Below are 57,671 nucleotides of genomic sequence, written 5' to 3' on the forward strand. Positions count from 1 at the left end.
ATACGCCGAACTTTGCGTGGGCGAGGGCGGCATGCACGACACGGCCATGTTGCTGGGCTTGCTGGGGTGGGACGGCTACGACAAGCCGGTAGAGGTGGTGACCGACTACTTCACCAGTTCCGGCACGGGCCAGATCAACGCGATCTTCCCGGTGCCTGACTGAACCCGCTTCAGGCGGAATCGCCGGAATCAGCGGCGTCCGCCGACGACGGCGCATCCCGCTTGATCAGTGCGACCATGGTGTCGACGTCGTGGTACAGGCGGTCCAGCAATTCCTTGCCGATCTTCGCCTCGATTTCCTGGTATTTCGCGTCCACATGCGGGCGCATGCGATCGATCAGCTTGTGACTTTTCGGGGTCAGGGATATTTCCTGGCGGCGCTGGTCGGCGCTGGAGCGCACGCGCTTGATCAGGCCTTGTTCTTCCATGCCGGCCAGCATGCGGGTCAGGCTGGGGCTGAGGATCTGGCAACTGCGCGCGATCTGATTGGGTTCCATCGCGCCCGTTTCGCTCAGGGTGCGCAATACCCGCCATTGTTGTTCGGTGACCCCGGCCGCGTGCAGCACGGGACGGAAATGCGCCATCAGGGTTTCGCGCGCGTATAGCAGCAGGTGGGGAAGATTGCGGTGGTGGAAGCTCGGACTCATGGCGGCTATGTTAGCAAGAAGCCGCCCATTTTTTGACCACAAATTTCAGTGCGTCATGCGCACAACAACGCGGTGGGCGCTGCCATGCAAGCGGCCACCGCGCGGGGTTGGGTAAGCACCGTCAGGCGGGATTTTGCTGAGCCAGTTCCTGTAGATCATCCGGCAATGCCAGGTCCGGGGCACCCTGTTGCAGTTCGCGCAGCGCGAGCACGGCGGCGTCTTGCTGGTCGTCCTGCATCAGTTGCCGGATGTGGGCCACGCGGGCCTCGATGTCCTGTTCGCTGAACGCCGCCACTTCCACGGCAGCGGGCTCGCTTGCCTGGGTGGCCACGGCGGGGACGGATTCCACGGCCTGGTCGGGCTGGGCCATGGCCGGGGTCATGGCTTCGGTGATTGCTGGGGCCATGGGCGGGGCCGAGGCCAGGGTCATCGCCGAAGAAGACCCAGCGTGACCGCCGGCAGCCTGGGTTACAGCCTGCGTGTCGGTTTCGTTTTGGGGGACGGCTTCGCGCATATTGGTCCACGCGAACAGGCCGGCAACCAGCATGGCGCACGCGGCGGCGGCCCAAGCGGGGTGCCAACTATGTCCAGGGTGCCAACTGCGGCGCACCGCGGCGTCCAGTTCAGGGCTGCTGCCGGGCCCGAGCTTGCGGTACAGGGCGCGCAGATCCCGGGCATCGTCTTCGTCGAAAGGGGGGCGATAGGTAATGCTCATGCGCTACTCCTCACGGTGGCGTCCGGTGGCAATTAGCCTATGCGTTGATCTTTGCCGGGCGCTGTATCCGTCGATTATGCGCGATTCGCGGCATTTCCGGCAGGTAAATTTCGCCGTTCCGCATCCTGAAACGTCGGCCTCGGCCCCAGGCAAAGTAGGTTGCCGGTACACTTTCGCGCATGGCCAAATCCCGAACCGTATATGTGTGCGCCGACTGTGGCGGCACCACCCCCAAGTGGCAGGGCAAATGCCCCCACTGCAATGCCTGGAACACGCTGGAAGAGACGGTGGAGTCATCCACCCCCGCCGCCGCCGCGCACCGCTACGCGCCACTGGCCTCGGCCAGCCCGGTTCGCAGCCTGTCTGAAATCGAAGCCCGCGAAACGCCGCGCCAGCCCACCGGGCTGGATGAATTCGACCGCGTGCTGGGCGGCGGCCTGGTGGCCGGCGCGGTCGTGCTGATTGGCGGTGACCCGGGTATCGGCAAGTCCACGCTGCTGCTGCAGGCGCTGGCTTCGTTGTCGGCAAGCACCAACGTGCTGTATGTCACCGGCGAGGAATCGGCCGAGCAGGTGGCGTTGCGCGCGCGCCGGCTGGACCTGCAAACCGGCAACGTCAATTTGCTGGCCGAGATCCGGCTGGAAGCCATCCAGGCGGCGGTGTCTGAACAAAAGCCCACCGTGGCCGTGATCGACTCCATCCAGACCGTGTACAGCGGCGAATTGAGCGCCGCCCCGGGGTCGGTGTCGCAGGTGCGCGAATGCGCGGCGCAACTCACGCGCCTGGCCAAGCAGACCGGCATCGCCATCGTCATGATCGGCCACGTCACGAAAGACGGCGCGTTGGCCGGCCCTCGCGTGCTGGAACACATCGTCGACACGGTGCTGTATTTCGAAGGCGATACGCATTCCTCGTTCCGGCTGGTACGTGCGTTCAAGAACCGCTTTGGCGCAGTCAACGAGCTGGGCGTCTTCGCCATGACCGACCGTGGCCTGCGCGGCGTGGCCAACCCGTCAGCGCTGTTCCTGTCGCAGCACGAACAACAGGTGGCGGGCTCTTGCGTGATGGCCACGCAGGAAGGCACGCGCCCGCTGCTGGTCGAGATTCAGGCGCTGGTCGACAGTTCGCACGCGCCCAACCCGCGTCGGCTGACGGTGGGGCTGGAAGGCAACCGCTTGGCCATGCTGCTGGCCGTGCTGCACCGGCACGCCGGGGTCACCACGTTTGACCAGGACGTGTTCGTCAATGCGGTGGGCGGCGTGCGCATCACCGAGCCCGCGGCGGACTTGCCGGTGCTGCTGGCCATCATGTCATCGCTGCGCGACAAGCCGCTGCCGCGCGGCCTGATCGCCTTTGGCGAAGTCGGTCTGGCCGGCGAAATCCGCCCTGCGCCGCGCGGGCAGGAACGCCTGCGTGAAGCGGCCAAGCTGGGTTTTTCGATTGCGCTCATCCCCAAGGCCAATGCTCCGCGTCAACCCATTGACGGACTGGAGATCTGGGCGGTGGACCGCCTGGACGCCGCGTTGGACAAACTGCGCTGACGCGCTGATTTCCTGGTCATGAAGACAAGAGCTGCTGGAGCAAGCAAGAAGTGAGTCTGTTGATTATTGCCGTCTGCCTGGCCGCGGGTAGCCTGATCGGTTTCATGGGCGGTGCGCTGGGCATCGGCGGCGGGCTCATCGCCATTCCCGCGTTGGTGCTGTTGATGGGCATGTCGCAGCAGTTGGCGCAGGGCACCGCGCTGATCATGGTGCTGCCCGCCATTACCGTGGCGGTGCGCAAGTACAACCAGCAAGCGCGCATCGACAGGCGCGTGGCCGCGGCAGGCGCCGCGGGTGCGGTGGTGTTCACCTGGGTGGGCGCGCGCTTGGCGCTGGGCATTGATTCCAGCGTGCTGCGCCAGAGCTTCGCCGTGTTCCTGTTCTTTGTTGCGTTGTTCTACGTCTGGCAGACCTGGCGTGCCGTCCGCGTTGCCGCCCGCCGCCAGCGGCCCGAGCAGACGTCGGAACAGCGGTCGGAACCTCGGTCGGAACAGCGGTCGGAACCTCCTTCGACTAAGCACGCGCCGTCGCGCCCGGTCCCGATCCTCACGCCACGGCGCGCCAGCGTGCTGGGCATGTTGTGCGGCACCTTGGGTGGCTTCTTCGGCGTGGGCGGTGCGGTGCTGGCCGTGCCCATCATCACGACGGTGTTCCGCATGTCGCAGACCACGGCGCAGGCCTTGGCGCTGTGCATGGTGATTCCCGGTTCGACCATTGCGCTGATCACCTACGCCTGGGCCGGGCAGGCCAACTGGATGGTGGGCCTGCCGATGGCGATCGGCAGTTTGCTGTTCGTGCCGGTCGGCGTGCGCTTGGCGTATAAGCTGCCCGAACGCAAACTGAGAGTCTGCTTCGCGCTGCTGCTGTTTGCGACCGTCGCGTTGTTGGTGTTCGAATCGTAGGAAGGGCGTTGATCGGACGTCGACAACGCAGCGCCAATGCAGCGCCAACGCAGCGACAACGCATCGTCAATGCGTCGACAGCCCGCCGATAGTGCCCTGACAGCGTATCGACAGCGTTATTTCCAGGCGTTAGCAGCCGAAATTTTCTGGTTCCGCATTGAACCTTCCGCATGCTCGCTCTTCAAACGGAGTACGGCATAAGCGGCGATGTTGCCGCCCACTGCCGAACGGGCTTCGGCCTTGTTTATCCAGGAGTTCATGCAATGACGACACACTCCCGTATCGCTGCGTTCTTATCCACTTCGGCCTTGTGCCTCGGTCTTGCTGCGGCGCCTTCTGCGTTCGCGGCGGGCGCTGATGCGCAAGCCAAGGCGGGTGATTCCAAGACCCACGCGCAGCACAAGCATCACAAGTCTGACAAAGCCTCCGCCAAACACGCGGGCGCGAAATCAGGCGCGGCTTCAAGTATGGGCCAATCCGGCACCACGCCGGCGAAGTAAGGCAGGGACGGTAAAACCCCGCTAGTTCCTTTGCAGGAAGACTACCGGCCTCTTGGGGCCGGAAAGTCGAAAGCCTCTCGGTATGGGCGCCGAGAGGCTTTTTCATTTGCGCGCGATATGTGGTCCAGGCGCGCAAAGCTCCTGACGCTTACTCCACCGGCGTGATCACGCGCCCGGTGTCGAAGTAGGACTTCAGGTTGTCCAGCATCAGGTTTTCCATGTCCAGGCGTGTCTCCAGCGTGGCGCTGCCGATGTGCGGCAGCAGCACGGCGTTGTCGCTGTCGATCAGCGCTTGCGGCACCTTGGGTTCGTGTTCGAACACGTCTAGCGCGGCGCAGCCCAGCTTGCCGGCTTCCAGCGCCGCCACCAGCGCGGCTTCGTCAATGACGGGGCCGCGCGCGATGTTGACGATGATGCCCTTGGGGCCCAGCGCTTCCAGCACGGGCTGGTTCACCAGATGGCGCGTGCTGGGTCCGCCCACCGTCGCGACGACCAGGAAGTCGGCCCAGGCGGCCAGGTCTACCAGCGATGCCTCGTAGCCATAAGCGATGTCGTCGCGCTTTCTGCGGTTGTGATAGCGCACGTCCATGTCGAAACCCGCGCCGCGCTTGGCGATGGCTTCGCCGATGCGACCCAGGCCCACAATGCCCAGCTTCTTGCCGCTGACACGCTGGCCCAGCGGAATGCTGCCATGCACCTGGCCCCATTGGCCGGCGCGCACGAAGCGTTCACCCTGGCCCATGCGGCGCGCGCCCGCGATCAGCAGGCCCCAAGCCAGATCAGCCACGCAATCCGTCAGCACGTCGGGCGTGTTGCTGACCTGCACGCCACGCTTCTTGGCGGCGTCCACGTCTATCGTTTCGTAACCCACGCCCCAACTGCAAATGGCCTTGAGGTCGGGCAGCGCGTTGATCAGTTCGGCGTCGGCGCCGAAATTGGCCGACGTGACGACGGCGGTGATGCCCTTGCCGTGTTCGGCCAGCGCGGCCTTGCGGTCGGGAAACTTCCACAATTCCACGACGTCGTAGCGGTCGGCAAGGTTCTTGTTGGCGGAGGGAGAGCCGGCCAGCGAGCCGACCTGGATGATGCGATGCTTGGTGGTCATGTTGTCGTACGAGTGGATGGCGAAAACGGTCATGCTACTTGATTCAAGCTTGAAAGCCGCTGAGGGGATGCCCGAAGACACCCCCCCATGACGATGTGGCGGTCCGGCGGTCCGGCGGCCCGGCGTCGCCTACTCCAGTTGGATGTTGGCCTTCTGGATGACGTCCTTCCACCGCTTCACTTCGGCCTGCTGGAACGCCGCGAACTGTTCCGGCGTGTTGGCCACGACTTCAAAGCCCAAGCCTTGCAGCGTCTGCTTGGTCTTCGGGTCGCGCAGCGCGTTCTGCAAGGCCTTGGACAGCTTGTCCACGACGGCTGGCGGCGTGCCCTTGGGCACCGCGAAGCCCTGCCACGAATACACCACCATGTCCTTGATGCCGGCTTCAGCCAGCGTCGGCACGTCGGGCAGGTCGGCCGCGCGCGTATCCCCCGTGATGGCCAAAGCCTTGAGCTTGCCGGCCTTGATGTGGTTTTGCACCGCGCCCAGGTTCTGGAACGACACGTTGACCTGTCCGCCGATCAGGTCGGCAATGGCCGCGCCGCCGCCCTTGTAGGGCACGTCCACGCCGGTGCTGTCCGTGCGCTGGCGAAACAGCACGGCGGACAGGTGGTCCGACGATCCCGTGCCGGACGAGGCGTAAGACACGCTGCCCGGATTTTTCTTCGCATAGGCCACCAGTTCGGCAACGGTGCTGGCGGGGAACTTGGTAGCCGCCACCAGCACATTAGGGTTGCGCACCGCCTGCGTCAGGTAAGCGAAGTCCTTGCTGGGGTTGTAGGACAGATTCTTGTAGAGGGCTTCGTTGATGGCGAAGGTGCCGATGGAGCCGACCATCATCGTGTAGCCATCGGGCGTGCTGCGGGCCAGCGCCTGCGCGCCGATGGCGCTGTTGGCGCCGGGTTTGTTCTCAACCACAAAGGTCTGGCCCAGCGTCTGGGACAGCACCGGCGTGACCGAGCGCGCCGTGATGTCGGACGAACCGCCCGGCACGAACGGCACAATCATGGTGACCGGCTTCTCCGGGTAGTCCGCGGCCTGGGCCGTGGGCCCGGCAAGTAGCACAGCGCCCGCCGCGGCGGCCGCGCAGAACAGTTTATTCATGTTGTCTCCTGGTTCGCGTGGTGATGAAAAGCCCGGCGCTCACGCGTTGCGCACGGGCCGAATTTGCGTAGGTTCAGTCGACTTTCGCGCCCGAGGTTTTCACCACCTCGGCCCACTTGACGGTCTCTTGCGCCATGAATTGCTTGAACTGCGTGGGCGTGTTGCCCGACGGCGTGGCGCCTTGCGCCTGCAACTGCGCGCGCACCGGCTCCTGTTGCAAGGCGGCGGCGACGTCGCGCTGAATCTTTTCGACAATGGCAGGCGGCGTGCCCGCCGGCGCCAGCAAGCCGAACCAGCTCGAGGCCTCGTAGCCTTTCACCCCTGCTTCGGCCATGGTCGGCACGTCGGGCAGGGCGGGCGAGCGCGCGGTGGTGGTCACCGCCAGCGGGCGCAGCTTGCCGCCCTTGATATAGCCCATGGACGAGGGCAGGTTGTCGAAGATCAGGTCGGCCGAGCCACCCATCACGTCGGTCAGCGCGGGGCTGCTGCCCTTGTACGGCACATGCGTCATGCGCGTGCCCGTCATGGTCTGGAACAGTTCGCCCGACAGATGCGTGGACGTGCCGTTGCCGGTGGAAGCCATGTTGACGGTATCCGGATTTGCCTTCAGGTACTTGATCAGATCAGCCACGGTACGAATGCCGTGCTTGTCCGCGAACTTGGGGTTCAGCTCAAGAATGTTCGGCACGGGGATGACCAGCGTGACCGGCATGAAATCCTTCACCGGATCGTAGGGCAGCTTGCTGTAGACGGACTGGTTGATGGCATGCGTGCTGACGGTGCCCATCAGCAAGGTGTAGCCGTCGGCGGTGGCGCGCGCGGCTTCCGCCGTGCCGACGTTGCCGCCCGCGCCCGCCTTGTTGTCCACCACCACTGACTTGTTCCAGGTCTTGCCCAGTTCCGCGGCCACGACGCGCGCGGCAATGTCGGCGGTGCCGCCGGCGGGGAAGGGCACGATGATCTTCACGTCGCGTTCGGGGTAGTCGGCGTGGGCTTGCGCGGCGGGTAGCGCCAAGGCGATGGCCGTCAAGGTGGCGGCCGCGATCAGCCGGCGTCGCGCGATGGGGGCGTGCATGGTCTTGTCTCCTTGGGTGTGCGCGTGGCCGCGCTTTCTTTTCAACCGCAAGGTGCCGCAACGCACCCCGCTTTGTGATGCCGTTTCACTTGTCAAACAAATATAGGTATTGAGATTATGCTTGTCAACCAAGTATACTTTTTTCACCTTACTTATCTGACAACTGGATCAGCCAGGAGCCCCGTCCATGAAAACTTCCCCGGTCACCGCGCAGGACTTGCAGCGTTCGGTCATTGCCGTGCCGCCCCTGGCCCGCCATGACGATCTTTCCCTGAACGAGGCCGCCAACAAGGCGCTGTTGGGCCATCTGGAAGCGGGCGGCGTGCGCAACGTCATGTACGGCGGCAACGCCAATTTCTACAACGTGGGCGTCAGCGAATACGCGCGCATCGTGGACATGCTGGCTGGCCTGGCCGGTTCGGACACGTGGATCCTGCCCTCGGTGGGGCCCGACTACGGCAAGATGATGGACCAGGCGGCCATCCTGCGATCGCGTGCGTTTCCCACCGCGATGCTGCTGCCGATGTCGTTCCCCTATACGGATGCGGGCCTGGCCGATGGCGTGCGCCGCTTCACCGACGCGCTGGGCAAGCCGGCCGTCATGTACATCAAGTCCGCCGACTACCTGGCGCCCGAAACCGCCGCCCGGCTTATTGAAGAAGGCCGCATCGTGGCGTTCAAGTACGCCGTCGTTCGCGACGAGCCGGCAAAGGATGCGTATCTGTCGTCGCTGCTGGAATCGGTGGATTCGCGCTGGGTCGTTAGCGGCATCGGCGAACGCCCGGCCATCGTGCACTACCGCGACTTCGGCTTGAAGAGCTTTACGTCGGGCTCCGTCTGCGTGGCGCCGCGCGGATCGATGCGCTTGCTGCATCTGCTGCGCGAAGGCCGCTACGACGAAGCCGAGGCCGTGCGCCAACACTACATGGGCCTGGAAGACTGCCGCGACGGCATCAGCCCCATCCGCGTGCTGCACGACGCCGTGACCTTGTCCGGCGTGGCCGACATGGGCCCCATGCTGCCGCTGCTGACCGGCATTTCCAGCGCCGAGCGCGAGCGCGTGGCCCCGGTGGCGCGTGCCTTGGCCGCCTGGGACAAGGAAGCCGTGGCGGCTTGAGCGTGAACGGCATGGCCGCGCTTCGCTCATCGTTCCGCGTGTTGGCGGTACGATGGGCGCTGTCCGCGTAAAGGCGGGCAGGCCTTACGCATTCAGGAGGTTTCGTGGCCCGATCCAAAACAACAACATCATCCGAACCGCAAGCGCCCGAACAGGCCGACGCATCCGGTTCCCATGTGCTGGAACGCGGACACCGGGTGCGGCTGGCGGACCAGGTCTACGGGCAGATCTTTGAACAGATCGTGTCGGGTGGCCTGAACGTGGGCGACAAGCTGCCGTCCGAGAACGAGATCTCGGAGCGCTTCGGGGTGTCGCGGCCGGTGGTGCGTGAAGCGCTGCTGCGCTTGCGCGCCGATGGGCTCATCACCGCGCATCAGGGGCTGGGCACGTTTGTGAGCCATCAGCCCGCGCCGCGCCTGAAGACGTTCAACGATGTGCAGAACGTCAGCGCGTATTTGCGCGCGCAAGAGGTGCGCGTCGCCCTGGAGGGCGATGCCGCGCGGCTGGCGGCACTGCGCCGCACCGACGAACAACTCAAGAAAATCGCCGACGCGCATGCCGCGTTTGCCGACAGCCTGACGCACGGCCAGGTGTCGCCCGAAGCCGACCTGGCTTTTCATGCCAGCATCGCCGAGGCCAGCGGCAACGACTTCTATCTGGGCGTGCTGGAAAGCATCCACGAATCCATCAACGGTTTCATGCGGCTCACGTTGAGCCTGACGCGCACCGGTTCGCGCCAGCGCGCGCAGCGTGTGGTGGACGAGCACGCCACCATCCTGGACGCCATCCGCGAACAGGACAGCGAGCGCGCGCGCGTGGCCATGCAGTTTCATCTGGGCCAGGCGCGCCATCGGCTGGTGGACCGCGACCGCGACTGATCGATCGCGCGCCGGGGTGCGCCCGCCACACAACATCAAACGGAGACAAACCAGTGCAAGGCAACGGAGCAACAGCCAGGGACGTGCCGGTAGAGCAGGTGCGTGAACAAATCTTGCAGGTGCTGCAAGCATGGGGCATGGATGAGGACCTGGCGCACACCACCGCCGGCCTGATGGCGCAGACGGATCTGCTGGGCATCGATTCACATGGCATTTCGATGCTGCCTTCCTACGAGGAAAAATGGCGCGCGGGCTCCTTGCGGCTGGACGCGCGCGCAAAGGTGGTGCGCGACGGCGGCGCCAGCGCGCTGATCGACGGCATGGGTGGCCTGGGTTATCCGGTGGCCGCGCAGGCCATGCACCTGGCCGTGGACAAAGCCTTGGAACACGGCGTGGGCGCGGTGTCGGTATGCAACTCGCATCACTTCGGCGCGGCCGGCGTCTATGCGCGCATTGCGGTGGAGCGCGGCGTGGTCGGGCTGGTCACCAGCAGCGCCAACGGCATCATCATGGTGCCCACGCGCGGCGCCATGCCCATGCTGGGCACCAACCCCATTGCGTTCGGCGCACCGGCTGCGCACAACGAGCCTTTCGTGCTGGACATGGCCACCACCACTGTCGCCGCGAACAAGGTCAAGGTGTATGACTTCCTGGGTAAACCGCTGCCGCCGGGCTGGGCGGTGGACGGGCAGGGCGGCGCCGTGACGGATGCCGATGCCGCGATGCAATTCATCTTCAAACATCCCGAAGGCGGGTTGACGCCTTTGGGCGGCACGCCCGCCATGAGCAGCCACAAGGGCTACGGCCTGGCGATGATGGCGCAGATACTTGGCGGCACGCTGAGCGGCAGCGCGTTTGCCGCGCGCCGCGCACCGACGCGTAAACCAGGCGAGCCGGATGACGTGGGCCATTTCTTCCTGGCCTTGAACCCCGATGCGTTCCGCGCGGCAGGCTCATTCGAATCCGATATGGACGACATGATTGATTCGCTGCACGACACGCCGCCGGCCAACCCCGATGAGCCCGTGCTGGTGGCGGGCGAACCCGAAGCGGCCGAGCGCGCGCGCCGGTTGCGCGCCGGCATCCCCATTTCGGCGGCATTGGCCGAGCGCCTGCGCGGCATCTGCGAACGCGCGGGCACGCCCTATCTGCTGGACGATATCTGATCGCAAGCGGTTTGTTTGTTGCGCTGACTTTGTTGTGCCCGAATTGTTTTGCCCATAACAGCAGACCCGGCCACCGGGCTCACATCCTAAGAAAAACCATACGGAAGAGACAACTATGCAACAACCCAAACCTTCGGCGCGCAGACGAATTACCGTGCTGGCCGTGGCCTCGCTTGGCGCCATGACGCTGCTGCCCGCGGCGGTCATGGCGCAATCCGACGCCTGGCCAAGCAAGCCGGTCAAGCTGGTCGTGCCGTTCCCGGCCGGCGGCAGCACCGATTCGGTGGGCCGGCTGCTGGCGGCCGAGCTTTCCAAAGAACTGGGCCAGAGTGTCATCGTCGAAAACAAGGGCGGGGCCAACGGCAACATCGGTTCCGACGTCGTGGCCAAGGCCGAACCGGATGGCTACACCTTGCTGCTGTCGGGCGTGGGCTCCAACGCCATCAGCTACGCCATCTACCAGAACATGCCGTATCGCAACAGCGACTTCGCGCATATCTCGCTGTTGGCCACAGGCCCGAATGTGCTGGTCGCCAACATGGATTTTCCCGGCAAGACCTTTGCCGACTTCATCAAGCTGGCGCGCGAGAACCCCGGCAAGTACACGCATGCCAGCTCGGGCAGCGGCTCGTCGGGCCACCTGGCCATGGAAATGCTGAAGCAAGACGCCAAGATTGACCTGGTGCATGTGCCCTACAAGGGCGGCGCCGCCGCCATTACCGACATGATCGGCGGGCGCGTCTCGGTCATGTTCCTGAATCAGGACACGCTGCTGCCGCAAGTCACTTCCGGCAAGTTGCGCGCCTTGGCCGTGGCCAGCGCCAAGCGCAACCCGGCCTATCCCGACACGCCCACGGTGGCAGAATCGGGCTACCCGGGCTTTTCGGCGGAATCCTGGTTTGGCTTGTCCGCACCCGCCAAGACGCCGCCTGCCGTGATCCAGCGCTTGAACCAGGCCACGGTCAAGGCGCTGTCGTCGCCCGACATCCGGCAAAAGCTGGAAAGCGTGGGCTTTGTCGTAGTGGGCGACGACCCGAAGTCGTTCTCGGCGTTTGTCGATAACGAAATCAGCAAGTGGGGCAAGGCGGCCAAGGCGTCTGGCGCGCGCATGGATTAACGTGGGGCGGCCGGGTTTCGGCCCGGCCTGTTCTTTCAGGTTTTCGGATTTTTATCTTGCACAGACGAAGGTAGCAATGAACTCTCCCTTACCCAACCGCTTCCGGCAACGCATCCTTGCCCGCGAACGGCTCATCGGATTCTGGATGTGCATGTCCAGCCACATCACGGCCGAGCTGGTCGGGCTGGCGGACTTCGACTGGCTGCTTCTGGACGGCGAGCATTCGCCCAATGAAGTGCCGATGTTCCTGCAACAGTTGCAGGCGTTGCAGGGCAGCGCCAGCGCCGCCGTCGGGCGGCCGTCGTGGAATGATCCGGTGCAGATCAAGCGCCTGCTGGATATCGGTTTCTACAACTTGCTGATTCCGTTCATCGAGTCCGAAGCTGACGCGCGCCTGGCGGTGGCGGCTACCCGCTATCCCCCGCAGGGCATGCGCGGCGTGGCGGGCGCGCAGCGCAGCAACCGCTATGGCACGGTGCCGGACTACCTGCAAACCATCAACGACAACATCTGCGTGCTGCTGCAGATTGAAAGCCGTCCGGGCATCGAGGCGGTGGACGAGATTGCATCCGTGGAAGGGGTGGATGGCGTGTTCATCGGCCCGTCGGACCTGGCCGCCGCGCTGGGCCACATCGGCAACCCCGGCCACCCGGAAGTGCAAGAAACCATCCGCCATCTGCATCAGCGTGTGACCGCCCAGGGCAAGGCCGTGGGAATCCTTGCACCCGTGCATGCGGATGCGCGGCGTTATCTGGACATGGGCATGCACTTTGTTGCCGTGGGTACGGACCTGGGCGTGTTCAAGCAAGCCACGTTTGCCTTGCGCGACGCATTCCCGACTTGATTGCGTAGGGCTTGATGCGACACGCCCCGCGAACAAGGCGGGGCGTGTGGTTTGATTTTCTTGCTGAGTCTTAGTGCTCAGTCCTCCAGCGCCAGCAATTCGCTGACGGTCTGGCGACGGCGGATCAAACGCGCTTCGCCGTTGTCCAGCAAGACCTCGGGCGCCAGCGGCCGGCTGTTGTAGTTCGATGACATCGACGAGCCATATGCGCCAGCGTTGTGCATGACCATGAAGTCGCCAATGCGCGGCTGCGGCAACAACTGGTCGGTCATCACGCCGCCTTCTTCCTGCGTGAACACGTCACCCGATTCGCACAGCGGTCCGGCAACGGCGATGCGCGTTTCGGCCACGCCCTGCGGGTCCGACCCGTCGCGCGCGTGTACCGAAATGCGATGAAAGCTGCCGTACATGGCCGGGCGCATCAAATCGTTGAAGCCCGCGTCCACCAGGGCAAAGTCGCGCTCGGGGCGGTGGTTGACGGCATGCACCTCGGTGACCAGCACGCCGGCTTCGGCCACCAGGAAGCGGCCCGGTTCGATCTCCAGCCGGACGTCATGGCCCAGCAACTGTTCAACGCGCTTGCGGGCCGAATCCCATTGTTCAAAATAGTGGTCGCAATCGATGCGCGGTTCACCATCGCGATAAGGAATGGACAGGCCGCCGCCAGCCGAGATGGCTTCGATGTCATGGTCCAGCGAACGCACCACGTCGACCATGGCGTCGCACACGCTGGACAGGTGGCCGTAGTCCACGCCCGAGCCGATATGCATGTGGATGCCGACCAGCTTCAGCCCGTGGCGGCGCACGATGGACACGGCTTGCGCCACGTCGTCGATCCAGATGCCGTGCTTGCTTTGCGGGCCGCCGGTGTTGGTCTTGTTGCTGTGGCCGTGGCCAAAGCCGGGGTTGATGCGCAACCACACGCGATGGCCGGGCGAGGCCTGGCCCACGCGGTCCAGCATGTCCAGTGAGCCGGCGTTCACGGTGATGCCGTGCTTGAGCACAGTGGCCAAGGTGGCGTGGTCGATCAGGTCGGCCGTGAAGACCATGCCTTCGGGCTCGCCCTTGGGGTCGAAGCCGGCGGCCAGGCTGCGTTCGATCTCACCCAGCGATACAGCGTCGACCACCGCGCCTTCCTCGCGCATCAGACGCAGGATGTGCAGGTTGGAACACGCCTTTTGCGCATAGCGGATGGTGTCGAAGCGGCGCAGTTGCGCAATGCGTTCGCGGATGACGGCGGCGTCATACACCCATAGCGGCGTGCCATGCTGCGTGGCGAGTTGGGTGAGTTGGCGCGGATCGAATGCCATGACGGGCTGACCTTGAATTGAAGAGTTGAAAGCAGGCGGAATGATGCCGGTTTCAAGGCATCCAGTAAAATGCTTATATGTTGAAGATCCATTCATTCCTGATATGGGGCGTGGCGTGCTGACACATCGGCATATCGAAGTGTTCCGGGCGGTGATGATCGCCGGCAGCGTGACACGGGCTGCCGAGCTCTTGAGCACCTCGCAGCCCACCGTCAGCCGCGAACTGGCCCGCATGGAGCAGGGCATTGGCTTTGCGCTATTCGAGCGCGTACACGGCCGCCTGCGACCCACCATGCCCGCCCTGGCGCTCTACGACGAGATCCGGCAGTCCTATGCGGGCCTGGAGCGCGTGGTGTCGGCCGCGGCGCGGCTGCGCGAGTTCCGGGGCGGGCAGTTGTCGGTGATCGCCTTGCCTGCCTTTTCGCATTCCATTCTGCCCGACGCATTTCGGCGCTTTCATGGCCTGCATCCGGGGGTAAGCCTGTCAGTGGAAACGCAGGAATCGCCGTTTCTGGAAGAGTGGCTGACGGCGCAGCGCTACGATCTGGGCCTGACCGAACACGACGCCGCCCCGGCTGGCACGCGGGTTCGGCTGCTGCTGCAGGTGGATGAGGTATGTGTGCTGCCGGACGGGCATCCGCTGCTGGCGCGCGCGGAAATCGATCTGGCGGATTTCGAAGGGCACGCTTTTGTCAGCCTGTCGGCCAACGATCCCTATCGGTTACAGATCGACGAAGCGTTTGCGGAAGCGGGAGTATTGCGGCGGTCCATCGTTGAAACGCCCACAGCGGTGTCGGTTTGCACGTTCGTGCGACTCGGGCTGGGCCTGGCTATCGTGAACCCGCTGACGGCATTGGATTTCGCGGGTCGCGGCTTGCACATCCGGCCGCTGCGCCGCTCATTGCCGTTTCGCGTCAACGCCGTCTTTCCGGAGCATCGTCCGGCCAATCCGCTGGTGGATGGGTTCATGGCAGCGCTATCCGATGCCGCTGACGCCATCAAGGCCAGGCTGGCGGATACGTATGCCGGCGCGCATTAGGCGAAACTGGATTTCGACAAAACCGTTGCAAAACCAGCAGAAAACAAAAAAGGATGCCCGGGGGCATCCTTCTTCATTTGCCGTATTCATGACGCCCCAAAAAGCGGGGCGGCAGAATCTTAGGCCAGCGCCTTGATGGCGGCAGCCAGGCGGCTCTTGTGGCGAGCAGCCTTGTTCTTGTGGATGATGTTCTTGTCAGCCACGCGATCGATCACGCTCGAGGCCTTCTGGAACACGTCGCCAGCCGCAGCTTTGTCGCCAGCGGCGATAGATTGGCGAACGCGCTTGATGGCGGTGCGCAGCATCGAGCGCAGGCTGGAATTGTGCTTGTTGCGCTCAACGGATTGGCGAGCGCGCTTGCGGGCTTGGGCGGTATTGGCCATGTTGCTATATAAGTTGAATTCGGCAAAGTCCAACATTTTAGCAAGTCCCCGTGGGATTGCAAGCTTTTAATGTCAGATCTGTCGATGGAGCGCCCGTCAACCGGGCGGGGGGCGCTGGGGAAGAAAAGTCCCTGGGCTAAAGAGTTCTAGCTAAAGTGTTTTAGCTAGTGAACCCTTTCGGATAATCCCTGCTAAAGCCTAGAACCAAAGCCTTGAGGAAAACCCGCGGCGCCTACTGGATAAAAATACGGTACCGAGTATACAACGAAGCGAGCCCGAGGCACAGGCGCGCGGCATAGCGTTGTCAGGTGGCGACGTTGATGGACACGAACCAGGGCGTAAAACGCCGCACGTTGATGGGCATCATCTCTTGCAGCGCGTCGAGCGCGGCATTGGTGTCGTCCAGCGGGAAATGCCCCGACACGGGCAAACCACCCGCAGCCATGGACACACGCAACGTGCCCGTGCGGTAGGGGCGCAGCGCGGCGATCACTTCCGCCAACGGGCGGCCCCGGGCGTCGACCCAGCCGGATTCCCACGCCGCTTCGGCCATCAGTTCGGCGCGCGGGATGTCCATGCGGGATACATCAAACCGGGCCCCGGTGCCGGCGCGGACGGTGCCGTGGGCGCCAGCCATGGTTTCGACCTCGACTTCGTGCTCATGCACCACCACCACCGTGCGCTGTGCCTGCTGGCGCACCATGTAGCGGGTGCCAAGCGCGCGAACGGTGCCTTCCGCCGTCTGTACCAGGAAGGGGCGGCGCGCGTCCGGGGCAACCGAAACCGTCACCGCGCCGTCCAGCAAGCGGACTTGGCGGTAGGCAGGGGTGAAGTCCAGGTCGACTCGGCTGCGGGCGTCCAGCAGCAGTTGGCTGCCATCCGAAAGCAGGTAACGGCGGCGTTCGCCGGTTGCCGTGGCGGCGTCCGCGGCCACGTTATTGAGCGGGTAGAAGGCGTTGCCGACGTAGGCGGCGCAGGCGCCGGTACTGGCGAGCGCCAACGCGCCGGTCAGAAAACGGCGTCGGGGCGGCACGATGGCCGGGGGCGGAGGGATCAGCGACGGCGCGGCAGGCGCGGCTCCGGTGGCGTAACCCGCTGCGGGGTAAGCGTCACCAAGCCGTCCGAACGTCGACCCTGCGAGCGTGCCGGTCAGTTGCTGCCAGGCATTCTCGTGGAGAGGGTCAGCCGCACGCCACGCCAGGAAGTCGTTGTAGTCCTGCGCGGTTGCCTTGCCAGAGCGCAGCAAGAGCAACCAATTGATCACCTGGTCCGCCATGGGTTGTCCTTGGGCGTACTTCACTTCATCTTCCCGCACGCAAGCCGCGCGGGAATCCTTTCGATGGCAATTTGTAAATAATAAAGGTTTTTTACCAAAGATTACGGGCCGCTTGTCAATTCTTGACGAATCTAATGCAAAAAGCCGGCGCGAAGCCGGCTTTTTGGTGGGAATGTCGCCCGCAGGGATGAAATCAGGCTTTTGGACGACGGCCAAAGTCTTTAAGTCGGAACCCAAAGAGTAACAACATTCCGAAGTAGACCACGCCGCTTGCCGCCAGGACGCCACCCAGCCACGCCGCCCGCAAGCCCGCATGGGCCTGCAAGCCGATCCAGTCGATCTTGCCGTCTGCGTACCAGAGCAGGGCGGCCAGCGCCGCCAGCGCCGGCAGCAGGCGCAGCGCAAACACCGTCCAGCCGGGGCCGGGTTGATACACGCCGCGGCGGCGCAGGCCGATCAGCAGGGCCAGCGCGTTCAGGCAGGCCCCCAGGCCGATGGCCAGCGCCAGGCCGGCATGGGCCATGATGGGTACCAGCACCAGGTTCATCAACTGCGTCAAAATCAGCACGCCGATGGCGATCTTGACCGGGGTACGGATGTCCTGCTTGGCGTAGAAACCGGGGGCCAGAATCTTCACGGCCAGCAGGCCGATCAAGCCGGCCGAGTAGGAAATCACGGCCAGGCGCGTTTGCAGCACGTCGTCCGCGGCGAACGCGCCGTAATGGAACAGGGTGGCCACCAGGCCGTCCGACAGCAACGCCATGCCCACGGCGGCGGGCAGGCCCAGCAACAGCACCAGACGCAGGCCCCAGTCCAGCAAGGCGCTATAGCCGCCCTGGTCGTCGCGGGCGTGGGCGGCCGACAGGCTGGGCAACAGCACGGTGCCCAACGCGACGCCCAGCAAAGCGGTGGGGAACTCCATCAGCCGGTCGGCGAAAGACAGCCAGGTGACGCTGCCCGGCGTCAGCCACGTGGCGATATTGGTGTTGATCAGCAAGGAAATCTGCGCCACAGACACGCCTAGCGTGGCGGGCGCCATCTGCTTCAGGATGCGCTGCACGGTGGGGTCGGCCCAGGCCTGGCGAAAGCGCAGCGAAAAGCGTGGGGTCAGGCCCAATCGCGCCAGGGCGACCCACTGTACGGCCAGTTGCGCCACGCCGCCGATCATCACGCCGATCGCCAGCGCATAGACGGGAACATCCATGCGCGGGGCCAGCCAGATGCAGGCGGCGATCATCGACAGGTTCAGCAGCACCGGCGTGAAGGCCGGCACAGCGAAACGGCGCCAGGTGTTGAGCACGCCCGAGGCGAAGGCAATCAGGGACATGCAGAAGATGTAGGGGAACATCATCCGCGTCATCCAGACGGCGGCCCCGAATTCGGTATCGCGAGCTGCGCCGCGCAGGCCGCTGGCCATGGCCGACACCACCCAGGGCGCGGCCACGATGCCGATCAAGGTGATCAGCATCAACGCGGCGGTCAGCAGCAGCGCCACGCGATCCAGCAGAATGCGGACCTCTTCTTCCGACCGCTGGTTGCGCGCGGCGCCCAGAATGGGCACGAACGCCTGGGCGAACGCGCCTTCGGCGAACAAGCGCCGCAGCAGGTTCGGGATGCGGAATGCGACCCAGAAGGCGTCGGTGATGGGGCCGGCGCCAAACGCGCGGGCGACGAGGATGTCGCGGATCAGGCCGGAAATGCGGGACAGCAGGGTGAAGCTGCTGACAGTGGCCGCCGAACGAAACAGGCTCATGGATGGGTACTACGTAAAAAAGTGCGGGCCGGCCCGAAACGACTGCGTGAAACGTGAAGACTGTCACATAAAAAGGCGGCCCACTTCGTGGGCCGGCCTTTGTACTACATCACTTCGGCGGCATGCGGATGGCGCCGTCCAGGCGGATTGTTTCGCCGTTCAACATATCGTTGGTGACGATGCTGTGGACCAGCTTGGCGTAGTCTTCCGGGCGACCCAGGCGGGCGGGGAAGGGGATGCTGGCGGCCAGCGAATCTTGCACTTCCTGGGGCATGCCGAAGATCATCGGCGTGCCGAAAATGCCCGGGGCGATGGTCATGCAGCGAATGCCGGTCTTGGCCAGGTCGCGGGCGATCGGCAGCGTCATGCCGGCCACGCCGGCCTTCGAGGCGGCGTAAGCCGCCTGACCGATCTGGCCGTCGAATGCAGCAACCGATGCGGTATTGATCATGACGCCTCGTTCGCCGGTGGGCTCGGGCGTGTTGGCGCTCATGGCTTCGGCGGCCAGGCGCATCATGTTGAAGCTGCCGATCAGGTTGATCGACACAACCTTCTGGAACAGGTCCAGCGGATGCGCGCCGTTCTTGCCCACGATCTTCGCGGCGGGCGCGACGCCCGCGCAGTTGATCAGGCCAAACAGGGCGCCCAGCTCTTGCGCGGCGGCCACGGCGCTCTTGCCGTCGGCTTCCTGGGTGACGTCGCAATGCACGTAGCGCTGGCCCAGCTCTTTGGCCAGGGCCTGGCCGGGTTCGTCCTGCACGTCGGCAATGACGACCTTGGCGCCGTTTTCGACCAGCATGCGCACGGTGCCCGCGCCCAATCCGGACGCGCCACCCGTAACGATGAATACCTTGTTCGCGATTTCCATGTCTCTACCACCAGTTCAATTCAAGGGGATGAAAGCGGCGCGGCAGGCGCCGAATGCGACAAGGCCTTCGGGCCGATGCCGGAGCGCATTGCGTCCAGCCGGCGCCGAAGGCCTTTGGGCCATCAAAGCGCCAATCAGCTCTTGACGGCTTCGAACAGGCGCGACTTGATTTCGTCGACGGCGCCCACGCCCGAGATCTTGCGGTACTTGGGGGCCTCGGCGGCGTTTTGCTGCGCCCAGGTCGAGTAGTAATCGACCAGGGGACGGGTTTGTTCGCGATAGACGGACAGGCGATGGCGCACCGTTTCTTCGCGGTCATCGTCGCGCTGGATCAGTTCTTCGCCGGTGATGTCGTCGCGGCCTTCGACCTTGGGCGGGTTGAAGCGCACGTGGTAGCTGCGGCCGCTGGGCTGGTGCACGCGGCGCCCGCTCATGCGTTCGATGATGTCTTCTTCGGGCACTTCGATTTCCACCACGTAGTCGAGCTTGACGCCGGCGCTTTTCAGCGCGTCGGCCTGCGGGATGGTGCGGGGAAAGCCGTCGAACAGGTAGCCGCCGGCGCAGTCGGGCTGCTTCAGGCGGTCTTGGACCAGGCCGATGATGATCTCGTCGGAAACCAAACCGCCGGCATCCATGACCTTTTTGGCTTCAATACCCAAGGGCGTGCCTGCCTTCACCGCGGCTCGCAGCATGTCGCCGGTGGAGATTTGAGGAATGCCGAAGTGTTGGGTGAGAAACGCGGCCTGGGTGCCTTTGCCGGCGCCGGGAGGTCCGAGCAAGATGAGACGCATGAGTGCTCCTGATGGGGTTTATTTTTTGTGATCCGGGGAATTATGCCGCAACGCAGCAGCCAATGCGGGGCTGCGCCATGGGAATAACCCTTACATCTGTTTGCTGTAGAACCGTCGCACGCGCTCCAGATCGGCCGGGGTATCTACGCCTGCCGCGGGAGGGTTGAACGTACGGTGTACGACGATTTGATGGCCATGTTCCATGGCGCGTAGTTGTTCCAAAGACTCGAACCGTTCCAGCATGCCTTGCGGCAGCGTCGGGAAACGGCGCAGAAACGACACGCGGTAGGCGTAAAGGCCGATGTGATGCCAAGCGGGCAGGCCGTCGGCCAGCACCCGTTCGCCACTGGCGAGCGCGTCGCGGGCCCAGGGAATGGGGGCGCGCGAAAAATACATGGCGCGGTCATCCGCGGTGCACACCAGCTTCACCACATTCGGATTGAACAGCGCCTCGGCGTCGGCCAGCGGACAGGCGCAGGTGGCGATATCCGCCTCGGGGCAGGCCAGCAGCTTGGCGGCGACGGCGTCGATGAGTTCCGGTTCGATCAGCGGTTCGTCGCCCTGCACGTTCACCACAATGGCGTCGTCGGGCAGGCCCAACTGTTCCACCGCTTCGGCCAGCCGGTCGGTGCCGGTGGGATGGTCGCCGCGCGTCATCAGGGCGGTCAGGCCATGTGCCTGCGCGGCCGCCTGGACGCGGACGTCGTCGGTGGCAATGAACAGTTGCGACGCGCCCGAGAGGGCGGCGCGGTCGGCGGTACGCACGACCATCGGCTTGCCGGCGATGTCGGCAAGCGGTTTGTCGGGCAGGCGGGTCGAGGCGGCGCGCGCCGGAATCAGGGCAATGAAGCTCACGGTGCGGCGGTCAGGAGGAGACGGTTTCGTCCAGGACGCGGGCTTCCGACTCCAGCATGACGGGAATACCGTCACGAATCGGGAAAGCCAGACGGTCGGCACGGCAAACCAGTTCGGCTTGCTGCCGGTCGTGTTCGAGGCGGCCCTTGCACAAGGGGCAGACGAGGATGTCGAGAAGTCGGGATTCCATGACCGCGATTCTAAAACAGTTTGCGTGGGGCAGGACCCGCTTGCCTGGGGAGCAGGTCTGATTTTCGCGAAGTCGGAATTGCGTGCATACGCGCTTGGTTAATTAATGTCATGAATTGAATTATCCGTCTCAAAATACGGGACGCATCAGCGCTATCATCCGCCGCGTTCTATGCGGAGGAAGATAGCAAGATGGATTCCAACACCCTCAAGCTAGGGTTGATGCTGATCATTCTGGTTTGGTCGTTGATCAGCTGGATCACGTACATGATGCGGCGCAGCGATAACAAAGGCGCGCTGCGTGAGCTCAAGCATGAGGGTCAGTCGCTGCGGGCAATGACGTCCGAAGAGGCCGCCTTGGTGCAGCCATTCCTTGTGTTCCCCGCGAATCCCAAGAAAACGGCCAGCCTGGTCAATGACCGCGTGTTCCCGCTGAAGGGCGCATTCGTGCGACATGGGCTCGAAACCGGCCAGGGCGGGTCGACCATGCATGACACGCTGGGCGGCGTCGATGTGGTGTTGCCGTACGACGCGCGGAATTATCTGCGCGAGGATAACGTTGCTGAAGTCGTGATGACCGAGAAATTCGCCATCGTCGTGGCATTGAACGGTGAATTCGACATCGCCGGGGGCCGGGAACGTGATCAACGCCGTCAGAAGCAGGACCAACAATGGTCCAGCGGCAAGCTTGGAGCGTTGCAGGACGTGGTGCCGCAAGAGCCCGATGCAGGCCCGGCGGGCGAGCAGGGCGAAAAGCTCGGCGAAAAGGGAGAACCTAGCCTGGCCGATGTGGTACGGGTGGAAATTCTGAGCCAACGCGACGAAACGCCTGCCGAAATCGCCGAGCGCCAGCAACCGGGCGTCGCCTTCTGGGTGTCGGTGGTCTGGTTGCTGGCCTTCATTTGTCTGGCTGTGACGGCGGCGGATGGCGGCTTGGCGTTTGCCGGCGCGGCGACCGCGCTGGCGGTGCTGGCCCTGTGGCTGACTTGGCGACGTCGCGCGCCCGACGCACCCCAGAAGGTCAATCGTGCGCGCGGTGAACTGAACGCTATCGTGCTGACCAATCCGGACAACACGCAGGCCGTGTCCACGCAGCTTTTCCTGGGCGACAAGTTGCCGATCAAATTGCCGGAACACTGGCGCAGCAACCTGGTGCTGCCGGACGACGGCCGCGTCGACGTCGACATGCGGGTGCAGGACTACTCCGTCGTGCGTCTGGGCGGCAGTCACTCTCTGGACGAAGAGCAACGCCTGTTCCCGCGCGTCTACTGGGGGCGGCATGTGACGTTGACGCTGGTCGGACTGCTGGCCGGCGCGGCGTTGTGGATCACGGCCGACAACCTGAAAGCGGATGCTGCACTGACGCGCGCCTGGGTCAGCGGCGCGCAGCCGCGCTCTTATGACTCGGCCGCGGAGTTCAAGAAAGATCTTCCGGGCTTCGGTACCTTGGTGGCGTTGCAAGGCCGCGCGCGGTGCGAACTGGTCCGAGCCGATGAGTTCAGCGGGGGCGGGGCGGCATTCGATTGCAGCCGGCTGCGCTGGGGTGGGGGCCAGCCTCAAGCCGCGCAGTTGGAGATTGATGAGCCGCTGTTGCGTTTGTATTCCGGTGATTTCCTCAGGACCAAACCCAATCCGATGATGGATATGCTGGTGAAGGGCCAAGTCCTCGGCCAAATGCGTAATAACCAGATGGGGCTGTACAACGCGCGGTCGGTGTCGGTGGTGAATGTGGTCGGACTGAGCAACACGGTGCTGGGCATCGAAACGGCCTGCGAGGCCGTTTCCGGCGAGGCTATCGCCGCTTGCGATCGGCTTAAGCGCGCCTTTGTCGATAGCGTTACGTTGGCCAGGGAAGAGCCGCGAGAATGGCTCGAGTTGCTCAAGTTGGTGGAAGCGGGGGCCTTGACGGCGAAAGGCCGTGGCGACGAAGGCTTGATGTTGTCCCGCTCCGTCGAAGAGGCTCGGCGCCTGGCCCGTGCCAGCGCCGAACCCGCCGTCCGGGCTGCACTGGACCGCGCGTCGGACCTTGCAATGGACACGCAAAAAGGGGGGCTTGTGCTTAACGTGCTGCCGGGCCCGTATGCCTTGTTGCCCGAGTTGAAGCGGACCCGCACGGCGGACGCCCTGGCCGAATGGCAACAGCAGGTGCGCATGTTCCTGCCGGATGGCGCCATGCCGTTCAAGGTTGGCGGCCTGGTGGTGGGCGTGGACGGTGATGCTTCCGGTGCGCCGGCAATCACGGTGGATGCCTCGCGCAGCCTGGACAACCCCTGGCCGTCCGTCGCCCATATGGCATGGTTGCTGCTGGCCGCGCTGCTGGTTCTGGTGCATGCGCCCCTGGCCCTGATCCGCATGCGCGCCGCTGCAGCGCGCGGCAAGGCCTTGCAGGACCATGCGCAGCGCCGGGGCACCGCCAAGCCCGCGTTCTTTTAAGCGTGGGCGGGCTGGCGCAGACGTTGCGCCAGCCAATCGAACAGCTGGGGATCCGAAAACGCTGCCTGCACCGGCACCTCCCACAGGCGCGCGTCGTGCAACGCGGCGCACTTGATCGCGTCCTTGGACGTGACCAGGATGGTGTCCGCCGTCATCGCCTGGAAAGGGGAATCGGCGTAATCGTGATGGTCCGGCAGGGGCAGTGTCGCGTCCAGCGTGATCCCCGCCGCGCGCAGCGTCGTGAAAAAGCGTTCCGGATTGCCGATGCCGGCCGCCGCCACGATGCGGGCTTGCCCTGCATAGGCGGACAGCGGGCGCGTTGCCCCGTTTTCGATGTTGCGGGTGTCGCCAGGTTCCAGCCACATGCGCACCGGGCGGGGGCGGGCGTTGCCCGTGTCGGCCGGGCTGCCATCTGGCGTGCCGATGTTGGTGACGACCACATCCACCTCGCGCAAGCGGCTGGCGGGTTCCCGCAAGGGGCCGGCGGGCAGCAGCCGGCCGTTGCCCACGCCGCGCTCATCCTGCACCACGATTTCCACATCACGGGCCAGGGCCAGGTGTTGCAGGCCGTCGTCGGAGACAATCACGTCCACCTCGGGGTGGGCTTTCAGCAAGGCCTGGGCCGCCAGCGCGCGTTTGGGGTGCACGGACACCGGGGCGTTCGTGGCGCGAGCAATCAGTGCGGGTTCGTCGCCAAAGCGGGCGGGCTCCAAGGCGCCGACGCCGACTCGGGCCTGCGCGCCGATCTTCACGCCGTAGCCCCGGCTGACCACGCCGGGCGTAAACCCACGTGCGCGCAGCGCTTGCACGGTGGCAATCACCACGGGCGTCTTGCCGGTACCGCCAACATAGATGTTGCCCACCACCACGACGGGCACGGGGGCGCGGTAGCTGGGTTTGGCGCCGCTTTGGTAGGCGGCCCGCTTTTTGGCCACGGCCCACGCCGTCAGGGCGGATAGCGGCAGCAGCAGGGCCGACAGCCAGCCGCCGTGCTGCCACTGGCGCGCCAGCAGCGAAGGGGACGAACGCGGGGTGCTCACCGGGAAGTCTGGGCGGCGAAGTTGACGCGGCCAATGCCGGCCAGGCGGGCGGCTTCCATGATGTTGATCACGGATTGATGGGTGGCCTGGGCGTCGGCGTTGATGATGACCAGCGCATCGGGTTTGCCCGCTGCGGCCTGGCGCAGCGCGTCGGCGATTTCCGGCGGCGTGGAGACGTCGATCAGCGTGCCGTTCAGCGCGTAGCGCCCGTCCTGGCTGACCGCCACTTCCAGTGCGGGGGGCGTGTCCTGTTCCGACGAGGCCTGGGGCAACGTCACCTGCAACTGCGTGAATCGCGTGAACGACGTGGTGGCCGCCAGGAAGATCAGGATGACCAGCAACACGTCGATGAGCGGAATCAGGTTGATGTCCAGCTCGTCGCGCTCGCCGCGGGCACCACGGAAATTCATGAACGCCCCTCGCGCACGGGGGGTGTCGGCGACAAGGCGCGGACCAGCCGCGAGGCCGATTGCTCCATGGCGCTGAGGTAGCCGTCGACCCGACCGCGCAGGTAGCGATGCGCGATCATGGCGGGAATGGCAATCAGGATGCCGAAGCCGGTGTTGTACAGCGCAATCGAGATGCCGCGCGCCAGTTGGGCAGGGTCGCCGCCGCCGGGCGTGTACGAACCGAAAATTTCGATCATGCCGACTACGGTGCCGAACAGGCCCATCAGCGGGGCCACGACGGCAATGGTGCCAATGGCGGGGATGTAGCGGCTGAGGTCGTGCGCGACGGCGCGCCCGGTGTCTTCGACCACGCTGCGCAGTTCTTCGCGCGGCAGATGGCGGTGACGCATCACCTCGGCCAGCACGCGGCCAAGCGGCGAATTGCGTTCCAGCCGGTTGATGGCTTCAGGGGTGTCTTGGCGGTTGCGCAGCATGTCCACCACCTGATCGTTCAGCCCTCGGGGCAGGATCAGGCTGCGGCGCAGGGAGAAGAAGCGCTCGAAGATCAGCGCCAGTCCCAGCACGGATGTCGCCAGCAGGGGCCAGATAGGCCAGCCGGCCTCGCGCAAAATGGAAAGCAAAGCGTTCAACTCCCGGGGGCCAGGGCAGCGAAGCGCTCGCGCCGTGGAATCAGATCAAGCCGAAACTGTAACGGCGCGGCGGGTTTGTGGCAAGGCGGGGAACCCCCGGAATTATCCACAGAAATTGTGGATAATTCTGTGCAAAACTTCCCCGGAACGCTTGTGGGCACAGGGCTTGCGCTTGTTTGCTTCAAAATCGCGCAGCCGGGTTTAATAAAAAACCTCATTTAAATCAGTGCCTTGCGTGTTTTTTATTGGCTTTCGGGGCGGTCGCTGCAAAATTCGCTGGAAACGGTATCATGGCGGCCCGCTCCGCGTGGCCTGTGGACAGATACGCATCGGGAAGCCTCATGACAATTGAACTTGCAGTCACAAACAACGCATTCACGCGGGATATCCTGACAGTTGCCCAGCTAAACCAAGCAGTAGGGCAATTGCTGGAGCGCAGCATTCCGGCGTTGTGGGTGCGAGGCGAGATTTCCAACTTCACGCAGGCGGCATCCGGGCATTGGTACTTCACGCTCAAGGACAGCCGGGCCTCTGTGCGCGCTGTCATGTTCCGAAGCCGCGCCAACGCAGTGGGCTTTGTGCCGCGCGCGGGCGATCAGGTCGAAATCCGCGCCCGGGTTTCCCTTTACGAGCCCCGTGGCGACTACCAGTTGCAGGCCGATGCCATGCGCCGCGCCGGGCTGGGCAACTTGTATGAAGCATTTCTGCGGTTGAAAGAGCAACTGGCCTCCGAAGGCCTGTTCGATCCGGCCCGCAAGCGCGAGCCCGTCCGGCTGCCACGCGCGATCGGCGTCGTCACCTCGCTGCACGCGGCGGCGTTGCGGGATGTGCTGTCGGCGCTGGCTCGCCGGGCGCCGCAGGTGCCGGTCATCATCTATCCGGCCCCGGTTCAGGGGGCGGACGCCGCCAGCCGTCTGGCTGCCCAGGTACGCCTTGGCAATGCGCGTGCCGAAGTGGACACGCTGTTGCTGGTGCGGGGCGGGGGCAGCATCGAAGACCTCTGGAGTTTCAATGACGAGGACCTGGCGCGCCAGGTGGCAGTCAGCGAGATTCCCGTGATCAGCGGCGTGGGCCACGAAACCGACTTCACCATCGTGGACTTCGTGGCCGACGTGCGCGCCCCGACGCCCACTGCCGCGGCGGAACTTGCCTGCGTGCCGCGCTCTGAATTGCTGGGCCAGGTCATGCAGTCCGCCCAGGCCATGGCGCGCGGCCAGCAACGCCGCCTGGAGCGCGCCGCCCAGCGCCTGGACCGTGCGGCGGGGCAACTGGTGTCGCCCGCGCAACGGCTGGAGCATCAGCGCGAACGCTTGAACAGCCTGCGCTTTCGCCTGGCGTCCGCCTGGTCCGGCCCGCAAGACCGGCGTACCGCTCGCGTCAATCTGCTGACACAGCGCCTGTCGCACCGGGCGCCCGACACCCGCCGCGCGGCCGACCGCCTGGCCAACGCGGCGCGCCATCTGGGCCAGGCGCATGCCCGCCTGCTGGTGCAGGGCCGCAACCGCCTGGCCTCGGCCACGGCGCAATTGCGCGCGCTGGATCCGGGCAACACCCTGGCGCGCGGCTACGCCATTGCGCGTGACGCCGACGGCCGCATCGTGCGCGACGCCGCCGCCCTGGAAGCCGGGCAGGCGCTGGACCTTAGCTTTGCGCAAGGCGGCGCGCAGGTAGATGTGCGCCAGACCCGCAAGACGCGCGACGCCGGTTAAGCCCTGCTTGGCGCGGCATGCCGGCCAATGACATTCCAACGCAGACCATTGCTCTGGCGGATGCGGCGCGTTAACCCCGCGCGGGCACGGGGTTAACGCGGTATCCTCATTAGTTGCCGATACAATTGACCGGCTTGATCGTGCACTCAACAGAAGGAACCCACACATGGCACATACTCTTCCCCCCCTGCCTTACGAACTCGACGCCCTGGCTCCCCACATTTCCAAGGAAACGCTGGAGTTCCACTACGGCAAGCATCACCAGACTTACGTCACGAACCTGAACAACCTGATCCCGGGTACGGAATTCGAAACGCTGTCGCTGGAAGACATCGTGAAGAAGTCCTCGGGTGGCATTTTCAACAACGCCGCCCAGATCTGGAACCACACGTTCTACTGGAACAGCCTGGCCCCCAAGGCCGGCGGCGCACCCTCGGGCAAGCTGGCTGACGCCATCAACGCCAAGTGGGGCAGCTTCGACGCTTTCAAGGAAGCGTTCAACAAGTCGGCAGCCGGCAACTTCGGTTCGGGCTGGACCTGGCTGGTCAAGAAGGCCGACGGCTCGGTTGACATCGTCAACACCAGCAACGCCGCCACCCCGCTGACCACGGCCGACACGCCGCTGCTCACCTGTGATGTCTGGGAACACGCGTACTACATCGACTACCGCAACGCGCGTCCCAAGTATCTGGAAAACTTCTGGGCCCTGGTGAACTGGGAGTTCGCCGCCAAGAACTTTGCCTGATCGGTAAAGAAACAAGCCTCGGCTTCCACGCCGCTGGCTTGCACCAAAAAACCCCTTGCGCATCGCCAAGGGGTTTTTTTATTCCAATTCAGGAAAAATTCAGCTTACAAAACCCTGTCGATTGTCGATTTCATTCCAGGGAAATGACGACGAAACATGCTTTTATCTAGGGTTATCCCTAGGGTTTCCTGCCTCTATTGTTGCCAACGGTCGGGGGGCTGAACCACGGGGCCAACGGATTGCGGCATGCCCGCTCACAACCGGGGTAACTACAGGGAAGGGAAGCATGTTTCGCTTATTTTCAGGCTTGCGCATCGGGGCGCGCCTGTCGGGCGCGTTTTTGCTCGTGGCGGTAATTGGGGGTGCGATCGGGGCATTTGGGGTTTGGGGGCTGTCTCGCATCAACGAATTGAATGACCGCTTGTACGACACCGAGCTGCGGGGCATCTCGGATCTGAAAGAATCCAATCTGCACCTGATCTACGCGGGCCGTGCCCGCAGCGGCTATCTGGCCGCCAGCACCGATCAGGACCGTCAGGCGTTGAAGAAGCAGTTCGACGAGGCCGTCAAGAACATGGACGTGCTGCGCGACAAGGCCGCCAAGAATTTCCACGAAGAAGAGGGCAAACGCCTGCTGGCGCAGTTCGTCGAGACCGAGCAGGTCTGGAAGCGGGAATCGGAAGCGTTCTTCGCCGCCGCGAAATCGCAGTCGCTGACGCAGACGGATCCGCAAGTTGCCGAGATCGAAAAGCGCGTCATCACCTCGTCGCAAAAGCTTGACGACCTGATGACCGACCTGGCCGTGGGCAAGGAAAAGTCCACCGCGCAATCCGTCGATGTGGCCACGAACCTGTACAACACCGTGCGCGCGGTAATGATCATCCTGGCCGTGGCCGGCGTGGTGGTGGGCATGCTGCTGGGCTGGCTGGTGACGCGCGGCATCGTGCGCCCGCTGGAGCAAGCCGTGAAGGCCGCGCGCCAGGTGGCCGCGGGTGACCTGACCACCAACATCCAGGTTGCCACGCGCGACGAAACGGGCGAGCTGATGGCCGCGCTCAAGGCCATGAACGAAAGCCTGGCCCGCATCGTGGCGGACGTGCGCGACGGCTGTGAAAGCATCGCATCGGCGTCGTCGCAAATTGCTCAAGGCAACTCCGACCTGTCGCAACGCACCGAAGAGCAGGCCTCGTCGCTGGAAGAAACCGCGGCGTCGATGGAAGAGCTGACCAGCACCGTGCAGCAAAACGCCAACAACGCCACCGAGGCCGACCGTCTGGTGACGCATGCGTCCACCGTGGCGGTGCGTGGCGGTGAAGTGGTGGATGGCGTGGTCCAGACCATGAGCGCCATTTCCGATAGTTCGCGCCGCATCGCCGATATCACGGGTGTGATCGACGGTATTGCATTCCAGACCAACATCCTGGCGCTCAACGCCGCCGTGGAAGCGGCGCGCGCGGGCGAACAAGGCCGTGGCTTTGCCGTGGTGGCGGGCGAAGTGCGCACCTTGGCGCAGCGTTCGGCGGTGGCCGCCAAGGAAATCAAGGCCTTGATCGATGAGTCGGCCGCGCGAGTCGAAGGCGGCACGCGCCAGGTCGACGAAGCCGGTCGCACCATGCGCGAAGTGGTCGACAGCGTGCGTCAGGTGGCGGTGTTGGTGCGCGACATCGCCAGCGCGTCGGAAGAGCAATCGGCGGGTATTGGCCAGGTCAACCAGGCCGTGTCGCAGATGGACTCCGTGACGCAACAGAACGCCGCGCTGGTCGAAGAGGCGGCGGCAGCGGCCGCCAGCATGCAGGAGCAGGCCGGGCGTCTGGCGCAGGAAGTGCGCCGCTTCAAGGTCGAAGCGGGCGCGGGGTCGAGCGCGAGCTCGGCGCATATCGCGCAAGCTCGACTGCTTCCGGCGGTGTGATTTTCTGCTGACACTTGTGGGCTGCGGGTCAGGTGAGAGTGGTAAGGTTACTCACTTTGCGCCGCACGCCAGCAGCCCATGAGCCTGACCGAACCTTTTCGCCGGACCACCACCGCCGCCCGCCGCCTGATGCGGCGCAAGGTGCGCCAGATCAACCGCTTGTCGCGCAAGAGCCTGCAAATGGCGCTGCTGCTGGGCGGTGCGGGTCTGGTCGCAATGATGTCGCTGGGGTTTGCGTATCTGGCCGACAACGCGCTGGACTGGAACCGCGAATGGGTGGGCCACAATGGCTGGCTTGCCTTGCTGGTGCTGCCATTCAGCCTGGCCGCGCTGCGTTGGCTGACGCTGCGCTTTGCGCCGAACGCGGCGGGCAGCGGCATTCCACAAGTCATCGGCGCGCTGTCCTTGCCTCCCGGCCCCAGCCAAAGCAGCCTGGTGTCGCTGGCGCAAACACTGTGGAAGATCCCACTGTCGTTCTTCGGCATGCTGGCGGGTGCGTCGATCGGGCGCGAAGGCCCGTCGGTGCAAGTGGGCGCCGCGCTGATGCTGGCCTGGGGCGACTTCTGGAAGCGTCGCGGCGTGCAGTTGCGCGGCTTCCATTCCAATGAACTGATCGCCGCCGGCGCGGCGGGCGGGCTGGCTGCTGCCTTCAATGCGCCGCTTGCCGGCGTCATCTTCGCCATCGAAGAGTTGGGGCGCGGCACGGTGCTGCGTTGGCAGCGCCTGGTCCTGATCGGTGTGCTGGCCGCCGGCTTCCTGGTGGTGGCAGTGCAGGGCAACAACCCGTACTTCGGCGTGTTCGGCGGCGCGCCGCTGGCCCATGGCATGGTGATGTGGATCGTCATTTGCGGCGCGATCAACGGCGCGCTGGGCGGCATCTTCGCGCGGCTGCTCGGCAAAGGCGCATCCGGCGCCGCACCGGCCGCCTGGCGCGCCTGGATCCGCGCGCATCCTATCTGGACGGCCTTCATCATGGGTCTGGTGCTGGCGGTGATCGGCCTGTGCACGGCCGGCAGTGTTTACGGCACCGGGTACGGCGTGGCGGCCGACCTGCTGTCGGGCCACGACACGGCGCCGGCCGGCTTCGGCCTGGCCAAGCTGGCGGCTACCGTCGCGTCTTATTGGGCAGGTATTCCTGGTGGCATCTTCACGCCCGCGCTGACCACGGGCGCGGGCATAGGCCAGCACATCTGGGAGCTTGCGGGCGAGGGCGTTGACCAGCGCGTGCTGGTGCTCGTGTCGATGGCGGCTTTCCTGGCGGCGGCCACGCAGGCGCCGTTGACGGCCAGCGTGGTGGTGATGGAAATGACGGGCAGCCAGCCCATGCTGTTCTGGTTGCTGGTGGGGTCGTTGCTGGCCTCTGGCGTGTCGCGCCAGTTCTGCCCGCAACCGTTCTACCATTTGGCGGCGGGGCGTTTCCGTCGGCAAGCCTTGGTAGAGGCGGGCCGCGCGGCGCAAGCCGAGTCGGGCGTCGCGCCGTCCAAGGCGCCGTCAGCCTGACGGCGTTGGGCCGACCGGCCCGCGCCACGCAATCAGGGTGAACACCTACCGGACACCGTCCGTGTAGCGGACACCTCGACTGTGCACCAACTTGGCGCGAAATGCGGTGCGCTAAGATCGTCCGATCCCGAATTTTTCACTTCACTTCGAGCTTCCCATGACCGTGAATGCCTTTATTTGTGATGCGATCCGCACTCCCTTCGGCCGCTACGGCGGTGCGTTGGCCAGCGTGCGCCCTGATGACCTGGCTGCCGTTGCCATCAAGGCGCTGATTGCGCGCAACCCCGGCGTGCGCTGGGAAGAACTGGACGACGCCATCATGGGCTGCGCGAACCAGGCCGGTGAAGACAACCGCAACGTGGCTCGCATGGCCACGCTGCTGGCGGGTCTGCCCATCGAAGTGCCCGGCGCCACGGTCAACCGCCTGTGCGGTTCGGGCCTGGACGCCATCGGCACCGCCGCCCGCGCCATCCGCGCAGGCGAAGCCGGCTTGATGCTGGCCGGCGGCGTGGAAAGCATGAGCCGCGCGCCCTTCGTCATGGGCAAGGCCGACAGCGCGTTCTCGCGCAGCGCCGCCATCTTCGACACGACCATCGGCTGGCGCTTCGTCAACAAGCTGATGAAGGCCCAGTACGGCGTGGACTCCATGCCCGAAACGGCCGAAAACGTCGCTGACGACTTCAAGATCAGCCGCGAAGACCAAGACCTGTTCGCGCTGGCCAGCCAGCAAAAGACGGCTCGCGCTCAGCAAGAAGGCGTGTTCGACGCCGAAATCGTGCCGGTGTCGATCGCCCAGAAAAAGGGCGACCCCATCGTCGTCTCCAAAGACGAACACCCGCGTGAAACCAGTCTGGAATCGCTGGCCAAGCTGAAGGGCGTGGTCCGCGAAGGCGGCACCGTCACGGCCGGCAATGCGTCGGGCGTGAACGACGGCGCCGCCGCATTGCTGCTGGCCGATGAAAAGGCCGCGGCCCGCCACGGCCTGACGCCGCGCGCCCGCGTGGTCGGCATGGCCACCGCCGGCGTTGCGCCGCGCATCATGGGTATCGGCCCGGCGCCCGCGACGCTGAAAGTGCTGGCGCAAACCGGCCTGACGCTGGACCAGATGGACGTGATCGAACTGAACGAAGCGTTCGCCGCCCAAGGCCTCGCTGTGCTGCGTCAATTGGGCATTGCCGACAACGACCCGCGCGTGAACCCCAACGGCGGCGCGATCGCCCTGGGTCACCCCTTGGGTGCGTCTGGTGCGCGTCTGGCCACCACGGCCATCAACCAACTGCACCGCACGGGCGGCCGTTACGCGCTGTGCACGATGTGCATCGGCGTGGGCCAGGGCATCGCGCTGATCATCGAGCGCGTCTAAGCCTGAAGTGTTGTTTTTTCCGCTGCTTTGACAGGGGCGGAAACGAAAAGGGAGCCCCGTGGGGCTCCCTTGCCGTATCTGAAGGGGGCGCTGGCGCCCTGGGGCCGCCGATCAGGGCAGCCCGTCGACTTTCCGGCCGGCCTTGATGCCGTGCTGGTCGAACCAGCCTTGGGCCATTTCCAGGGCATAGCGCACCGGCTTTCTTGCGCAGTGCGGGTCTTCGGTCTGGGGCGCCATGTCGTCGATATTGACGATCGTGCCGTCGTCGGCGATAAAGGCTATCGAGAGCGGCAAGAGCGTGTTGCGCATCCAGAAGCACTGCACGTCCGGCCGCTCGAACACGAACAGCATGCCGTCGTTGCCCTGGAGTTCTTTGCGGAACATCAGGCCGCTTTGGCGGGTGGCGTCGGTATCGGCGACTTCCGCGCGGATAATATGGATGCCCGCCGAAAGCTGCGTGGTGGGCAAGGGCGGTTGTGGACCGGTTTGCGCTTGGGCGCCCGCGGTCAGCGCAAGCGCCGTGGCGGCCAGTGCCGCCGACAGTGCTTTCAGAAATGCTGGTTTAAAGAACGCTGTCTTGAACAACGTAGGGTTGACAGGCAATAACTTCACATTCTTCAGCATGACTGGCGCAGTAAAAAGAAAATAACAAGGCGGGGCCCGAAAGCCCCGCCTGGATAATGGTGCAGCCTTACCGCTGCACTTTAAGGGATCCTCAGGCCGCCGTGATATTAAGCGCCTGTTTGCCTTTAGGCCCCTGAATGATTTCGAAAGCCACTTTCTGGCCTTCCTTCAGGGTTTTAAAACCATTCATCTGTATGGACGAAAAGTGGGCGAACAGATCTTCACCGCCGTCGTCGGGCGTAATGAAGCCAAACCCCTTTGCATCGTTGAACCACTTGACGGTACCCGTCGATTTGGGATTGTCCCCTTGGACGGCGGTTGCGGTCGTATCAGACATGCGGACTGCCTCATTGAATCGTATGTTGACAGAAGGGCATCGCGGTCTAGACCTCTGTCCCCCCCTCCGAATTCCTGTCAGATTTTCGATGAGTTGAAAACCCCAGAATGCGCTGATAATGCGCCGCTTTTCTTCGTGTCGTCAAGTATGGAAACTACGTATTTCTGCGTGTAATTTTAAGTAAGTTGCGCGTTAGGCGTCCCCAGTTTAAATAGAATAGCCGCCCTATGAGTTCTACCTTGGATACCCAGCATGATTTGGCCGTCGAGAAGGCACCGGCACGCGCCGCGCCGCCTCCGATGTATCAGGTTCTGCTGCTGAATGACGACTACACGCCGATGGAATTCGTCGTGAAAGTCCTGCAAAAATTCTTCAATAAAAACCATGAAGAGGCAACGCGGATCATGTTGCAAGTGCATCACGAAGGTCGCGGAGTATGCGGGGTGTATCCCCGAGACCTCGCGGCTACCCGCATTGCCCAGGTAGGACAGTATGCGCGGGCGCGTCAGCACCCGCTGCAATGTGTGATGGAACCCGTTTAATACCCAGAATAAAGACGCCGCCCTCGAAGGCGGCGTTGTGCTGTGCAAGACACGGCAGGTTCCGCGTGTGGGGAAGCGCGCGGAGCAGCAGGTCGGCAGCTCCGCCGCACAGGAGCGTTGTATTCGAGTAGGCGGAGGGGTTTGCCGTGAGTGGAAAGGTTAGTAAGACCTGGCTGGCGGTTGCCGGCGTTGTGGTGTTGGCGGGCGCCATCGGCGTGGGCTGGTGGATGGGCGGTAAGGACAAGCAGGGCGCGGCCCCGGTCCAGGCGCCGGCGGTTTCCTCCGCGACGCAGGCCCCTCCTGCGGCCCCGGCCGCGGCGGCTGGTGACGGCAAGCCCGCTTTGGGCGCCAGCGCGACGGTGGGCGCACCCGATCCCTTTGCGGCGCTGACCTGCCAGCCGCGCCAGTTCAACGACGCGCTGTCGCTCTCGGTCACGTTCACCCAGCCGGTGGATGCCAAGGCCAAGCTGGATGATTTCCTTCAGGTCACCGACCTGGGCGCCTCGTCCGGCAAGGCCGACGAAGACAACGAAACCGCCGCCAATGCGGGTGACCAGCCGGCCTCGGTCAAGCCTGGTGATTCCGCGCCCAAAGGCAAGATTCTGAAAGGCAGCTGGATCGTGGGCGAGAACCCGCGCATGGTGTATTTCCCCTACATCCAGCCGCAGCGCAAATACGCCATCACGGTACGTTCGGGTTTGCCCGGCGTCGGTGACAAGGTCGTGCTGGCTGAAACCTCGAACTGCGAAGTGAATACGCAGGCCATGCCGCCGTCGTTCTACTTCGCCAGCCGTGGCGTGGTGCTGCCGGCCGGCCAGAACGGCGGTTTGCCGGTGGCGACCGTGAACGTGCCCGAGGTCGACGTGCAGTTTCTGCGCGTGGCGCCGGATCGCGTGCCGGAATTGTTCGAAACGGTGCTGGGCATCGGCCGCAACGCCGCGCGCGCATCCGACGAAGATGAAGCCGGCTACGACGAAGAGGACAACTGGCGCTATTCCGACAACCGCAGCCTGAAAGGCTCGGTCAGCAACTGGGATCTGGATCGCCTGAATTCGCTGACGACCAGCGTCTATCAAGGCCGGTTCATCACCGACGACAAGCCGAACCGCCGCCACGTTACCTTCCTGCCGGTTGAAGGCGTGAAGGAACTGCAAGAGCCGGGTATCTATATCGCGGTCATGAGCCAACCGGGCCGGTTCCGCTACGAATACCAGGTTACCTATTTCTTTGTCAGCGACATCGGCCTGCATGCGCGCCGTTACAGCGACCGCGTGGAAGCCTATTCCGTGTCGCTGAAGTCGGGCCAGGCCATTCCGGGCGCCGTGTTCGAACTGGTGGACGGCGCGGGCAAGACGCTGGCCAAGGCCGCTGCCGACGCGCAGGGCCATGTGCGTTTTGACGGCAGCTTCACCAATGCGCGCGTCATCCGCGCCTCGCGCGACAAGGAAATGACCGTGCTGGCCTTGGGCGAACCGGCGCTGGACCTGTCTGAGTTCGATACGGGCGGCCATGTGTCGCGCCCCAATAATCTGTTCGTCTACGCCGGCCGCAATTTGTACCGTCCGGGCGAGACCTTCAACGTGTCGGTGCTGCCGCGCGACCTGGACGGCCGCATGCTGACGCCCGCGCCGCTGACGGCGACGATCAAGCGCCCCGATGGCCGCGTGGTGCAGACCACCCTGTGGCAGCCCAAGAAAGATCTGGTCGGTTATGTTGAGCGCGCCATCGACCTGCCGCTGGATGCCCAGACGGGTTCGTGGCTGCTTGAACTGCGAGTGGACCCCGCTTCGCGCACGCCGGATGCGTCGTGGAAGTTCCAGGTCGAGGAATTCCTGCCTGAACGCATGAAGATGGCGCTGACCTCTGATCAAGAGGTGCTGTCGCCGGACGAGGAACTGATCGTCAATGTGCAGGGCGATTACCTCTACGGCGCGCCTGCCGCCGGCAACCGCCTGCTGTCCAGCTTCCAGGTCAAGCGCGACCGTTTCGCCTTGGCGCAGAAATGGCCGGGCTTTATTTTCGGTGATGTTGCCGATGACACGCGTCGCACGTTCGGCGAACTGCCCGAGGAAGCGCTGGACGACAAGGGCGCAGCCCGGATCAGCGTGAATCCCAGCGTGGCGGGTACGCACTCGCCCATGAAGGTGCGCGTGTCGGCCAGCCTGCTGGAATCGGGCGGTCGCCCGGTGGTGCGTTCCATCGAGCGCAGCGTCTGGCCCGCCGACAAGCTGATCGCCGTGCGTCCGCAGTTTGACAGCGATGTGGCGCGCGAACGCGCACCCGCCGCGTTTGAAGTCATCCGTGCCAACGCGCAAGGCGAGATCGTTCCGCTGGCCCAGGCGCAGATGCGCTTGTTCCGTGAAGAACGCCAATACTATTGGCGCTTTGACGACCAGCGCGGCTGGAACAGCGGCTATACCGAAACCGAAGAACTGGTGGACTCGCGCGAAATCGCCTTGAACGACCGCGCGCAACTGACCGTGCCGGTCAAGTGGGGCCGTTACCGTCTTGAAATCGCCGACCCGGAAACCGGCGAAACGATGCGCTACCGCTTCTATGCGGGCTGGAACGCGCAGGACGCCGACGCGATGGGCAACCGCCCCGACCGCGTGCAAATGAAGCTGGAAGGCGTGCCGGCCAAGCCGGGCGACACCGTCAAGGTCACGCTGACGCCGCCGCACGACGGCCAGGCGCTGGTCACGGTGGAAGGCGACCGCATGCTGTGGTCCACCTGGGTTGCCGTGAAGGCGACGGGCACCGAAGTTGAAATTCCGATCAGCAAGGACTGGAAGCGCCACGACCTGTATGTGGCTGCCGCCGTGTTCCGTCCGGGTAGCGAAGGCGACCGTGTGACGCCGGCCCGTGCACTGGGCCTGGCGTTCCTGCCGATTGCCAGCGCCGACCGCAAGTTGGATGTGAAGCTGAGCGCGGCCGCCAAGACCGAGCCCGAAACCAAGACCACCGTGCGCGTCAAGGTCGACGGCGCGCAGGGCAAGCAAGCCACGGTGACGCTGTCCGCGGTGGACGTGGGCATTCTGAACATCAACCAGTACGCCACGCCCGACCCGCTGGATTATTTCTTCGGCAAGCACCGCTACGCGCCCGAACTGCTGGACATGTACGGCAAGCTGATCGAGAAAATGGACGGCACCAAGGGCAAGCTGAAGTGGGGCGGTGACGCCGCCATGCGCGGCGACAGCAAGAGCCTGCCCAAGAAGGTCAAGTTGGTCGACCTGTTCTCGGGTCCGGTCACCTTGAACGCGCAGGGCGAAGCGGATATTCCGCTGGATCTGCCCGACTTCAACGGCACCCTGCGCCTGATGGCCGTGGCGTTCACGGCGGACAACTACGGCAGCACCGACACCGAAATGGTGGTGGCCGCGCCGATCGTCGCCGAACTGAATACGCCGCGCTTCATCACGCCGGGTGACCAGGCCGCCATTGCGCTGGACCTGACCAACCTGAGCGGCGCCGAGCAAAAGATCAGCATCAAGCTGGAAGCGCTGGACCCGCTCGCCATTACCGACGGCGTGCGCACGGTGACGCTGAAAGACAAGCAGCGCACCACCTTGCGCTTTAACGCGACCACGACCGGTTCGTATGGCTTGGGCCTGATGCGCCTGACCATCGACGGACAGGGCGGCGCCAAACCCGTGCACATCGTGCGCGAATCGGTGCTGCAGGTGCAGCCGGCCTACGCGGGTGAACGCCAGGTGCGTCGCCTGCGCCTGAACCCGGGCGAAACCAATGTGGCGCAAGCCGCGTGGGTGTCTTCGTATTACCCGGATTCGGCGCTGGTCAGCCTGACCGTGTCGAACCGTCCGCCGTTCAACGTGAACAAGCTGGTTGAAGGCCTGCTGGCGTATCCCTACGGATGCGCCGAGCAGACCATCAGCCGCGCTTTGCCCTGGGTGTTGATCGACGACGCCGTCGCCAAGCAGTTCGGCCTGAAGCCGCACTCGCAGGTGGAGCGCGCCGCCCAGGTGTCCGGCGCCATCGGCCGCCTGTCCGGCATGCGCAACGCGGTGGGTTCTTACAACCTCTGGAGCGGTTCCAGCTCGCGTGATGTATGGCTGACGGCCTATGCCGTGGGCTTCCTGCAAGACGCGCGCGACCAAGGCTTTGAAGTGCCCGAAGCCACGCTCGACCGTTCGCGCCAATGGCTGCTGGAGCAAGTGCAGCAGACGTCCAACACCTTCGGCACGTGGTCGGTGAACCTGCGCCGCAACGTTGAAGCCGGCCGCATCGACGGCAGCGATGCCAACATCCTGCGCGAAGACCATCGCCGCTTTGCCGGCTTGTCGACCGCCGTGCTGGCCTTGGCCCGCGACAAGAAGGCGCCGCTGTCGACGGTGCGCCAACTGTTCGACAACTATCAAGAGCGCGCGCGTTCGCCGCTGCCCCTGATCCAGTTGGCGGCCGCGTTCAAGCTGATGGGCGACGAAGGGCGCATGAAGTCCGCGCTGGACGCCGCGATGACGCGCGAATACGGTTTCCCGCGTCGCAATTACAACGGCTACTACGACGAATGGCTGGGCGACTACGGCAGCAGCGTGCGCGACTACGCCTTGTCGTACGCGCTGGCCAACCAGTACGGGCTGAAGCACGAGCGCCTTGAAAATCTGCTGACGCAGCTGACTTCGCGCCTGGGCAACCGTTCGTACCTGTCCACGCAGGAACGCATGGCGCTGTTGATGGCGGCACGCGCCATCGGCGGCGACAAGGGCACGCCGTGGGAAGCCATGCTGACCGTCAATGGCGCGCGCAAGCCGCTGGATGGCGGCAAGAGCGACCAGACGGTGGGCTTGTCGGCGGCTGACCTTGCCAACACGCAGATCGTCAACACCGGCGCGCAGTCCCTGTTCCTGGAGTACGACATCCAGGGCAGCCCGACGGTTGCGCCCAAGCCGCGCAACGACGTGATCCAGCTCAAGCGTGGCTGGTATCGTCCGGACGGCAAACCGTGGGATGGCGGCACGCTGCAAAGCGGCGACATGCTGGTGGTGTGGGTGCAAGCCAGCGCCAACCAGAACATTCCCGATGCGCTGATCGAGGACCGCGTGCCGGCGGGTTTTGAAGTAGAAAACCTGAACCTGTCGCAAAGCCCCGAGATGCAGGAATGGACGATCGGCGGACGCCGCGTGGCCGAAGCCATGGCCGACTCCAACATCAAGCATCGTGAATTCCGTGATGACCGCTACGTGGCCGCCGTGTCCCTGGGCCGCGGCAAGGTCGACGTGTTCTATCTGGTGCGCGTCGTGACGCCGGGCCGCTACGCGGTGCCCTCGACCGTGGCGGAAGATATGTACCGCCCGGAAATCCGTGGCGTGGGTGAGCAGTGGAGCACGGTCGAAATTCGCGATCGCGGCGCCAAGCGTCCTTGACCGCCGCCGCCTCCTCCACGGCGGGCGCCATGCGCGCTCGCCGCTGGCGGCGGCGCGGCATCATCGCGGCCAGCGTGCTATTTGCGCTGGCCGCGTTGTTATTCGTGCTTGACCGCCTGTTTCCATTGCCCGCCATCGACTCGGGCGGGGCCGCCGTGATCGTTGCCGCCGACGGCACGCCGCTGCGCAACTACCCCAGCCGTGACGGCATCTGGCGCTATCCGGTCACGCCGGACCAAGTCTCGCCGCGCTATCTGGACACCTTGCTCACGTATGAGGACCGCTGGTTCTACTGGCATCCCGGCGTCAATCCCGTGGCGATGGCGCGCGCCGGCTGGCAATGGGCCACGAACCGCCGCATCGTGTCGGGCGGCTCTACGTTGACCATGCAGGTCGCGCGTTTGATTGACCCGCAATTGGCAGGCAAGCCGTCGCGTTCCATGTCCGCCAAATTGCGGCAAGCCTGGCGCGCGGTGCAACTGGAAATGCACTACAGCAAGGACGAGATTCTTTCCATGTACCTGACCCACGCGCCCATGGGGGGCATTGTGGAAGGCGTGGAGATGGGATCACGGCTCTGGCTGGGCAAGTCCGCGCGCGATCTCGGCCCCGCCGAAGCCGCCATGCTGACCGCCTTGCCGCAAGCGCCGTCGCGCCTGCGTCCCGATCGCCATCCCGAGGCGGCCCAGGCCGCGCGCGACAAGGTGCTGGACCGCATGGCCGAACTGGGCCGCTGGGCTCCGGCCGACGTCGCCGACGCCAAGATTGAAAACGTGGTCGCGCCGCCACTGCGCGCGCGCTGGCTGGCGCCGCTGGCCGCGCAGCGTCTGTTGCAGGAAGCGGGCGCGACGCCGACCGCGCGCCGTGCGGGTCAACGGCCGCCGTTGGTTGGATCGACGCTGGATGCCGACATGCAGGCATCGGTGGAACAAATGTTGCTGGACCGCGTGGATAGCCTGCCGCCCAAGGTGTCCATGGCGGTGCTGGTGATGGATAACGATACGCTGGAGGTCAAGGCCTACGCGGGTTCTGCTGATTTTTCCGACGATACCCGTTACGCCCACGTGGATATGGTGCGCGGCGTGCGCTCGCCGGGTTCTACTCTTAAACCGTTTCTGTATGCGCAGGCGCTGGACGAAGGGCTGATTCATTCCGAAAGCCTGCTGATCGATGCGCCGCTGTCATTTGGCGGCTATGCACCGGGTAATTTCCAAGCGGCATTTTCGGGCCCTGTCAGCGTCGCGCAAGCATTGCAACGGTCGTTGAATGTGCCTGCGGTGGATCTGCTGGACCGTGTCGGCCCAGCCAGTTTCGCGTCGGTTATGCTGACCGGCGGCGTCCGGTTACGTTTGCCGGATGGGGCAGCCCCAAATTTAAGCTTGATTTTGGGCGGGGGTGGCACCACATTGGAAGAACTGGTGGGCGCTTATCGGGCTTTGGCCCGTGACGGCGTCTCGGGACGGCCCCGCCTTCGGACGGAGCAGCCTCGAATCGAGTCCCGTATGATGAGCCCTGGAGCCGCCTGGATCGTTCGCGATATCCTCGAAGGCGGCGGGCATCCCGACCGGCCTTTTTACCAGTCGGGCAGCCCGGCCCGGCGACTGGCCTGGAAGACCGGAACCAGTTTCGGATTCCGGGACGCCTGGGCAATTGGGGTGACCGACCGATGGACGTTAGGCGTCTGGGTCGGTCGTCCGGATGGCACGCCGAACCCCGGTTTTTTCGGGGCGAATGTGGCGGCGCCGTTACTGCAAGATATTGTGGCCGCGTTGCCGGAAGGCGCGCAGCAGGTCCGTAGCCGGCCCGAAACGGTGCAGGCGGCGGTCACGTGTTGGCCACTGGGTTATCGGCTGGGCAGCGTGCCGTCGGGGGAATGCCCTGAACAGCGCGCGGCGTGGCTGCTGAACGACACGGCGCCGCCGTCATTTGCCGGCTATGCCGACGCCACGCAGGGGCCTTTGCGCGTGGGTGGCGTGGCCACCGGTTCGGTGCTTCGGCCCGTGCCGGGCAGCCGGCAAGTGGCGCTGGACGTAGATGTGCAAGGCGCCGAAGGCGAAGTATGGTGGATGCTTGACGGGCTCGTGGTGAATCATGGCGCGTCGAGTCATCCGTTTAAATTAGTGCTGGCGCAAGACGGCCGGTATACGCTTACCGTCATGGACGCACAAGGCCGCCACGATAGAGTGGTTTTTGAAATCGCTGGCGTTACGCCATGATCGGCATAGAATATGAATCGTGTATTTGACCGCTTCGATGCAATACGGAGGAAGCGTGATTTCTCAAGAGCTTGAAGTCAGCCTGCATATGGCTTTCGTCGAGGCCCGTTCGGCCCGGCATGAATTTATTACCGTCGAGCATCTGCTGTTGTCGCTGCTTGACAACGCTTCGGCAGTCGAGGTTCTGCGCGCTTGCGCGGCGAACCTGGACGACTTGCGCCGCAACCTCCGCCAGTTCGTTTCGGAAAACACCCCGGTGATTCCAAGCGGCGCAGAGGTCGATACGCAGCCGACGCTGGGCTTTCAGCGCGTGATCCAACGCGCAATCATGCACGTATCCGCGGGCGGCACCGGCAAGAAGCCGGTGACCGGCGCGAACGTGCTGGTGGCCATTTTCGGGGAAAAGGACTCGCACGCCGTGTACTACCTGCAACAGCAGGGCGTCACGCGCCTGGATGTCGTTAATTTCCTGTCGCATGGCATTACCAAACAGCCCCAGGTGGAGTCCGCCGCCGTGCAGAAAGAGCAGCAGACCAATGGTGAAGAGCAGGGCGAATCGCGTCAGTCGCCGCTTGACCAATACGCCACCGACCTGAACGCCGCCGCGCTGGCGGGCCGCATCGATCCCCTGATCGGACGCGAGCACGAAGTCGAGCGCGTCATTCAGGTGTTGTGCCGCCGCCGCAAGAACAACCCGCTGCTGGTGGGCGAGGCTGGCGTGGGCAAGACCGCTATCGCGGAAGGCCTGGCCTGGCGCATCACGCGCGGCGAAGTGCCCGAAATCCTGCAAGCCGCTCAAGTCTTTTCGCTGGACATGGGCGCGTTGCTGGCCGGCACCAAGTACCGCGGTGATTTCGAACAGCGTCTGAAGGGCGTGCTGAAGCAAATTCGCGGCAACCCCGACGCCATCCTGTTCATCGATGAAATCCACACGCTGATCGGCGCCGGTTCGGCCTCGGGCGGCACGCTGGATGCGTCCAATCTGTTGAAGCCGGCTTTGTCTTCCGGGCAGCTCAAGTGCATTGGCGCGACCACGTATACGGAATATCGCGGCGTCTTTGAAAAAGATCACGCGCTGTCGCGTCGCTTCCAGAAGATCGACGTGCCGGAACCCAGCGTCGAACAGACCGTGCAGATTTTGCGTGGGCTGAAGAGCCGCTTTGAAGAACATCACAGCGTCCGCTATTCAGCGGCTGCGCTGTCGGCGGCCGCTGAATTGTCCGCACGGTTCATCAATGACCGTCATCTGCCCGATAAGGCCATCGACGTCATCGACGAGGCCGGCGCCGCGCAGCGCCTGCTGCCGCGCTCGCGTCAGAAGAAGGTGATCGGCAAGGTGGACATCGAGAACATCGTGTCCAAGATCGCCCGTATTCCGCCGCAGTCGGTCTCCAACGACGACCGCAGCAAGCTGGCCACGCTGGACCGCGATTTGAAAACCGTGGTGTTCGGCCAGGACGGCGCGATCGATGCCTTGGCCGCCGCCATCAAGATGGCGCGTTCGGGCTTGGGCAAGCCGGAAAAACCCATCGGCGCTTTCCTCTTGTCCGGCCCCACGGGCGTGGGCAAGACGGAAGTGGCGCGGCAACTGGCGTTCACGCTGGGTGTCGAGCTGCTGCGTTTCGATATGTCGGAATACATGGAACGCCACGCGGTGTCGCGCTTGATCGGCGCGCCGCCCGGGTACGTCGGGTTCGACCAGGGCGGCCTCTTGACCGAAGCCATCACCAAACAGCCGCACTGCGTGCTGCTGCTGGACGAAATCGAAAAGGCTCACCCGGATGTGTTCAACATCCTGCTGCAGGTCATGGACCACGGCACGCTGACCGACAACAACGGCCGCAAGGCGGATTTCCGTAACGTCATCCTTATCATGACGACGAACGCGGGCGCCGAAACCTTGAACCGCCCGTCGATCGGCTTTGCCAATTCGCGGATGCTGGGCGACGAAATGGCGGAAATCCGCCGCATGTTCACGCCTGAATTCCGCAACCGCCTTGACGCCATCATTCCGTTTGCCGCGTTGGACCGCGAGGTCATCCTGCGCGTGGTGGACAAGTTCCTCATGCAGCTTGAAGACCAGTTGCACGAGCGCCGCGTGGAAGCCGTGTTCACCACGAAACTGCGCGAACACCTTGCCAAGGAGGGGTTCGACCCGCTGATGGGCGCGCGTCCCATGCAACGTCTTATTCAGGACACCATCCGCCGCGCGCTGGCCGACGAGCTGCTGTTTGGCAAGTTGGTCGACGGCGGTTCGGTCACGGTGGACCTAGACGAGTCGGGCAAGGTGACGCTGGACTTCGACGACAACGGGAAACCGCCTTCGTCTGCTGCGCCGGATAAGCAGGAAGTCGAACTGATCGATTGATGACTGCGGACAGCCAGCCGCTGATTGAGTGCGAACATTGCGCAAGCGTTTATCGCCGACATCAGCTTGAACCTGGCGAGACCGCCAATTGCGCCCGCTGCGGAGCCATACTCTGGCGCTACAGCGGGCTTACTTTGTCCAATTGGCTGGCGCTTGCCCTTACTGCCCTGATCGTCTTCGGGGTGGCCAACGCCTACCCGGTCGCTTCCATGTCCGTACAGGGCATGGTGCAACAGGCGTCCTTGCTGGACGCCATTTCCATTACGTGGCGCCAAGGCCATTGGGTCGTCGCCGTCATGACGGGGCTGGCCGGTTTTGCCTTGCCGCTGCTGCAATTGACCCTGCTGCTGTGGGTGCTGGGCCCCTTGTCTCAAGGCCGCGAACCGGTGGGTTTTCGTGGCGCAATGCGTTTGCTGGGCGTGCTGCGGCCGTGGTGCATGGTGCCCGTGTTCCTGTTGGGCGTGCTGGTTGCGGTGGTGAAGCTGGCGGGCATGGCGGCGGTGCAACCCGGTATCGGGCTCGGCGCTTTTGGCCTGTTGACCATTTTCCTGACCATGCTGGGACGCCTGTCGCCGCACGTGCTGTGGCGTTATGCCGAAACAGCAGGCGTGGCTCCCGTCCACATTCCCGAAAGCAGCCCGGAAACCGTCCTGGCAGGCTGCCATGTCTGCGGCCAGGTGCAGGCCTTGCCGCGCGATGCCGATCCCGAAGAAGAACACCACTGCGTGCGTTGCCATGCCGTGGTGCATTACCGCAAGCCGGACCACCTGGCGCGCACCTGGGCGCTGCTGCTTGCGGCGGTTGTGTTCTATATCCCGGCTAACGTGCTGCCCGTTATGCAGGTCAGTTCGGTATTGGGCGACAGCGCTCACACCATTCTTGGCGGCGTGGTTGAGCTATGGCAGATGGGATCATGGGACATCGCACTGATTGTGTTCATCGCCAGCGTGGCCGTGCCCCTGACCAAGCTGCTGGCCTTGATCTTGCTGCTGTTGACCGAGCAATGGCGCAGCACGACCAACCTGCGGCCCCGTACCCGCCTGTATCAGATGGTCGAGTTCATTGGCCAATGGTCGATGCTGGATGTTTTTGTCGTTATATTGCTGGCGGCCCTGGCCGATTTTCAGGGCCTGATGGAGATCAGCGCCGGCGCCGGGGCAGCGGCCTTTGGCGTGGTGGTGATCTTGACCATGCTGGCGGCCATGAGCTTCGATCTGCGCCGTAGCTGGGATCTGGAAGGCGATAGCGAAATCGATGCACCCGAGATCGAAGGCCGGGCTCGTCCGGCCCCAGCGGCGCCACAGGCGCCGACCCAGACCAGCAGGGAAGTGGGTTAGCAACAACAGCGGGTCCCGCGCAAGAAGAAAAAAGGAAAGTAGATGTCCGACCAAGCACCCGATGCCGGTGAAGAGAAGTACAAGTCACCGACCATCTCGCGCAAGCAGAAGAGCCGGATTTCATGGATCTGGCTCGTGCCCATCGTGGCCGCGCTGATGGGCATGTCGCTCGTCATCCGGACCTGGATGCAGGCCGGCCCGGATATCTCCATCTCATTCAATACGGCCGAAGGGCTGGAGGTGGGCAAGACGCAATTGCGCTACAAGGACGTGAACATCGGCACGGTGAAGTCCATCGGCTTCAACGACGACCGCAGCAAGGTTGTGGTGCGAGCCGAGCTTGCCAAGGAAGTGTCCGATCTGGCTCGCGACGGCACCAATTTCTGGGTGGTGCGGCCACGGCTGGACGTCAGCGGCGTATCGGGCCTGGGCACCTTGTTGTCGGGCGCCTACATCGGCGTGGATGCGGCCGAAGGCAAGAACGGGTCCGCCAAGGCCACCAAGCTGGACTTCGAAGGCCTGGAGATTCCGCCCGCGGTCACGCATGACCGCGCGGGCAAGCGCTTCATGCTGAAAGCCTCGGACCTGGGTTCGCTGGACATCGGCTCGCCCGTCTACTTCCGCCGCATCAACGTGGGGCGCGTCATCGGCTACGAGCTGGACAAGACCGGCACGGCCGTGAACGTTGAAGTGTTCGTGGATTCGCCCAACGACAAGTTCGTTACCAACGGCACGCGCTTCTGGAATGCCAGCGGCGTGGACTTCAGCGTCAATGCCGACGGCCTCAAGGTGCGCACGCAGTCGCTGGTGTCCATGGCGGTGGGCGGCGTGGCGTTCGAATCCGTGCAAAGCGCGCGCGACGGCGGCAACCCGGCGCCGGCCGATGCCAACTTTGACCTGTATCCGACCGAAGCCGCCGCCAAGGCCAACCCGGACGGCGAAGCCTTCCCCATCCGCATGCGCTTTGATCAGTCGATCCGTGGCCTGACCGTGGGCGCACCCATTGATTTCAACGGCATCACGCTGGGCAACGTCACGCAGATCAATCTGGATTTCGACCCGGCCACGAAGCGCTTCTTCTCGCTGGTGGACGCCACGCTGTATCCGGAACGCCTGGGCCGCGTGTATGAAGAGGTGCGTGAGCGCGCGATCAAGGACGGAGACGAGGCGGGTACCCGGCTGCTGGGCGTGATGATCAAATACGGTCTGCGCGCCCAACTGCGCACGTCCAACCTGCTGACCGGCCAGTTGTATGTGGTGCTGGACAACTTCCCGAACGCCAAACCGGTGGAGTTCAAGGCGTCCGACCCGGCGGTGATTCCGACGGTGCCCGGCAACCTGGATCAGTTGCAGCAGCAGGTCAGCAATATCGTCGCCAAGATCGAGAAGATTCCGTTCGACAAGATCGGCGAAGATTTGCGCACCACGCTGGCCAGCACGTCCAAGCTGATGAACCGGCTGGACAAGCAGGTTGCGCCCGAAGCCCAAAGCATGCTGAAACAGGCTCGGCAGTCGATGGCGAATATCAATGCGATGCTGGCCTCGGATGCATCGCTGCCGGTCAATACCGAAAAGGCAATGCAGGAACTGAGCCGTGCGGCCCGCTCGTTGCGCGCGCTGGCGGATTTCCTGCAAGCGAACCCCGAAGCCTTGTTGCGTGGCCGTGGTGATGATCCGATTCCCGGCTCAGGCCCTGTCAGGAACTAAAAAACCATGACTCTATCTTCGATGCGTCCTGTCTTGTGCGTGCTGGCGCTTGGCGCCGCCCTGGCGGGCTGCGGTTCTTCGCCGCCCGTGCACTACTACACCTTGCAGGGGCCGACGGCGCCGTCATCGGCGGCGCCTGCCGGATCCGCCGACTTCCTGATCGAGGTGCAACCCGTCAGCCTGTCCACGCAAGCCGACCAGCCGCAGTTGATGGTGCGCACCGGCGACGGCAGCGTGTCGGCGCTGTATTCCGAGCGCTGGAGTTCGCCGTTGGGCGACGAATTGCGCGGCGCCTTGTCGGATGGGCTCAAGCGCGAACTGGGCGCCCTGGACGTGCAGATGGTCAAGCCAGGGCCGGGGGCGCCGGTGTGGCGGGTGCAGACCGATGTGCAGCGCTTTGAGATGGTGTCGGGCAGCATGGCGCAGTTGGATGCCACCTGGCGCGTGCGGCCCGTCAATGCCAAGGGCACCGGGTTGCTGTGCCGTAGCGTGGTGACGGAAACCGTGTCCGAAACCGGTATCCCCGCACTGATCGCCGCACAGCAAAAAGCGGTGGCGGGCTTGGCCGGCGTGATGGCTTCCGCCATACGCGGCCAGACCCCCGCAGGGTCGGCATCCGTGCAGATGTTGGGCTGCTCAGCCCTCAAGGACTGAGAACCCGACGGAGAAACCCGCATGAACTCAAGTGGTTAACCTAGGGTTAACCTTAATACAAACAAGGTTGCAACCTGTCTAGCATACGGTCCTACCCATACTGGGTTTCGTTCGGACCCAGTAACACCTTTGCCATGCGACAGGAAGCAATCTCTTATGGCCAGCACGACCCTCGGCGTCAAAGTTGATGACGCACTGCGCGACCGCCTCAAGGCCGCCGCCAACAAGCTCAACTGCACGCCCCACTGGCTGCATAAGCAGGCCATTCTTTCTTATCTGGACAAAATCGAGCGGGGCCACTTGCCCGCCGAGATGTCGCATCTGGGTCTGGACGCCAGCGCCGACGACGAGTCGGGCGATGCGCCCGCCGCGCCCACGCCCCCGTTCTACGAGTTTGGCCAGGACGTGCAGCCGCAGTCCGTACTGCGCGCCGCGATTACCGCCGCGTATCGCCGCCCCGAACCGGAATGCGTGCCGCTGTTGCTGGGTCAGGCCCGCGTGCCCAACCTGGAAAAGGTCCACGCCATGGCGTCGGATCTCGTCAAGAAGCTGCGCGGCAAGCGCAGCGGTGGCGGCGTCGAAGGGCTGATCCAGGAATTCTCGTTGTCCAGCCAGGAAGGCGTGGCGCTGATGTGCCTGGCCGAAGCGCTGCTGCGTATTCCCGACCGCGCCACCCGCGACGCGCTGATCCGTGACAAGGTCGCGCGTGGCGACTGGAAGTCGCACATGGGCGGTTCGCAATCGCTGTTCGTCAACGCCGCCACCTGGGGCCTGATGATTACCGGCAAGCTGGTTGCCGTGAGCAGCGAGCAATCCTTGTCCAAGGCGCTGACGCGCCTGATCGGCAAGGGCGGCGAGCCCCTGGTGCGCAAGGGCGTGAACATGGCCATGCGCATGATGGGCGAACAATTCGTGTCCGGCCAGACCATTTCCGAAGCGCTGGCCAACAACCGCAAGATGGAAGCGCGCGGCTTCCGCTATTCCTACGACATGCTAGGCGAGGCCGCCACCACGGCCGAAGACGCCGAGCGTTATTACGCGTCGTACGAACAGGCCATTCACGCCATCGGCAAGGCCGCTGCCGGCCGTGGCATTTATGAAGGCCCGGGCATCTCGATCAAGCTGTCGGCGCTGCATCCGCGCTATTCGCGCAGCCAGCGCGAACGGGTCATCGCCGAACTGCTGCCGCGCGTGAAGGCGCTGACGGCGCTGGCGCGCAGCTACGACATCGGCCTGAACATCGACGCCGAAGAAGCCGACCGCCTGGAAATCTCGCTGGACTTGCTTGAAGCGCTTTGCTTCGCGCCGGAACTCGAAGGCTGGAACGGCATCGGCTTTGTCATCCAGGCCTATCAGAAGCGCGCGCCGTTCGTCATTGACTACGTCATCGACCTGGCCCGCCGCAGCCGCCACCGCGTGATGGTGCGCCTGGTCAAGGGCGCGTACTGGGATAGCGAAATCAAGCGCGCCCAGGTGGACGGCCTGGAAGGCTATCCCGTCTATACCCGCAAGCTGTACACCGACGTGGCCTACCTGGCCTGCGCGCGCAAGCTCTTGGGCGCGCCCGAGGCCGTGTACCCGCAGTTCGCCACGCACAACGCCTATACGCTTGCCGCCATCTATCAATTGGCGGGCCAGAACTACTACCCCGGTCAATACGAATTCCAGTGCCTGCACGGCATGGGCGAACCCTTGTACGACGAAGTGGTCGGCCCGCTGGCCCAAGGCAAGCTGAACCGCCCGTGCCGCATCTACGCGCCGGTCGGCACGCACGAAACGCTGCTGGCGTACCTGGTGCGCCGCCTGCTGGAAAACGGCGCCAACACCTCGTTTGTGAACCTGATCGGCGACGACACCATTCCGGTTGAATCGCTGGTGGCCGACCCCGTGGAAGCCGCGTCGCGCATCGTGCCGCTGGGCGCGCCGCACGAAAAGATTGCGTTGCCGCGCGAGCTGTACGGCAACGTGCAACAGGGTGCTCGCGCTAACTCGGCCGGGCTGGACCTGACTAACGAACATCGCCTGGGTTCGTTGTCGGCCGCGCTGTTGGCCAGCGCCGGCACGCCGTGGCGCGCCGGCCCGATGTTGGGCGAGGGCGAGCAAGCCTGGGACGCGGCGCGCGCCATTGAAGTGCGCAACCCCGCCAACTTGCGCGATGTGGTCGGCCACGTGATCGAGGCGCAGTCGGAAGAAGCCGATATCGCCTTGCGCGCCGCCGCCAATACCGCGCCCATCTGGCAGTCGACGCCGGTGGCCGAGCGGGCCCAGTGCCTGCGCCGCGCGGCGCAGTTGCTGGAAGAGCAGATGCAGACCCTGTTGGGCCTGATCGTGCGCGAAGCCGGCAAGTCGCTGCCCAATGCCATTGCCGAAGTGCGCGAAGCCGTGGACTTCCTGCGTTATTACGCGGACCAGGCCGAGCAGGAATTCAGCAACGACACGCATCGCCCCTTGGGCACCGTGCTGTGCATCAGCCCCTGGAACTTCCCGCTGGCCATCTTCACCGGCCAGGTCGCGGCCGCGCTGGCTGCCGGTAACACCGTGGTGGCCAAGCCTGCCGAACAAACGCCGTTGATCGCCGCGCAAGCCGTGGCCATCCTGCGCGCGGCCGGCGTGCCTGCCGGCGCCGTGCAACTGCTGCCGGGCCGGGGCGAAACCATAGGCGCCCAGCTTGTGGCCAGCCCTGCGGTGCGCGGCGTGATGTTCACCGGGTCCACCGACGTGGCGCGCATCATCGCGCGCACGCTGGCCGACCGCCTGGATGACGACGGCCACACCATTCCGCTGATCGCCGAAACGGGCGGCCAGAACGCGATGGTGGTGGATTCGTCCGCGCTGTCTGAGCAAGTGGTGTTCGACGTGTTGAGCTCGGCCTTTGACTCGGCCGGCCAGCGCTGTTCGGCGCTGCGCGTGCTGTGCGTGCAGGAAGACAACGCCGACCACGTGCTGACGATGCTGCGCGGCGCCATGCGCGAACTGACCGTGGGCAACCCGGACCGCCTCTCGGTGGACGTGGGCCCCGTCATCGATACCGAAGCCCGCAACGGCATCCAGCGCCACATCGAAACGCTGCGCACGGCGGGGCATCGTGTTGATCAGGTCGAACTGAATGGCGAATGCCGCCATGGCACGTTCGTGGCGCCCACCATCATCGAAATCGATCACATCAGCGAACTGACGCGCGAAGTGTTCGGCCCGGTGCTGCACGTGGTTCGTTACAAGCGCGACGAGCTGGACGCGCTGCTGGATGCCATCAACGGCACGGGCTACGGCCTGACCTTCGGCGTGCATACCCGCATCGACGAAACCATTGCGCACGTGACCGGGCAAGTGCATGCCGGCAACGTGTACGTCAATCGCAACATCGTGGGTGCAGTGGTGGGCGTGCAGCCATTTGGCGGCGAATGCCTGTCGGGCACGGGCCCCAAAGCGGGCGGTCCGCTGTACATGTACCGCTTGCTGGGTACGCGCCCGGCGGGCCTGCCGCCCGCGCTGGATGCCGCCGCGCCGCTGCCGCAACGCATTGCGTTGCCCGGCCCCACGGGCGAAACCAACACCTATATGGTCGAGCCGCGCGGGGCCGTGTATTGCGTGGCCGCCACCGAAGCCGGTGCGCGGGCGCAGTGGTCGGTGGCGCGTCTGACGGGCAACCATGCCTGGTTCGCGGATACGCCGGCCGCGCAGGCGCTGCTGTCCACGCTGGACGCCGAGCAGCAAGGCCAGGCGGGCATTCTTGCTGATGACGAGGTCGACCAGGCCGACTACCAGGCCGTGCTGTTTGAAGGAGATGGCGACGCGCTGCAAGCGCTTAACCAGCGCATCGCGCAGCGTCCTGGGGCCATCCTGGCGGTGCATGGGCTGACGTCGGATGCCTTGGCCGCGGGCGCTACCTATGTGCCCGAACGCCTGTTGACCGAACGTTCCATCAGCGTGAATACGGCCGCCGCAGGGGGCAACGCCAGCCTCATGACGATCGGTTAAGGGTGACCGAGGGGTAACCCTCGATGACTGAGGGTTATCTCCAATATCGGGCAAGGTTGCACTGGAACGAAAATCCGGTCGCACCTCAAGTCTGGATGTCGCAACCCGGCATCCAGACCTTGCAGAACATGCAGTCGCGGGACCCGGCCACCGCCGGGCCCGCGGTAGTAGAAAAACCAAAAGCCTGGCTAAAAGCTCAGGTATAACAAGGCCTTAAGTACCGCTATCAGTACACGGCCATCCGAGACCCCGGAGGATTCCCCATGAAGTTCCGCACGACTTTGAAGCTACTCGCCGCCAGCATCGCTGCTGTGGGCATGACGGCCGCCGCATCGGCCGCCGACATCAAACTTGGCTTTGCCGCCCCGCTGACCGGTCCGCAGTCGCACTACGGTGAAGACATGCAGAACGGGCTGAACCTGGCTTTGGAAGAAGCCAACAAGAAGGGCGTCAAGGTAGACGGCGAGCCTGCCAAGTTCGTGCTGGTGTCGCGTGATGACCAGGCTGATCCGCGCGTGGGCGTGCAGGTGGCGCAGCAACTGGTCGACCAGGAAGTCGTGGGCATCCTGGGCCACTTCAACTCGGGCACCACCATCCCCGCCTCGCGTGTCTACCATGAAGCCGGTCTGCCCCAGATCGCCATGGCGACGTCGCCGGAATACACCAAGCAGGGCTACGAAACCACGTTTCGCATGATGACCAGCGACACCCAGCAGGGTGCGGCGGTCGGCAAGTTCATGGTGCAGAACCTGAAGGCCAAGAAGGTCGCCATCATCGACGACCGCACGGCCTACGGCCAAGGTCTGGCCGACGAAGTGGAAAAGGCCGTGAAGGCCGCCGGTGGCCAAGTGGTCCGCCGCGAATACACCACCGACAAGGCCAACGACTTCACGGCCATCCTGACCAACATCAAGGGCGCCGCGCCCGACGCAATTTTCTACGGCGGCCTGGACGCGCAGTCCGGTCCCATGAAGCGCCAGTTGGCCACGCTGGGCCTGAAGGCCCCGCTGGTGTCGGGCGAAATGACGCGCAGCGACACCTTCATCAAGCTGGCGGGCGATGCCGCCGACGGCACCTTCGCGTCCCTGGCCGGCGTGCCGCTGGACAAGATGACGGCGGGCAAGGACTTTGCCCAGCGCTACGAAGCCCGCTTCAAGAAGGCCCCCGGCGTCTACGCGCCTTACGCCTATGACGGCGCCTGGAACATGATCACGGCCATCGAACAGGCCGGGTCGTCCGACCCCGAGAAGTACCTGCCGGTGCTGGCCAAGCTGAACCGCAAGGGCGCCACCAGCGAGCACATTTCCTACGACGCGCAAGGCGATCTCAAGGAAATCTCGGTCACCATCTACGAAGTCAAGAACGGCAAGTGGGAGATGGTTGAAACGATGGTCAGCCAAGCCAACTAAGGCAGGCTGAACCCCGGGCGGGGCCGGCTTGGCCGGTGTCCGCCCACTCTTTGCGCTTGCGCCGCTCGGCGTGGCGCCGTGCCCGCCGCGTCCCGTCCGTCAAGACGAGGGGCCGCTGCGTTGCGCGATTTTTCCAGGCTTATTTTCGCGGCCCCTATGGATATCTTCATTCAACAACTGATTAACGGCGTCACGCTAGGCAGCGTGTACGCCCTGGTCGCCCTTGGCTACACCATGGTGTACGGCATCATCGGGCTGATCAACTTCGCGCATGGCGATGTCGTCATGATCGGCGCCATGGCGGCCACCACGATTGCCATTTCGCTGATCGGTGGCGACCCCGGCGTGTCCGCCTTCGTGGTGCTGGGCGTGGGCCTGCTGGTGTCCGTGCCGCTGTGCATGGCGGTGGGCTGGACGGCCGAGCGCGTGGCCTACCGGCCGCTGCGCCGCGCGCCGCGCCTGGCGGCGCTGATCACCGCGATTGGCGTGTCCATCATTTTGCAGAACGTGGCGATGATGGCCTGGGGCCGCAACTACCTGAACTTTCCGCAAGTGCTGTCGCCGCGCGTGTTCGAGTTTGCCGGCGCGCGCATGAGCACCCTGCAGATCGCCATCGTGGTGATTGCGGCGTTGATCATGGGCGGCTTGTTGGCCATCGTGCACAAGACCCGTCTGGGCACGGCCATGCGCGCCACCGCACAGAACCGCGAAGTGGCGGGGCTGATGGGCGTGAACATCAACACCGTGATTTCGGCGGCGTTCCTGATCGGCTCGGCGCTCGCCGCCGTGGCGGGCATGATGGTCGCCACCTATTACGGCGTGTCGCAATACACCATGGGCTTCATGCTGGGCCTGAAGGCGTTTACCGCCGCGGTGCTGGGCGGCATCGGCAGCATGGTGGGCGCCATGGTGGGCGGGCTGCTGCTGGGCGTGATCGAATCGCTGGGCGCGGGTTATATCGGCGACATCACAGGCGGCTTTCTGGGCAGCCACTATCAGGACGTGTTTGCGTTCTTCGTGCTGGTGCTGGTGCTGATCTTCCGTCCCTCCGGCCTCTTGGGCGAACGCGTGGGAGACCGGGCATGAACGTATCCCTGAAAAAAAACAGCGGGCTGTCGACCCGCAACCTGATCGGCATTGCGCTGATCGGCATTGTGCTGGCGGTGCTGCCCTTTGTGATCGGCATGGCCGGCCAGAGCTGGGTGCGCATCCTGAATTTTGCGCTGCTGTATGTGATGCTGTCGCTGGGCCTGAACATCGTGGTGGGCTTTGCGGGCTTGCTGGACCTGGGCTACATCGCGTTCTACGCGGTGGGTGCGTATACCTGGGCGCTGCTGGCGTCGCCGCATTTCGGGCTGCACCTGCCGTTCTGGGCGATCTTGCCGATTGCGCTGGCCGTGGCCTGCCTGTTTGGCGTGCTGCTGGGGGCGCCAACGCTGAAATTGCGGGGCGACTACCTGGCCATCGTGACCTTGGGCTTCGGGGAGATCATTCGCATCTTCCTGAATAACCTGAATGCCCCGATCAACATCACCAACGGGCCGCAGGGCATCAACCGCATCGATACCTTCAAGGTGGGCGAGTTCTCGTTCGGCCGCACGGAAAGCTTGCTGGGCATGCGCTTCACCGGGCCTGAAAAGTACTACTACCTGCTGCTGGCCATCACGCTGATCATCATCGTGGTGTGCGTGCGCCTGCAGAATTCACGCATCGGCCGTGCCTGGGAAGCCATCCGCGAAGACGAGATCGCGGCCAAGGCCATGGGCATCAATACCCGCAACATCAAGCTGCTGGCGTTCGCCATGGGCGCGTCTTTTGGCGGCGTGGCGGGCGCGTTGTTCGCATCGATGCAGGGCTTTGTCAGCCCCGAGAGCTTCTCGCTGATGGAGTCGATTTCCATCCTGTGCATGGTGGTGCTGGGCGGCATGGGGCATATCCCCGGTGTGATTCTGGGCGCGTTGATCCTGGCGGCCTTGCCGGAGTTCCTGCGCGCGGTGGTGGAGCCCTTCCAGCACATGGTGTTTGGCGCCGTGGTGCTGGACCCCGAAGGCATTCGCATGCTGCTGTTCGGCTTGGCCATGGTGTGCGTCATGCTGTTCCGCCCGGCGGGCTTGTGGCCGTCGGCCGTGCGCAAGCGCGAGCTGTCGTCGAAGACGCAAGGAGGTGCGGCATGAGCAAGCTGCTGCAAGCGCAGGGGCTGGGCAAACGCTTTGGCGGCCTGCAAGCCTTGTCGGATGTCAGTTTCGATATTGAACAGGGCGAAATCTATGGGCTGATCGGCCCGAACGGCGCGGGCAAGACCACGCTGTTCAACGTGCTGACCGGCTTGTACATCCCGGAAGACGGCAGTTGCACGTTCAACGGAGAATCCCTGTCCGGCAAGAAGCCGCATGAGGTCGCCTACGCGGGGCTGGCGCGCACGTTCCAGAACATTCGCCTGTTTGCCAATTTGTCGGCCATTGAAAACGTGATGATCGGGCGCCACCTGCGCACCAAGGCGGGCGTGTTGGGCGCGGTGCTGCGCACGCGCGCCACGCGGGCGGAAGAAGCGGCCATCGAGGCGCGGGCGCAGGAACTGCTGGACTACGTGGGCATCGGTCATCGCGCCAACGACGTCGCGCGCTCCTTGCCATACGGCGATCAGCGCCGCCTGGAAATTGCACGCGCCCTGGCCACGGACCCGAAGTTGCTGGCGCTGGACGAGCCCGCGGCCGGCATGAATGCATCGGAAACGGTGGTGCTGCGCAAGCTGGTCGAAAAGATCCGCGACGACGGCGTCACGGTGCTGCTCATCGAGCACGACATGAAGCTGGTGATGGGCCTGTGCGACCGGGTGCTGGTGCTGGAATACGGCAAGGTGCTGGCCATGGGCAAGCCCGCCCAGGTGCAGCGCGACCCCAAGGTTATCGAAGCGTATCTGGGCGCCGGCGCGGCGCAAGACCCGCTGATTCACAAGGAGAGCCCGGCATCATGACGGCATCCCAACCCTTATTGGAATTGCGCGGCCTGCAAGTGGCGTATGGCGGTATCCGTGCCGTGCGCGGCATCGACCTGCGCGTGGACGCCGGCGAACTGGTGTGCCTGATCGGCGCCAACGGCGCGGGCAAAAGCACGACGCTCCGCGCCATATGCGGCCTGGTGCCGCTGGCGGGCGGCGAAATCGTCTACGGCGGGCAGTCGATCGGTGGCACGAAATCGCATGAGCTGGTCCGCCGGGGCCTGGTCATGGTGCCTGAAGGCCGGGGCATCTTTGGCCAACTGACCATCGAAGAGAATCTGGCGATGGGTGCGTACATCCGTCGCGACGCCGCACAGATTCGCCAGGACACCGACCGCGTGTTCACGCTGTTTCCCCGGCTTGCCGAACGCCGCAAGCAGGCGGCCGGCACCTTGTCGGGCGGTGAGCAGCAGATGGTGGCCATGGGCCGCGCCATGATCGCGCGCCCCAAGCTGCTTTTGCTTGATGAACCGTCGATGGGCTTGGCGCCGCTGATGGTCGAAAAGGTGTTCGAGGTGGTGCGCACCATTGCCAGCGAGGGCGTGACGATTTTGCTGATCGAACAGAACGCGCGCCTGGCGCTGGAAAACAGCCACCGGGGCTATGTGATGGAGTCGGGCGAGATCATCCTGTCCGGCCCCGCCAAGCAGATGCTGCACGACCCGAAGGTCAGGGCGGCGTATCTGGGCGAAGTCGAGGAAGCCTCGGCCTAGCAACCCCGTTGCGTTGCAATGGAAAAATGCCCGGCATCCGGTTCAGTTCGGATGCCGGGCATTTTCATGCGCCTCTGGATTGCGTTCAGGCGGGTTGCGGCACCACGCGCTTTTTGCCGATCCGCAGGGCGATGAGCGCGGCGATCAAGCCCGTGATGCCGGAAATCACAAAAGCCATCAGGTAGCTGCCTTGCGCTTCGCGGATGGCGCCCGCCATCCAGGCGGCGCTGGCGGCGCCCAACTGGTGGCCCGCGACAATCCAGCCGAACACGATGCCGGCGTCGCGTTCGCCGAAGGCTTCGGTGGTCAGGCGCAGGGTGGGCGGCACGGTGGCGATCCAGTCCAGTCCGAAGAAGATGGCGAAGATCGACAGGCTGTAGAACGAGAAATCGGAGTAGGGCAGGTAGATCAGCGACAGGCCGCGCAGGGCGTAGTAGACGAAGAGCAGCTTGCGCGGGTCGTAGCGGTCGGTCAGCCAGCCGGATGCCGTGGTG

48 protein-coding genes (2 of these 48 running past the window's edge) are annotated in these 57,671 nt (G+C 64.4%); 29 read left to right on the plus strand and 19 right to left on the minus strand.

Going from position 1 to position 57,671, the window contains the following annotated elements; genetic code table 11:
- On the plus strand, nt 1–163 hold the 3' portion of the coding sequence (gene hpaD / locus M2361_RS03360; RefSeq protein ID WP_259246225.1) for a 3,4-dihydroxyphenylacetate 2,3-dioxygenase. The gene continues 689 nt to the left of window position 1, outside the view; only the last 163 of its 852 coding nucleotides appear in the window; its start codon lies off the left edge, out of view; it ends in the stop codon at nt 161–163.
- 7 nt (nt 164–170) lie between these two features.
- On the opposite strand, the gene hpaR is transcribed toward hpaD, so the two are convergent.
- Together hpaR and M2361_RS03370 are read right to left on the minus strand one after the other, a co-directional pair.
- Nucleotides 171–647: a homoprotocatechuate degradation operon regulator HpaR gene (gene hpaR / locus M2361_RS03365; RefSeq protein WP_259246226.1), complete on the minus strand. Its 477-nt coding sequence runs from the start codon at nt 645–647 to the stop codon at nt 171–173.
- A gap of 121 nt (nt 648–768) precedes the next feature.
- Nucleotides 769–1,362 carry a hypothetical protein gene (locus M2361_RS03370; RefSeq protein WP_259246227.1) on the minus strand — a complete coding sequence of 198 codons (594 nt, stop codon included), beginning with the start codon at nt 1,360–1,362 and terminating at the stop codon, nt 769–771.
- A 179-nt stretch (nt 1,363–1,541) separates the two neighbouring features.
- Here M2361_RS03370 and radA point away from each other — a divergent pair, with 179 nt between their 5' ends.
- The 3 genes from radA (at nt 1,542) to M2361_RS03385 (ending at nt 4,305) form a co-directional block, all read left to right on the plus strand.
- Complete coding sequence (gene radA, locus M2361_RS03375; protein ID WP_259246228.1) at nt 1,542–2,903, plus strand: DNA repair protein RadA; 1,362 nt, start codon at nt 1,542–1,544, stop codon at nt 2,901–2,903.
- A gap of 50 nt (nt 2,904–2,953) precedes the next feature.
- A complete protein-coding gene (locus M2361_RS03380; RefSeq protein WP_259246229.1) occupies nt 2,954–3,805 on the plus strand; it encodes a sulfite exporter TauE/SafE family protein in 852 nt (283 codons plus the stop codon).
- 263 nt (nt 3,806–4,068) lie between these two features.
- Entirely contained in the window at nt 4,069–4,305 is a 237-nt protein-coding gene (locus M2361_RS03385; protein ID WP_259246230.1) for a hypothetical protein, read from the plus strand.
- 148 nt (nt 4,306–4,453) lie between these two features.
- On the opposite strand, the gene M2361_RS03390 is transcribed toward M2361_RS03385, so the two are convergent.
- The 3 genes from M2361_RS03390 to M2361_RS03400 form a co-directional block, all read right to left on the minus strand.
- On the minus strand, nt 4,454–5,410 hold the full coding sequence (locus M2361_RS03390) for a 2-hydroxyacid dehydrogenase (protein ID WP_259249228.1): 957 nt from the start codon (nt 5,408–5,410) through the stop codon (nt 4,454–4,456).
- Between the two features lie 129 nt (nt 5,411–5,539).
- Nucleotides 5,540–6,511: a tripartite tricarboxylate transporter substrate binding protein gene (locus M2361_RS03395; protein WP_259246232.1), complete on the minus strand. Its 972-nt coding sequence runs from the start codon at nt 6,509–6,511 to the stop codon at nt 5,540–5,542.
- A 73-nt stretch (nt 6,512–6,584) separates the two neighbouring features.
- The gene (locus tag M2361_RS03400; protein WP_259246233.1) at nt 6,585–7,586 is read right to left on the minus strand and encodes a tripartite tricarboxylate transporter substrate binding protein; all 1,002 of its coding nucleotides are present in this window, start codon (nt 7,584–7,586) and stop codon (nt 6,585–6,587) included.
- Nucleotides 7,587–7,773: 187 nt separating this feature from the next.
- Here M2361_RS03400 and M2361_RS03405 point away from each other — a divergent pair, with 187 nt between their 5' ends.
- From M2361_RS03405 to garL, 5 genes are all read left to right on the plus strand, one after another.
- Nucleotides 7,774–8,703: a dihydrodipicolinate synthase family protein gene (locus M2361_RS03405; protein WP_100856378.1), complete on the plus strand. Its 930-nt coding sequence runs from the start codon at nt 7,774–7,776 to the stop codon at nt 8,701–8,703.
- A 104-nt stretch (nt 8,704–8,807) separates the two neighbouring features.
- Nucleotides 8,808–9,581, plus strand: coding sequence for a FadR/GntR family transcriptional regulator (locus tag M2361_RS03410; protein WP_404976248.1), 774 nt, complete (start codon nt 8,808–8,810; stop codon nt 9,579–9,581).
- A gap of 53 nt (nt 9,582–9,634) precedes the next feature.
- On the plus strand, nt 9,635–10,747 hold the full coding sequence (locus tag M2361_RS03415) for an Ldh family oxidoreductase (protein ID WP_259246234.1): 1,113 nt from the start codon (nt 9,635–9,637) through the stop codon (nt 10,745–10,747).
- Between the two features lie 115 nt (nt 10,748–10,862).
- On the plus strand, nt 10,863–11,864 hold the full coding sequence (locus M2361_RS03420) for a tripartite tricarboxylate transporter substrate binding protein (protein ID WP_259246235.1): 1,002 nt from the start codon (nt 10,863–10,865) through the stop codon (nt 11,862–11,864).
- A 76-nt stretch (nt 11,865–11,940) separates the two neighbouring features.
- Nucleotides 11,941–12,708 (plus strand): 2-dehydro-3-deoxyglucarate aldolase, encoded by a 768-nt coding sequence (gene garL / locus M2361_RS03425; protein ID WP_259246236.1) that lies wholly within the window; start codon nt 11,941–11,943, stop codon nt 12,706–12,708.
- A 77-nt stretch (nt 12,709–12,785) separates the two neighbouring features.
- On the opposite strand, the gene lysA is transcribed toward garL, so the two are convergent.
- A complete protein-coding gene (gene lysA, locus M2361_RS03430) occupies nt 12,786–14,018 on the minus strand; it encodes a diaminopimelate decarboxylase (RefSeq protein ID WP_259246237.1) in 1,233 nt (410 codons plus the stop codon).
- A gap of 115 nt (nt 14,019–14,133) precedes the next feature.
- Here lysA and M2361_RS03435 point away from each other — a divergent pair, with 115 nt between their 5' ends.
- Entirely contained in the window at nt 14,134–15,057 is a 924-nt protein-coding gene (locus M2361_RS03435) for a LysR family transcriptional regulator (protein WP_259246238.1), read from the plus strand.
- Between the two features lie 119 nt (nt 15,058–15,176).
- Here the strand turns inward: M2361_RS03435 and rpsT are convergent, their stop codons facing one another.
- From rpsT to M2361_RS03470, 7 genes are all read right to left on the minus strand, one after another.
- On the minus strand, nt 15,177–15,440 hold the full coding sequence (rpsT, locus tag M2361_RS03440) for a 30S ribosomal protein S20 (RefSeq protein WP_025135824.1): 264 nt from the start codon (nt 15,438–15,440) through the stop codon (nt 15,177–15,179).
- 304 nt (nt 15,441–15,744) lie between these two features.
- Nucleotides 15,745–16,716 (minus strand): FecR domain-containing protein, encoded by a 972-nt coding sequence (locus M2361_RS03445; protein ID WP_259246239.1) that lies wholly within the window; start codon nt 16,714–16,716, stop codon nt 15,745–15,747.
- 193 nt (nt 16,717–16,909) lie between these two features.
- On the minus strand, nt 16,910–18,469 hold the full coding sequence (murJ, locus tag M2361_RS03450; protein WP_259246240.1) for a murein biosynthesis integral membrane protein MurJ: 1,560 nt from the start codon (nt 18,467–18,469) through the stop codon (nt 16,910–16,912).
- Nucleotides 18,470–18,578: 109 nt separating this feature from the next.
- The gene (locus tag M2361_RS03455; protein ID WP_100856370.1) at nt 18,579–19,337 is read right to left on the minus strand and encodes a 3-hydroxyacyl-CoA dehydrogenase; all 759 of its coding nucleotides are present in this window, start codon (nt 19,335–19,337) and stop codon (nt 18,579–18,581) included.
- Between the two features lie 134 nt (nt 19,338–19,471).
- Nucleotides 19,472–20,128 (minus strand): adenylate kinase, encoded by a 657-nt coding sequence (gene adk, locus M2361_RS03460; protein ID WP_259246241.1) that lies wholly within the window; start codon nt 20,126–20,128, stop codon nt 19,472–19,474.
- Nucleotides 20,129–20,218: 90 nt separating this feature from the next.
- A complete protein-coding gene (gene kdsB / locus M2361_RS03465) occupies nt 20,219–20,983 on the minus strand; it encodes a 3-deoxy-manno-octulosonate cytidylyltransferase (protein WP_259246243.1) in 765 nt (254 codons plus the stop codon).
- Nucleotides 20,984–20,993: 10 nt separating this feature from the next.
- The gene (locus M2361_RS03470; RefSeq protein ID WP_100857804.1) at nt 20,994–21,173 is read right to left on the minus strand and encodes a Trm112 family protein; all 180 of its coding nucleotides are present in this window, start codon (nt 21,171–21,173) and stop codon (nt 20,994–20,996) included.
- Between the two features lie 191 nt (nt 21,174–21,364).
- Here M2361_RS03470 and M2361_RS03475 point away from each other — a divergent pair, with 191 nt between their 5' ends.
- On the plus strand, nt 21,365–23,605 hold the full coding sequence (locus tag M2361_RS03475; protein ID WP_259246244.1) for an intracellular growth attenuator family protein: 2,241 nt from the start codon (nt 21,365–21,367) through the stop codon (nt 23,603–23,605).
- On the opposite strand, the gene lpxK is transcribed toward M2361_RS03475, so the two are convergent.
- Genes lpxK through M2361_RS03490 form a run of 3 tightly spaced genes read right to left on the minus strand, consistent with a single transcriptional unit; the run spans nt 23,602 to nt 25,675 of the window.
- Nucleotides 23,602–24,645, minus strand: coding sequence for a tetraacyldisaccharide 4'-kinase (gene lpxK / locus M2361_RS03480; RefSeq protein ID WP_259246245.1), 1,044 nt, complete (start codon nt 24,643–24,645; stop codon nt 23,602–23,604). The genes M2361_RS03475 and lpxK overlap by 4 nt on opposite strands.
- Nucleotides 24,642–25,055, minus strand: a complete 414-nt coding sequence (locus M2361_RS03485) for a biopolymer transporter ExbD (protein ID WP_100856366.1) — start codon at nt 25,053–25,055, stop codon at nt 24,642–24,644. The genes lpxK and M2361_RS03485 overlap by 4 nt, the downstream gene beginning before the upstream one ends.
- Nucleotides 25,052–25,675, minus strand: coding sequence for a MotA/TolQ/ExbB proton channel family protein (locus M2361_RS03490; RefSeq protein WP_259246246.1), 624 nt, complete (start codon nt 25,673–25,675; stop codon nt 25,052–25,054). The genes M2361_RS03485 and M2361_RS03490 overlap by 4 nt, the downstream gene beginning before the upstream one ends.
- Nucleotides 25,676–26,025: 350 nt before the next feature.
- Here M2361_RS03490 and xseA point away from each other — a divergent pair, with 350 nt between their 5' ends.
- The 5 genes from xseA (at nt 26,026) to pcaF (ending at nt 32,910) form a co-directional block, all read left to right on the plus strand.
- The gene (gene xseA / locus M2361_RS03495) at nt 26,026–27,393 is read left to right on the plus strand and encodes an exodeoxyribonuclease VII large subunit (RefSeq protein ID WP_259246247.1); all 1,368 of its coding nucleotides are present in this window, start codon (nt 26,026–26,028) and stop codon (nt 27,391–27,393) included.
- 166 nt (nt 27,394–27,559) lie between these two features.
- The gene (gene sodB, locus M2361_RS03500) at nt 27,560–28,138 is read left to right on the plus strand and encodes a superoxide dismutase [Fe] (RefSeq protein WP_050445200.1); all 579 of its coding nucleotides are present in this window, start codon (nt 27,560–27,562) and stop codon (nt 28,136–28,138) included.
- Between the two features lie 286 nt (nt 28,139–28,424).
- A complete protein-coding gene (locus M2361_RS03505; RefSeq protein WP_259246248.1) occupies nt 28,425–30,047 on the plus strand; it encodes a methyl-accepting chemotaxis protein in 1,623 nt (540 codons plus the stop codon).
- Nucleotides 30,048–30,125: 78 nt separating this feature from the next.
- Nucleotides 30,126–31,547, plus strand: a complete 1,422-nt coding sequence (locus tag M2361_RS03510) for a chloride channel protein (protein ID WP_259246249.1) — start codon at nt 30,126–30,128, stop codon at nt 31,545–31,547.
- A 157-nt stretch (nt 31,548–31,704) separates the two neighbouring features.
- Nucleotides 31,705–32,910, plus strand: a complete 1,206-nt coding sequence (gene pcaF, locus M2361_RS03515) for a 3-oxoadipyl-CoA thiolase (RefSeq protein WP_100856362.1) — start codon at nt 31,705–31,707, stop codon at nt 32,908–32,910.
- A gap of 111 nt (nt 32,911–33,021) precedes the next feature.
- On the opposite strand, the gene M2361_RS03520 is transcribed toward pcaF, so the two are convergent.
- Nucleotides 33,022–33,534, minus strand: coding sequence for a DUF192 domain-containing protein (locus tag M2361_RS03520; protein WP_259246250.1), 513 nt, complete (start codon nt 33,532–33,534; stop codon nt 33,022–33,024).
- 91 nt (nt 33,535–33,625) lie between these two features.
- Nucleotides 33,626–33,871: a cold-shock protein gene (locus M2361_RS03525; protein ID WP_006220277.1), complete on the minus strand. Its 246-nt coding sequence runs from the start codon at nt 33,869–33,871 to the stop codon at nt 33,626–33,628.
- A gap of 227 nt (nt 33,872–34,098) precedes the next feature.
- Here M2361_RS03525 and clpS point away from each other — a divergent pair, with 227 nt between their 5' ends.
- The 13 genes from clpS (at nt 34,099) to M2361_RS03590 (ending at nt 57,177) form a co-directional block, all read left to right on the plus strand.
- Nucleotides 34,099–34,413, plus strand: coding sequence for an ATP-dependent Clp protease adapter ClpS (gene clpS, locus M2361_RS03530; RefSeq protein ID WP_006220276.1), 315 nt, complete (start codon nt 34,099–34,101; stop codon nt 34,411–34,413).
- Between the two features lie 146 nt (nt 34,414–34,559).
- Entirely contained in the window at nt 34,560–39,797 is a 5,238-nt protein-coding gene (locus tag M2361_RS03535) for an alpha-2-macroglobulin family protein (RefSeq protein ID WP_404976250.1), read from the plus strand.
- Between the two features lie 29 nt (nt 39,798–39,826).
- Complete coding sequence (pbpC, locus tag M2361_RS03540) at nt 39,827–42,013, plus strand: penicillin-binding protein 1C (protein WP_404976343.1); 2,187 nt, start codon at nt 39,827–39,829, stop codon at nt 42,011–42,013.
- A 55-nt stretch (nt 42,014–42,068) separates the two neighbouring features.
- Entirely contained in the window at nt 42,069–44,381 is a 2,313-nt protein-coding gene (gene clpA / locus M2361_RS03545; RefSeq protein WP_259246252.1) for an ATP-dependent Clp protease ATP-binding subunit ClpA, read from the plus strand.
- On the plus strand, nt 44,381–45,718 hold the full coding sequence (locus M2361_RS03550) for a PqiA/YebS family transporter subunit (RefSeq protein WP_259246253.1): 1,338 nt from the start codon (nt 44,381–44,383) through the stop codon (nt 45,716–45,718). Before clpA ends, M2361_RS03550 begins: the two co-directional genes overlap by 1 nt.
- A gap of 42 nt (nt 45,719–45,760) precedes the next feature.
- Entirely contained in the window at nt 45,761–47,425 is a 1,665-nt protein-coding gene (locus tag M2361_RS03555) for an intermembrane transport protein PqiB (RefSeq protein ID WP_259246254.1), read from the plus strand.
- Between the two features lie 6 nt (nt 47,426–47,431).
- Nucleotides 47,432–48,079: a membrane integrity-associated transporter subunit PqiC gene (locus M2361_RS03560; RefSeq protein ID WP_259246255.1), complete on the plus strand. Its 648-nt coding sequence runs from the start codon at nt 47,432–47,434 to the stop codon at nt 48,077–48,079.
- Between the two features lie 156 nt (nt 48,080–48,235).
- Nucleotides 48,236–52,057, plus strand: coding sequence for a trifunctional transcriptional regulator/proline dehydrogenase/L-glutamate gamma-semialdehyde dehydrogenase (gene putA, locus M2361_RS03565; protein ID WP_259246256.1), 3,822 nt, complete (start codon nt 48,236–48,238; stop codon nt 52,055–52,057).
- 263 nt (nt 52,058–52,320) lie between these two features.
- Nucleotides 52,321–53,466: a branched-chain amino acid ABC transporter substrate-binding protein gene (locus M2361_RS03570; RefSeq protein ID WP_100856354.1), complete on the plus strand. Its 1,146-nt coding sequence runs from the start codon at nt 52,321–52,323 to the stop codon at nt 53,464–53,466.
- A gap of 234 nt (nt 53,467–53,700) precedes the next feature.
- The gene (locus M2361_RS03575; RefSeq protein WP_404976344.1) at nt 53,701–54,552 is read left to right on the plus strand and encodes a branched-chain amino acid ABC transporter permease; all 852 of its coding nucleotides are present in this window, start codon (nt 53,701–53,703) and stop codon (nt 54,550–54,552) included.
- Nucleotides 54,549–55,640: an ABC transporter permease subunit gene (locus M2361_RS03580; RefSeq protein ID WP_100856352.1), complete on the plus strand. Its 1,092-nt coding sequence runs from the start codon at nt 54,549–54,551 to the stop codon at nt 55,638–55,640. Before M2361_RS03575 ends, M2361_RS03580 begins: the two co-directional genes overlap by 4 nt.
- Nucleotides 55,637–56,440 (plus strand): ABC transporter ATP-binding protein, encoded by an 804-nt coding sequence (locus M2361_RS03585; protein ID WP_100856351.1) that lies wholly within the window; start codon nt 55,637–55,639, stop codon nt 56,438–56,440. Before M2361_RS03580 ends, M2361_RS03585 begins: the two co-directional genes overlap by 4 nt.
- Nucleotides 56,437–57,177: an ABC transporter ATP-binding protein gene (locus M2361_RS03590; RefSeq protein ID WP_100856350.1), complete on the plus strand. Its 741-nt coding sequence runs from the start codon at nt 56,437–56,439 to the stop codon at nt 57,175–57,177. Before M2361_RS03585 ends, M2361_RS03590 begins: the two co-directional genes overlap by 4 nt.
- 85 nt (nt 57,178–57,262) lie before the next feature.
- Here M2361_RS03590 and M2361_RS03595 read toward each other — a convergent pair whose 3' ends face one another.
- Nucleotides 57,263–57,671: the 3' portion of an MFS transporter gene (locus M2361_RS03595; RefSeq protein ID WP_259246257.1), read on the minus strand. The gene runs 875 nt beyond the window's last position; 409 of the gene's 1,284 nt are visible here — the last part of the coding sequence; its start codon lies off the right edge, out of view — the gene reads right to left on this strand; the stop codon is at nt 57,263–57,265.

Origin of the sequence: Achromobacter sp. JUb104 (assembly GCF_024806975.1) — a bacterium.
GTDB classification, from domain to species: Bacteria; Pseudomonadota; Gammaproteobacteria; order Burkholderiales; family Burkholderiaceae_B; genus Achromobacter; species Achromobacter spanius.

Coding starts and splice junctions, on each gene's coding strand:
- hpaR (WP_259246226.1), bottom strand. CDS start 647: ATGAGTCCGAGCTTCCACCACCGCAATCTTCCCCACCTGCTGCTATAC.
- M2361_RS03370 (WP_259246227.1), bottom strand. CDS start 1,362: ATGAGCATTACCTATCGCCCCCCTTTCGACGAAGACGATGCCCGGGAT.
- radA (WP_259246228.1), top strand. CDS start 1,542: ATGGCCAAATCCCGAACCGTATATGTGTGCGCCGACTGTGGCGGCACC.
- M2361_RS03385 (WP_259246230.1), top strand. CDS start 4,069: ATGACGACACACTCCCGTATCGCTGCGTTCTTATCCACTTCGGCCTTG.
- M2361_RS03390 (WP_259249228.1), bottom strand. CDS start 5,410: ATGACCACCAAGCATCGCATCATCCAGGTCGGCTCGCTGGCCGGCTCT.
- M2361_RS03395 (WP_259246232.1), bottom strand. CDS start 6,511: ATGAATAAACTGTTCTGCGCGGCCGCCGCGGCGGGCGCTGTGCTACTT.
- M2361_RS03400 (WP_259246233.1), bottom strand. CDS start 7,586: ATGCACGCCCCCATCGCGCGACGCCGGCTGATCGCGGCCGCCACCTTG.
- M2361_RS03405 (WP_100856378.1), top strand. CDS start 7,774: ATGAAAACTTCCCCGGTCACCGCGCAGGACTTGCAGCGTTCGGTCATT.
- M2361_RS03420 (WP_259246235.1), top strand. CDS start 10,863: ATGCAACAACCCAAACCTTCGGCGCGCAGACGAATTACCGTGCTGGCC.
- garL (WP_259246236.1), top strand. CDS start 11,941: ATGAACTCTCCCTTACCCAACCGCTTCCGGCAACGCATCCTTGCCCGC.
- lysA (WP_259246237.1), bottom strand. CDS start 14,018: ATGGCATTCGATCCGCGCCAACTCACCCAACTCGCCACGCAGCATGGC.
- rpsT (WP_025135824.1), bottom strand. CDS start 15,440: ATGGCCAATACCGCCCAAGCCCGCAAGCGCGCTCGCCAATCCGTTGAG.
- M2361_RS03445 (WP_259246239.1), bottom strand. CDS start 16,716: ATGGCGGACCAGGTGATCAATTGGTTGCTCTTGCTGCGCTCTGGCAAG.
- murJ (WP_259246240.1), bottom strand. CDS start 18,469: ATGAGCCTGTTTCGTTCGGCGGCCACTGTCAGCAGCTTCACCCTGCTG.
- M2361_RS03455 (WP_100856370.1), bottom strand. CDS start 19,337: ATGGAAATCGCGAACAAGGTATTCATCGTTACGGGTGGCGCGTCCGGA.
- adk (WP_259246241.1), bottom strand. CDS start 20,128: ATGCGTCTCATCTTGCTCGGACCTCCCGGCGCCGGCAAAGGCACCCAG.
- M2361_RS03470 (WP_100857804.1), bottom strand. CDS start 21,173: ATGGAATCCCGACTTCTCGACATCCTCGTCTGCCCCTTGTGCAAGGGC.
- M2361_RS03475 (WP_259246244.1), top strand. CDS start 21,365: ATGGATTCCAACACCCTCAAGCTAGGGTTGATGCTGATCATTCTGGTT.
- M2361_RS03485 (WP_100856366.1), bottom strand. CDS start 25,055: ATGAATTTCCGTGGTGCCCGCGGCGAGCGCGACGAGCTGGACATCAAC.
- xseA (WP_259246247.1), top strand. CDS start 26,026: ATGACAATTGAACTTGCAGTCACAAACAACGCATTCACGCGGGATATC.
- sodB (WP_050445200.1), top strand. CDS start 27,560: ATGGCACATACTCTTCCCCCCCTGCCTTACGAACTCGACGCCCTGGCT.
- M2361_RS03505 (WP_259246248.1), top strand. CDS start 28,425: ATGTTTCGCTTATTTTCAGGCTTGCGCATCGGGGCGCGCCTGTCGGGC.
- M2361_RS03510 (WP_259246249.1), top strand. CDS start 30,126: ATGAGCCTGACCGAACCTTTTCGCCGGACCACCACCGCCGCCCGCCGC.
- pcaF (WP_100856362.1), top strand. CDS start 31,705: ATGACCGTGAATGCCTTTATTTGTGATGCGATCCGCACTCCCTTCGGC.
- M2361_RS03520 (WP_259246250.1), bottom strand. CDS start 33,534: ATGCTGAAGAATGTGAAGTTATTGCCTGTCAACCCTACGTTGTTCAAG.
- M2361_RS03525 (WP_006220277.1), bottom strand. CDS start 33,871: ATGTCTGATACGACCGCAACCGCCGTCCAAGGGGACAATCCCAAATCG.
- clpS (WP_006220276.1), top strand. CDS start 34,099: ATGAGTTCTACCTTGGATACCCAGCATGATTTGGCCGTCGAGAAGGCA.
- pbpC (WP_404976343.1), top strand. CDS start 39,827: ATGCGCGCTCGCCGCTGGCGGCGGCGCGGCATCATCGCGGCCAGCGTG.
- M2361_RS03550 (WP_259246253.1), top strand. CDS start 44,381: ATGACTGCGGACAGCCAGCCGCTGATTGAGTGCGAACATTGCGCAAGC.
- M2361_RS03555 (WP_259246254.1), top strand. CDS start 45,761: ATGTCCGACCAAGCACCCGATGCCGGTGAAGAGAAGTACAAGTCACCG.
- M2361_RS03560 (WP_259246255.1), top strand. CDS start 47,432: ATGACTCTATCTTCGATGCGTCCTGTCTTGTGCGTGCTGGCGCTTGGC.
- putA (WP_259246256.1), top strand. CDS start 48,236: ATGGCCAGCACGACCCTCGGCGTCAAAGTTGATGACGCACTGCGCGAC.
- M2361_RS03570 (WP_100856354.1), top strand. CDS start 52,321: ATGAAGTTCCGCACGACTTTGAAGCTACTCGCCGCCAGCATCGCTGCT.
- M2361_RS03575 (WP_404976344.1), top strand. CDS start 53,701: ATGGTGTACGGCATCATCGGGCTGATCAACTTCGCGCATGGCGATGTC.
- M2361_RS03580 (WP_100856352.1), top strand. CDS start 54,549: ATGAACGTATCCCTGAAAAAAAACAGCGGGCTGTCGACCCGCAACCTG.
- M2361_RS03585 (WP_100856351.1), top strand. CDS start 55,637: ATGAGCAAGCTGCTGCAAGCGCAGGGGCTGGGCAAACGCTTTGGCGGC.
- M2361_RS03590 (WP_100856350.1), top strand. CDS start 56,437: ATGACGGCATCCCAACCCTTATTGGAATTGCGCGGCCTGCAAGTGGCG.